30 protein-coding genes (1 of these 30 cut by a window edge) are annotated in these 54,156 nt (G+C 35.8%); 17 read left to right on the top strand and 13 right to left on the bottom strand.

Annotation, left to right across the window (positions count from 1 at the left end; translation table 11 throughout):
- The 3 genes from G3A47_RS18355 to G3A47_RS18345 form a co-directional block, all read left to right on the top strand.
- On the top strand, positions 1 to 1,458 hold a 1,458-nt coding region (locus G3A47_RS18355), incomplete at its 5' end, for a T9SS type B sorting domain-containing protein (protein WP_166924993.1).
- A 62-nt stretch (positions 1,459 to 1,520) separates the two neighbouring features.
- Positions 1,521 to 2,426, top strand: a complete 906-nt coding sequence (locus G3A47_RS18350; RefSeq protein WP_166924983.1) for a PorP/SprF family type IX secretion system membrane protein — start codon at positions 1,521 to 1,523, stop codon at positions 2,424 to 2,426.
- A 10-nt stretch (positions 2,427 to 2,436) separates the two neighbouring features.
- The gene (locus G3A47_RS18345; protein WP_166924981.1) at positions 2,437 to 4,398 is read left to right on the top strand and encodes an OmpA family protein; all 1,962 of its coding nucleotides are present in this window, start codon (positions 2,437 to 2,439) and stop codon (positions 4,396 to 4,398) included.
- Between the two features lie 339 nt (positions 4,399 to 4,737).
- Here G3A47_RS18345 and G3A47_RS18340 read toward each other — a convergent pair whose 3' ends face one another.
- Positions 4,738 to 6,348 (bottom strand): class I SAM-dependent methyltransferase, encoded by a 1,611-nt coding sequence (locus G3A47_RS18340; RefSeq protein ID WP_166924979.1) that lies wholly within the window; start codon positions 6,346 to 6,348, stop codon positions 4,738 to 4,740.
- Positions 6,349 to 6,906: 558 nt separating this feature from the next.
- On the opposite strand from G3A47_RS18340, the gene G3A47_RS18335 reads away from it, so the two are divergent.
- Complete coding sequence (locus G3A47_RS18335; protein ID WP_166924977.1) at positions 6,907 to 7,872, top strand: YheT family hydrolase; 966 nt, start codon at positions 6,907 to 6,909, stop codon at positions 7,870 to 7,872.
- A gap of 335 nt (positions 7,873 to 8,207) precedes the next feature.
- Positions 8,208 to 8,666 (top strand): RNA methyltransferase, encoded by a 459-nt coding sequence (locus G3A47_RS18330; protein ID WP_166924995.1) that lies wholly within the window; start codon positions 8,208 to 8,210, stop codon positions 8,664 to 8,666.
- A 127-nt stretch (positions 8,667 to 8,793) separates the two neighbouring features.
- Here G3A47_RS18330 and G3A47_RS18325 read toward each other — a convergent pair whose 3' ends face one another.
- Together G3A47_RS18325 and G3A47_RS18320 are read right to left on the bottom strand one after the other, a co-directional pair.
- Complete coding sequence (locus G3A47_RS18325; RefSeq protein ID WP_166924975.1) at positions 8,794 to 9,894, bottom strand: Fic family protein; 1,101 nt, start codon at positions 9,892 to 9,894, stop codon at positions 8,794 to 8,796.
- Positions 9,895 to 10,028: 134 nt separating this feature from the next.
- On the bottom strand, positions 10,029 to 10,352 hold the full coding sequence (locus G3A47_RS18320; RefSeq protein ID WP_166924973.1) for a winged helix-turn-helix transcriptional regulator: 324 nt from the start codon (positions 10,350 to 10,352) through the stop codon (positions 10,029 to 10,031).
- A 132-nt stretch (positions 10,353 to 10,484) separates the two neighbouring features.
- On the opposite strand from G3A47_RS18320, the gene G3A47_RS18315 reads away from it, so the two are divergent.
- Positions 10,485 to 11,177: a hypothetical protein gene (locus G3A47_RS18315; protein ID WP_166924971.1), complete on the top strand. Its 693-nt coding sequence runs from the start codon at positions 10,485 to 10,487 to the stop codon at positions 11,175 to 11,177.
- Here the strand turns inward: G3A47_RS18315 and G3A47_RS18310 are convergent.
- Complete coding sequence (locus G3A47_RS18310) at positions 11,163 to 11,333, bottom strand: hypothetical protein (RefSeq protein ID WP_166924969.1); 171 nt, start codon at positions 11,331 to 11,333, stop codon at positions 11,163 to 11,165. The two genes, G3A47_RS18315 and G3A47_RS18310, sit on opposite strands and share 15 nt — an antisense overlap.
- 503 nt (positions 11,334 to 11,836) lie before the next feature.
- Here G3A47_RS18310 and G3A47_RS18305 point away from each other — a divergent pair.
- A complete protein-coding gene (locus G3A47_RS18305) occupies positions 11,837 to 12,247 on the top strand; it encodes a hypothetical protein (RefSeq protein WP_166924967.1) in 411 nt (136 codons plus the stop codon).
- A 196-nt stretch (positions 12,248 to 12,443) separates the two neighbouring features.
- Positions 12,444 to 13,979, top strand: coding sequence for an NHL repeat-containing protein (locus tag G3A47_RS18300; RefSeq protein WP_166924965.1), 1,536 nt, complete (start codon positions 12,444 to 12,446; stop codon positions 13,977 to 13,979).
- 523 nt (positions 13,980 to 14,502) lie between these two features.
- Here the strand turns inward: G3A47_RS18300 and G3A47_RS18295 are convergent.
- From G3A47_RS18295 to G3A47_RS18285, 3 genes are all read right to left on the bottom strand, one after another.
- A complete protein-coding gene (locus G3A47_RS18295) occupies positions 14,503 to 14,727 on the bottom strand; it encodes a type II toxin-antitoxin system RelE/ParE family toxin (protein WP_166924963.1) in 225 nt (74 codons plus the stop codon).
- Positions 14,724 to 14,975, bottom strand: a complete 252-nt coding sequence (locus G3A47_RS18290) for a DUF2683 family protein (protein ID WP_166924961.1) — start codon at positions 14,973 to 14,975, stop codon at positions 14,724 to 14,726. The genes G3A47_RS18295 and G3A47_RS18290 overlap by 4 nt, the downstream gene beginning before the upstream one ends.
- A gap of 331 nt (positions 14,976 to 15,306) precedes the next feature.
- Positions 15,307 to 15,762: a hypothetical protein gene (locus G3A47_RS18285; RefSeq protein ID WP_166924959.1), complete on the bottom strand. Its 456-nt coding sequence runs from the start codon at positions 15,760 to 15,762 to the stop codon at positions 15,307 to 15,309.
- Between the two features lie 522 nt (positions 15,763 to 16,284).
- On the opposite strand from G3A47_RS18285, the gene G3A47_RS18280 reads away from it, so the two are divergent.
- Genes G3A47_RS18280 through G3A47_RS18260 form a run of 5 tightly spaced genes read left to right on the top strand, consistent with a single transcriptional unit; the run spans position 16,285 to position 22,456 of the window.
- On the top strand, positions 16,285 to 17,526 hold the full coding sequence (locus G3A47_RS18280) for an efflux RND transporter periplasmic adaptor subunit (protein ID WP_166924957.1): 1,242 nt from the start codon (positions 16,285 to 16,287) through the stop codon (positions 17,524 to 17,526).
- A 23-nt stretch (positions 17,527 to 17,549) separates the two neighbouring features.
- Positions 17,550 to 18,263, top strand: a complete 714-nt coding sequence (locus G3A47_RS18275; RefSeq protein ID WP_166924955.1) for an ABC transporter ATP-binding protein — start codon at positions 17,550 to 17,552, stop codon at positions 18,261 to 18,263.
- Positions 18,264 to 18,267: 4 nt separating this feature from the next.
- On the top strand, positions 18,268 to 20,691 hold the full coding sequence (locus G3A47_RS18270; protein WP_166924953.1) for an ABC transporter permease: 2,424 nt from the start codon (positions 18,268 to 18,270) through the stop codon (positions 20,689 to 20,691).
- Positions 20,684 to 21,979: a TolC family protein gene (locus tag G3A47_RS18265; protein WP_166924951.1), complete on the top strand. Its 1,296-nt coding sequence runs from the start codon at positions 20,684 to 20,686 to the stop codon at positions 21,977 to 21,979. The genes G3A47_RS18270 and G3A47_RS18265 overlap by 8 nt, the downstream gene beginning before the upstream one ends.
- A 3-nt stretch (positions 21,980 to 21,982) precedes the next feature.
- Positions 21,983 to 22,456, top strand: a complete 474-nt coding sequence (locus tag G3A47_RS18260; protein WP_166924949.1) for a hypothetical protein — start codon at positions 21,983 to 21,985, stop codon at positions 22,454 to 22,456.
- Between the two features lie 186 nt (positions 22,457 to 22,642).
- Here the strand turns inward: G3A47_RS18260 and G3A47_RS18255 are convergent, their stop codons facing one another.
- The 6 genes from G3A47_RS18255 to G3A47_RS18230 form a co-directional block, all read right to left on the bottom strand.
- Positions 22,643 to 23,701 carry a methyltransferase gene (locus G3A47_RS18255; protein ID WP_166924947.1) on the bottom strand — a complete coding sequence of 353 codons (1,059 nt, stop codon included), beginning with the start codon at positions 23,699 to 23,701 and terminating at the stop codon, positions 22,643 to 22,645.
- Positions 23,701 to 27,747, bottom strand: coding sequence for a non-ribosomal peptide synthetase (locus G3A47_RS18250; protein ID WP_166924945.1), 4,047 nt, complete (start codon positions 27,745 to 27,747; stop codon positions 23,701 to 23,703). The genes G3A47_RS18255 and G3A47_RS18250 overlap by 1 nt, the downstream gene beginning before the upstream one ends.
- 70 nt (positions 27,748 to 27,817) lie before the next feature.
- Entirely contained in the window at positions 27,818 to 28,999 is a 1,182-nt protein-coding gene (locus G3A47_RS18245) for a zinc-binding dehydrogenase (RefSeq protein WP_166924943.1), read from the bottom strand.
- A gap of 1 nt (position 29,000) precedes the next feature.
- Complete coding sequence (locus G3A47_RS18240) at positions 29,001 to 34,553, bottom strand: type I polyketide synthase (protein WP_166924941.1); 5,553 nt, start codon at positions 34,551 to 34,553, stop codon at positions 29,001 to 29,003.
- On the bottom strand, positions 34,550 to 39,670 hold the full coding sequence (locus G3A47_RS18235; RefSeq protein WP_166924939.1) for a non-ribosomal peptide synthetase: 5,121 nt from the start codon (positions 39,668 to 39,670) through the stop codon (positions 34,550 to 34,552). The genes G3A47_RS18240 and G3A47_RS18235 overlap by 4 nt, the downstream gene beginning before the upstream one ends.
- A 120-nt stretch (positions 39,671 to 39,790) precedes the next feature.
- Positions 39,791 to 40,078: a hypothetical protein gene (locus G3A47_RS18230; RefSeq protein ID WP_166924937.1), complete on the bottom strand. Its 288-nt coding sequence runs from the start codon at positions 40,076 to 40,078 to the stop codon at positions 39,791 to 39,793.
- Between the two features lie 630 nt (positions 40,079 to 40,708).
- Between G3A47_RS18230 and G3A47_RS18225 the strand changes: the two genes are divergently transcribed.
- The 4 genes in view from G3A47_RS18225 to G3A47_RS18210 are tightly spaced (at most 16 nt apart) and all read left to right on the top strand, a layout consistent with a single transcriptional unit that may run on beyond the window.
- A complete protein-coding gene (locus tag G3A47_RS18225; protein ID WP_166924935.1) occupies positions 40,709 to 43,213 on the top strand; it encodes a non-ribosomal peptide synthetase in 2,505 nt (834 codons plus the stop codon).
- On the top strand, positions 43,201 to 48,666 hold the full coding sequence (locus G3A47_RS18220; protein ID WP_166924933.1) for a MupA/Atu3671 family FMN-dependent luciferase-like monooxygenase: 5,466 nt from the start codon (positions 43,201 to 43,203) through the stop codon (positions 48,664 to 48,666). The genes G3A47_RS18225 and G3A47_RS18220 overlap by 13 nt, the downstream gene beginning before the upstream one ends.
- Before the next feature lie 16 nt (positions 48,667 to 48,682).
- Complete coding sequence (locus tag G3A47_RS18215; protein ID WP_166924931.1) at positions 48,683 to 51,913, top strand: type I polyketide synthase; 3,231 nt, start codon at positions 48,683 to 48,685, stop codon at positions 51,911 to 51,913.
- On the top strand, positions 51,910 to 54,156 hold the 5' portion of the coding sequence (locus G3A47_RS18210) for a non-ribosomal peptide synthetase (RefSeq protein ID WP_166924929.1). The gene runs 1,155 nt beyond the window's last position; 2,247 of the gene's 3,402 nt are visible here — the first part of the coding sequence; the start codon lies at positions 51,910 to 51,912; its stop codon lies off the right edge, out of view. Before G3A47_RS18215 ends, G3A47_RS18210 begins: the two co-directional genes overlap by 4 nt.

Here is a 54,156-nt window from a genome sequence, read left to right as displayed (position 1 = left end):
GGAATTACTTTAGATCCGTTAACCGGAAAAGTAAGTGTTGCAGCAGGAACCACACCGGGTACTTACAATGTAGTTTATGAATTATGCGATAAATTAACTCCGGCAACTTGTGCTACGGTTTCAGATGAAATCAAAGTAACACCGGTTGTAGAGCCAATATTCGAAAACGGAACTATTGCATCAACAGGAGGAATTGTTTTCGCAAACATTGCAAGCAACGATAAAGTGAATGGAGCTCCGGTAGTATTAGGAACAACAGGAAATGCTACAGTTGCTGTATCAGGAACATGGCCAACAGGAATTACTTTAGATCCGTTAACCGGAAAAGTAAGTGTTGCAGCAGGAACCACACCGGGTACTTACAATGTAGTTTACCAGTTATGCGATAAATTAACTCCGGCAACTTGTGCTACGGTTTCAGATGAAATCAAAGTAACAGCAATTGCAGGAACAGTAATAATTGCGAATGATGATAATATTCCAAACGCAAATGGAACAGCGGGAACACCAAACGCAGGAAATGTTTTAGTTGGTAACCCAACAGATCCTGATACTTTAAATGGTATACCGGTTGTTATTAGCCAGGTTGATCTAAAAGTTACAACACCGGCAGTTCCAAAAGCACCTGGAGCATCAGTTCCGGTAATTGATACTGCCACAGGAACAATAAGTGTTCCGGCGAACACACCGGGAGGAACCTATACAGTAACGTATAGTATTTGTGAAAAAGCAAATCTTTCGAATTGTGATGCTGCCACGGTAACCATATTTGTATCAAGACCAGGTATTGCCTTAGTGAAAACAGCTCATTTCAATGATGAAAATGGGGATGGTAATGCAAAAGTAGGGGAAACCATTACGTATAGTTTTGCAGTAACCAATACAGGAAATGTGCCTTTGACCAATGTGTACCTAGTTGATCCGTTAATTGGAATTACCTTGAGCGGAGGTCCAATAAATTTAGCTGTAGGTCAAGAGGATACCACTTCATTTACCGGAACTTATTCGATAGTACAAGCTGATATTACTTCAGGTAGTATATCCAATCAGGCCGAAGTTTTTGGAACAAGCCCTGATAATATTGTGGTAAAAGACAAATCAGATGATAGTAGTGTGTTGGGTGATAAACCAACAGTATTGCCAATTACAGGATGTGTTATAAAAGTATTCAACGCTGTTTCTCCAAACGGAGATAAGAAGAATGAAAGATTCTATATTGAAGGATTAGAATGTTATCCTGACAACAGAGTCGAGATTTTTAATCGTTGGGGAGTTTTAGTATTCGAAGGAGATCATTATGATAATGTTAATGTAGTATTTAAAGGATTCTCTGAAGGCCGTGTAACAGTTAAAGATGCTGACGGATTACCGGAAGGAACCTATTATTATGTACTGAAATACAAAGATGGTCAGTCTAAAGCACATCAGCAAGCTGGGTATTTATACCTCAGTAAGTAATTAGTCAAAACAAATTTAAATGGCTTAGTTTTCATGCTAAGCCATTCTTAAAAGTAAAATAAATGAGAAAATTAGTTTTAGTTTTTATGTTTTTTTCTGTTGCGGGTTTTGCACAGCAAGATGCGCAGTTTACACAATACATGTACAATACCATTAATATTAACCCGGCTTATGCAGGCTCGAGAAGTGCCATGAGTATTTTTGGCCTTTATCGTACCCAATGGGTTGGACTGGATGGAGCTCCGGAAACGAGTAACTTCTCCTTAAACACTCCACTTAATAATAGTAGTTTAGGATTGGGAGTTTCATTGCTTAATGATAAAATCGGACCAACAACTGAAAATAGTTTTTCGGCTGATTTATCTTATACGATACCAACTTCAGAAACGTTTAAACTTTCGTTTGGTGTAAAGGCGACGGCCAATTTGTTTCATCTAGATATCAATAAATTAAATCCGGAGGATCAGGGCGACAGTCAGTTTCAGAATTTAAACAGCAAGTTTTCTCCAAACTTTGGAGCTGGTATTTACTGGCATTCCGATAAAGCTTATGTTGGTTTGTCAGTACCCAATTTCGTCGAAACCAAGCGATACAATGATAATGATATTGCGATTTACAAGGAGAAAATAAACTATTATCTGATCGGAGGATATGTGTTTGATTTAAGTCCGGATATAAAATTCAAACCGGCATTCTTAACCAAATTAGTAAAAGGTTCGCCCTTACAAGTAGATCTTTCGGCCAATTTTATGTTTAATGATAAGTTTGTGGCCGGAGTTGCTTACAGATGGAGTGCGGCAATGAGTGCCATGGTCGGATTTCAGGTATCAGATGGTTTATACCTTGGTTACGGATACGACCGTGAAACCACCAATTTGACAAATTACAGTTCAGGATCACACGAAATATTCGTTCGTTTCGAATTTTTTAATGATTACAGCCGAATAACTTCACCTAGATTCTTCTAATACTTTTATTATGAAAATTAAAAATTTAGTTTATAACGTTTTTTTAGTCCTATTTGTTTGCAAGGGGATCGCACAGACAGGCACTATCGCCAATGCCGATAAAAAATACGATAAATATGCTTATATCGATGCGATTGCTACATATGAAAAGGTTGCAGAAAAAGGATATAAAGAGGAAAAAATGTTCCAACGATTGGGGAATGCCTATTATTTTAATGGCGAGCTGGCGAAAGCTCTAAAATGGTACGAAGCTCTTTTTGAAATGAATGATCAACAGGAATTTGAGTATTATTACCGCTATGCCCAAACACTAAAAGCAACAGGGAATTATACCAAAGCCGACAAAATATTAGAACTTTTCAATCAAAAAGCAAGTACGGACAAAAGAGGATTGTTATTCGAAAAGAATAAAAATTATCTGGAGCAGATAAAAAATAATTCAGGCCGATTTGAAATAGCAGATGCCGGAATTAATTCAAAATACTCGGACTATGGAAGTTCCTTTTTAGATAACAAATTGGTATTTGCGTCTGCCAGAGATACAGGTGGAGTTGCTAAAGTAAAATTCAAATGGACCAATAAATCGTTTACAAATCTTTATTCGGCAGAATTAAAAGCAGATGGCAGTGTTGGAATTCCGAAACGATTGGAAAGAAAGATCAATTCAAAATTTAATGAATCGACTCCGGTTTTTACAAAAGACGGAACAACAATGTATTTTACCAGAAACAATTTTCTGAATGGTACACAAGGGAAAGACAATAAAAAAGTTACGCTATTAAAATTGTATAAATCGACTTATGTAGACGGGAAATGGACAAATATTGTTGAATTGCCTTTTAACAGCGATCAATACAGTGTGGCACATCCGACATTAAGTGTTGATGAAAAAAAGTTATACTTTGCTTCAGACATGCCGGGTACTTTTGGACAATCTGATTTGTATAGTGTAACCATTAATAGCGATGGCAGTTATGGTAAACCGGAAAATCTTGGAGAAGCAATAAATACCGAAGGAAGAGAAACGTTTCCTTTTATATCAGGAGATAATGAACTGTATTTTGCGAGCGACGGACGACCTGGACTAGGAGGACTTGATGTATTTGTTTCGACTATTAAAAACGATTTGAGTTTTAGCGAAGTTCTAAATATAGGAGCTCCTATAAATACAAAACAGGATGATTTTGGTTTTATATTAGACAGCAAAAGCAGAACCGGTTTTTTCTCATCAAATCGAGATGGAGGGCATGGTTACGATGACGTCTACCGTTTTTCTGAAACCAGAAAATTACCTTGTGAAGAGACTGTATCGGGAACTGTGATAGATGCCGAAACTAATTTGGTATTGAGTAACGCTAAAGTTAACTTATTAGACAATCAGCTTCAGATAATAGGCGAGGTGGTAACGGGAGCTGACGGAAAGTATAGTTTTAAAGTAATTTGCAATAAAAAACATTTTGTTCGCGCTTCAAGACAAGATTATGAAATCAATGAAGTACCAACAGCAATTGATAGAATAAGTTTGACATTACCTTTGAAAAAAACGGTTCAAAAAGTGGCTCAGAAAGTAGTTGAAAAAACAATTGAAAAATTGGTTGTTGGTGATGATCTGGCGAAAATTTTGCATATAAAAATGATTTACTTCGATTTGGGTAAATCTATTGTTCGTAAAGAAGCTGCTATTGAATTGGAGAAAATCCGTAAGGTGATGATGCAAAATCCAAACATGAAAATTGATGTTCGTTCACATACAGATAGCAGACAAACTCATGCTTACAATGAAAAACTATCCGACAGAAGAGCCAAAGCAACAGTGGCATGGCTTGTTAAAAAAGGAATAGCTGCCGATCGCATAACCGGTAAAGGATACGGAGAAACACAATTATTGAATAAATGTGCCGATAACGTAAAATGTACTAACGAAGAACATCAGGCAAACAGAAGAAGTGAGTTTATTATTATTTCGATGTAATAGCAATAGATACAATTTTTAATGACTTTTTGTTGCTCAGGCAGTAGTACTTGCTCCTTAAATAAGGATAACAAGTATACAGTAGTTTCAGTTGCTAAAACTACTACTGCCTGAGCAACATTTTTGTTATAAATAAGGCTCTTTGAAGCGTTTTTTTAACCGTAAAGAACTCTATGTTAGCAAGGTGTTTTTCTTACGCAGATTTGGCAGATTTATTAAGATTGTTTTTATTGGAGTTGCAGAAAAATATTAGCTCAATCTGCTACCCGAGCGATAGCGAACTGGCGAAGCAAATCAGCGTGAGAAACTTTGCATTTATGTGTTAAAAGGAAGAAAAAGTTAATCGAATCCTTTTAATAAATTGATACTAACCGTAGCCGTGTCCGCATCCGGAAAGCGGCTGAAAATAGCCGGATCGGGAAACAATCCTGCTTCTGCAGCAATGGCATTAAAAACATCTATCTCAACAATGTATTGATCGGAAAAACCATGAGTTGCATCATATGCTGTTGCGGGAGTTTTTCCTAAATTACTGGCAGTAAGTTTTGGGTCTATAGTATGCAATTCAATCAGAAGCAGACCGAATTTACGAACATAGGGCGACCATTTCTGTAAATGCTCCAATAGATTATCTTCTATATGGTTGTTGCTGATTCTTTTTCCTTTAGAGGCAAAAGCCCCGGTAGATTTGCTGATTCTGTCTTTTTTAATGTGTTTCGGCTCTTCCCAAATTCGATTATGATCTAAAAAAGTCCTCACGTTTAACAACTCTTTCAGGTCAATATTATAATGTTCTCTCAAGTCATCCGAAAGCAGGTCCGGGCGTCCGATATCTCCCCAGATTACCTTGGCCCAAATATCAGCTTTTATCAGATTAGCTCTGGTTACTTTGAGGGCAGCTTGATTGTAATCTGCTCCGACCAAAAACAGCGGGTACTCATCGAGCATTTTTCCTCTTAGAGTTTGCCTGTCGATTACTTCAAAAATATGCTGTAGAAAAGCACCATTACCACAACCCATATCGAGAATTCCTTTTGGTTGTTCTTCAATTGGCAGGTTAAAAAGTTTTACCAGAATCTCATCTACCACTTTAAAATAAGTGTCGTGAGCACCTCCGCTTCCCCATACATTCATTTCGCGATCAACATGAATTTCGTTTTCGCCCTCGGTTACCATTCTTAAAACGGTCGCATCGCCAAAAATCAATTCTTCAATTTTAGCAAATGTGGGCAAATAAGAAACGGTTACGCCATAGGCACTGGCTCTTTTTGCATAAAACAAACCTACTTCGGTAAATTGATAATTGCCTTTTTTCTCAAGAAACCACCCAAGATGCACAAAAAAGTCCAGTATTTTTTTAAACTTTTCAGGAGATTTATGAAACTCTTCCGGTTTGAAGGAAGTCTCCATAAAATATTTGTGAAACATTCCACTCATTGCCAAACGCACTATGGTTGGTCCAATCAGATAACCTTCTATATGTTTTAAGATTTGGTTTTGAATGCTGTTGGTCAGTTCATCTTCAGACTGTTCAATGTCGTAATTTTGTTTATATTTTTCAAAAATGGCATTGAGTTTTTCAAAGGGTGCGTCTTCGAAGATACGCGGATGAAACTGAGTAGAAAACTGAAGTAAATCAACAACATCTTCATAAAGATCAAACAGCGAAAAGGCTATTGCTGTCTTTTCATTTGTTGCAACTGTAATTTCCTGGGTGCTGTTATCCACTTCGTAATCTAAGAAACCCTGCGAAGCCAAAATCCTCAAGCCAACATTCAAATAACCTTCGTTTGCTTTAAAAGTAGTAGTAAGCTGAGTTAATTGTACTTGTTTTTCGCTTAAAATAAATGCTAAAACTCCCTTATTTTTCAATGCTACTGCAACGGGAGCAACAGCTAAGCCGTCTAGATGTCTGAAGATAGAACTGCGGAGTTGTGATTTATCGATCATAATAAGTGAATGAAGGTTTACTCAAAAATAGTGATTTTTTTGAGTAAGTTCATGGATTGTTGCAATTCATCAAGGTAAACTTTTTTGTTTTTGAACTCTGACTTTAGCTGTCACAAATTATGCGTACTGTTGTCTTGGATGTATTTCTCGCCAAGTCGTTAAGTCGCCAAGTTTTTTTTGAAAAGGAAACTTTGCGCTTTTGCGGCTTAGCGAGAAATTTTCTCACGCAGATTTAGCAGATTGCTTTTATCTAATTGCAAAATCAAAATATCAGCCTGATTTGCTAAATCTGCGTGCAAAAAAACTTGGCGGCTTAGCGAGAAATTTTCTCACGCAGATTTAGCAGATTGCTTTTATCTAATTGTAAAAACAAAATATCAGCTTGATCTGCTAAATCTGCGTGCAAACAAACTTGACGGCTTTGCGAGATTTTTTTAGAAAAGCAGAAAGAGGGTAGTAGCAAAACCATTCGAACGCAAGTGAAATAAAAAAGGCAGTAGTAGACAACCTATTGATTGATTGCTTAAATTTGTATGAAGTATCTTAAAACTTTGTAGCATGCCAATAATCGAACAATCAGATTATAATTTTCCTTTTATTATGTACCGTAACAGGCACATTTCGACTATTTATGCTGCTTTGTTTAAAAAGTTTGATGCTCCTGGATACACAAGGGAAAAAAAGGAGTTAAATGATGGTGATTTTATCAATATAGATTTCATTATCAATGATTCTAAAAAAGCAGTTATTTTATGTCATGGTTTAGAAGGAGATTCACGCAGAACCTACAATAATAGCTGTGCGACTTATTTCCAGCAAAAGGGTTTTTCGGTTTTTGCATGGAATAACCGCACTTGCGGAGGAGAAATGAACCGTCTTCCGAGGCTTTATCATCACGGTGCCGTTGATGATCTTGATGAAGTGGTGCAGTTTGTGTTGCAAAAAGGATTTGAAGAGGTGTATCTTATCGGATATTCAATGGGAGGTGTGCAGCTTTTGAATTATTTAGGCTGGACAAAAGTAGATGAGCGCATAAAAGCGGCTGTCTCTATTTCTGTTCCAACGCATATTGCAACAAGTGCTGAAATACTCAAAAAAGGCTTTAACAAGGTGTATTTATTGAATTTCACTATTGATATAAAAAGAAAACTGAAACACAAAGCGGCACAATTTCCGGATTTTATAAATCGTGATCAGATCGATAAAATTTCTTCTTTTGATGAAGTGGATCATTATTTTACAGCGCCACTGCATGGTTTTACAAGTCGGGATGACTACTATCAACGTGTTTCTCCTGAATTTTCTCTTAAAGACATTACGACCCCGGTTTTGATTATTAATTCGCTTGATGATCCTTTTTTGGGTGAAAGATGTTACCCCAGAACAATAGCCGAAGACAGTGCCTATGTTTATCTGGAAACCCCTAAGTATGGAGGTCATTGTGCTTTTCCTTTGCGAGATTCAATGTATTCTTATGCAGAGAAAAGAGCCTATGCGTTTTTTGAATCTTTTAAAGCCTCATAGGTTATGAGTTATGAGATGTAAGATGTAAGATGTAAGATGTGATAAGCTTGGATTGTAGTAGTTAAATTCGTACAAATTTTGTGCTATTCTATTTTTATACATTGGTAAATCAATTAGATACAAGACTCATCACCATTCAGGCTTATAGTTTACATTATACATTATACATTATACATTATACATTTTACATTATACATTTCACATTTTACATTTTACATTTTACATTTCACAACCAGCGACTTAAATTAAACAGATAAAAGCTTTTCAATATAGAGACTTTGTTTCCTCCCAATAAAAAATTGATTTATGTGCTTACAGTTTGTACTTTTGCGCTTATGAATGACAACTTTATAAATGAATACTTTGGGATAGGGATACAAAATGGTAAAACGCCTGAAAATTTGGGTGTTTTGTGGCGATCGGCTCAAAATTTAGGCGCAACTTTTATATTTACCATAGGAAATCGATATGCCAAACAAGCCTGTGATACTCACGATGCTGTAAAAGCAATTCCTTATTTTCATTACGATACTTTTGAAGCTTTTTTTGAAAACTTGCCCAAAGGAGCACGATTGGTTGGGGTTGAGTTAAATGAAAAAGCATCTGATTTAGAGACCTTCGAACATCCAAGACGTTGTGTCTATTTATTGGGAGCAGAAGATCATGGACTATCGAAAAAAGTAATGGAGAAATGTCATAGTTTGGTAAAATTTAAATCTGAAAAGAGTTTAAATGTAGCTGTGGCAGGAACTATTATCATGTACGACAGAAACTTGCCTAAGCCGCGATCTTAGATTGAATCTTAATTTTTTACTTGAACCTCGAGGCTTGCTGACTCCGGAGCGTAGGTAATAATTTAGTATGGAGTTTTGATTAACGATAAGATCTTAGTTTTTATATCGATAGTTGTATTTGATTTTCTTAAAGAATATCTTTTAGAATATAATGCGTACTTCTTCCGCCTGAATTAGCTTTGGTGAGAATGCCTTTATTTACTAAATCAGTTATGTCTCTAAGCGCTGTATCTGGAGAAGTTTTTGTCATTTTCGCCCATTTATTAGTATTTAAATTGCCTTCAAAATTATCCATAAGTTTGTTAAGCATTTTTTGTTGACGTTCATTACATATCACCCCGGCATTTTTAGCCCAAAATTGATGTTTTGTTACTACTTTATCGACAATTGTACTGGAGTAAAGAATACTGTTTTTTAAGCATTCTAAAAACCAGATTATCCAAGCCGTGATATCCAAATCTCCTTTTTGAGTCTGCTCTAAGATAGCATAATAGCCTTTTTTTTGTTTATTTATCTCAGTAGACATGCTGTAAAACCTTTGATTTACACCATCGGATTTTGAGAGTTGCATATCTGTAATTGCTCTGGCAATTCTGCCATTCCCATCGTCAAATGGATGTATCGTTATAAACCAGAGATGAGTTACAGCAGCTTTTAGCAATGATTCTAAATTTTGCTCGTTATTGTACCAGTCAATAAAATGTTTCATTTCTAAGGTTAATTGTTCTGCTTTTGGAGCTTCGAAATGTACTATTTCGCGACCCATTCCTCCTGAAACTACTTGCATCTCACCCGAACGCCAATTGGCGGTTTCAATCTTGTGAATGCCGCTTCTTCCTAATGGAAACAGTGCTGCATGCCAACCAAATAAACGTTCATCCGTCAATGTTTTGTTGTCGTTTTGAGTGGCGTCTAACATTAATTCTACAATTCCGTCAACATTTCTGTCTGAGCGCTCTAAGCCGGAATATTCTAATCCAAGTCTTGTTGCAATGGAAGAACGGACTAGTTCAGGATTTAGTATTTCTCCTTCTATTTCAGAAGTTTGCAAGACATCTTGAATTAGAGTTTCTAAATTAGCTTCGTCCTTTAGTTTAAAACCCAGCAACTCAACTTTTCCCATAAGTTTCCCTTGCAAGTTTCGAACTTCGCTCAATAGCGAAATAAATTCTTGCTCATTCCACTGTAGATTTGGCCAATTTTTAAGCTGATGGATATAGATTGCCATTGTCTTTTTAGTTTATACGGTAAATATAGTAATTATTCTCCGCAAAAAATGCGGTGATTAAGTTGTTTATTCACCGCATTTTTTTGAATTAGAATTTTTAGGAGAGGATAAACTATGTATACAAATTCCAAAATTTAACCTTTCGCCATTTGTTTTTCACCCCAAATCCGCATTTGGTTGATGAATGGAATTAATTCCAGACCGGTTTCCGTAAGCCCGTACTCAACGCGGGGAGGAACTTCCAGATAGACTTTTCTTGTGACTAATCCATCGGCCTCTAATTCTTTTAGTGTTTGTGTGAGCATTTTTGGAGTAATGCCTTCAACGATTCTTTTTAGTTCGCCGTACCTTAAAACACCATCTTTTAAATACCATAGAATTCTTCCTTTGTATTTTCCGCCTATTCTTTGAAAGGCGTAATCAACCGGGCAGTAGGCTTTTCTTGAAACTTTTTCCATTACTTTTAAAATTTTAAAGCACTAATAATCAGTATTAGTATAGTTTTAGAAGGTTAGGTACAATCTGGTAAGTACTTGCTGTAAAGATATTTAATTCATTAATTTGATTAAAAATTTTAAATCAAATAAACCATGAGCTATTCAAAAAAAGAAAATTCGGAGAATATCAAGGTGTTAGAACTCCGTAATTATTTGCTAAAACCCAATTTTACAGATAGTTTTCATCGCTATTTTCATTTAAATTTTGTTGATTCAATGAACAAATTGGGTGGTTATACGGTGGGAGAATTCAAAATTAAAAATGTGAATGACAGGTTTGTCTGGTTGCGCGGTTTTACAGATATGCATTCAAGGGCGCAATTTCTGAATGATTTTTATATTAATAGTCCGGTTTGGAAAGAACATGGAAAAGGAGCAAATGAAATGATGATTAACTCAGATCATGTCTATTTATTAAGACCATTGTACGAAAGTGGCTCGTTAAACTCTGATAAGGAAATCACTGTTGTTAATTTTTACATTTGCAACTGCACTGTAGATAAAGTAATTAAGCTTTTTGAAGAATCCTATATTCCATTCCTAAAGACTTTAGCTGTTGAAGATTTTTCGCTTTGGACAAGTGAAATGACCGAAAATGATTTTCCAAGGCTGCCGGTTTTTCAAGATAAAAATCTGTTGGTTTTGATCACAAATTATAAAGACGAAAACGAGCGTCAAATCAAGGAAGATTTGATCAATAAAATGCCTGAAGGTTTAAAAATGGAGATACTGGAACTTGTGAAGATTCAGACTGATTTGACTCTTATAAATCTAAATTTCAGCTAAACTTCCTTTTCTTAATGGAATGTATGGCCCCACAAAAGGCAAGATAATTCCAACAGCAATTAATCTCCAGATTTTCCATTTCTCTTTTGGTCGCTTTTTCAGTTGATCTTCAAGGTCTCTTTTTTTATCATCTGAATTTATATCTAATTCATTCATAGTCATTATAGTTTTTTAAGTAAAATTTTCTGGATTAAGTTAAAACTGATTGTTAACTCATATTTCTTTTGGAACTATTTTTTATCGAAAGACCGAAATTGTGAAGTGTATTTTTACTCATCGCTAGTTTTTTTCTGGATGTAAAAATAGTGTGAATATTAATCATATTAAAACTTCAAAACACTTGTATTCAGTAGTTTCATTAAGTTGTCTATTTGCTGAAACTACTGAATAGAGCTGGCTTTTTTTTGTTCTTTTTGTATTCTTCCGTTCTACTTTTGCATCTTCAAATAATCAAATAAGAAGATTACTTTATAGGTAATAGAGTTTACTATCCCATTCATTAAAACATTTAATAACAGCTAAATTATGTATAACACTTCATCAAAGAAAATGGAAAAAATACTTAAAATACTCAGCAAGAGTAATTTTAAAATCGTATCAAATCAATCCTTAAAAGGAAAAAGAAATCTCAATTAATCGCATCATCTAAAAAGAAAAATATGGCCATACAAACATTAAACATCATAAAAAGCTGGTTCAAAACGGGTTTAAAACCGACACAAACTCAATTTTGGGATACTTGGGATTCTTTTCGACATAAGAGCGAAAAAGTTCCTGTGGGAGATGTGGAAGGACTTTATCCTTTATTAGACTATAAAGCTGATAAAGCGGTACTTGATGATCATTTATTAAATGCAGATGCTCATCCAAACTTGTTAACCAAAGCTCGAATAATTCCTGAAGGTCAATTTTTGATATTGAAAGCAGTGGGAAATACAAACGAAAATGATGCTGAAGTTAATGATGTTGTTAAAGGTATTGTCCAAAACTGTGTGATTGAAGGTATTTATTTAGGTGGTGAAATGACCAGTTTAAGAAATTTCGAAATTATCACGAAACAAGAATTATAGATCTAAAAAGAGAAGTATATCAGGCTTTTAGATAATCTCGAGAACAATTTACAGCCATTGTAAGTAACGGTTCAATTAGGTTAACTAATCCGGTTAACAAAACTAAGTGAAATTGTCCCTAAGGAAAATAATCAAATACAACAGGAAAGATTAATTACAATTTCAAACAAATTAAAAACAGAAAATCAAATTATACATGAAAAAGTTTATTTACGCATTATTGCTTGGATTAATATTTATAATTCCTTCAACAGCACAAAAAAAATACAACATCCAGAATCAGCTTCAACTTTCAACAGTTCCACTTGGTTTACCTACTGACAGTATCATGGTTGTGAATTCAAATGGTAATGTCAATTACATTCCTAAGAGTTCTATTACGAGTAGAGGATCAACTATATCCGGAACTGTAAATAAAATAGCTAAATTTAATTCCGAAGGTAAAAATGTTAGCGATAGTAATATTACAGACGATAATTCCTTGGTTACTATAGCTAAACCTATTGAAATTAAAAGCGGAAGTGCAGATGTAGCGGGTTTAAAATTCGCGAATGCAACTGCGACTAGTATGTCAAGTACGGTTAATTACGGAACTACAGGAACTTATCCTTGGGATATGATTGTTGATCAATACGGAACAACTTATGTAACAGACAGAAAAGATAACAACGTAAGGAAAACCCCTGTTGGTGGTCCTACTACGATACTTGCTAACACAGGAGCTTATCCGTCAGGAATTGTTATTGATAGTAAAGGAAATATTTTTACGGTAAATAGAGATTCATCTACAATTACAAAAATAGAACCTAATGGTAACGTTATAACGTCTTGGGCTTCATGGACTTATATTGGCTCTTGTTTGGGAATTGAGATAGATGAGTTTGATAACTTATATACGGTAGCAACAACGGCAACAGTTGACACTGTATTATCAATTACTCCGGCCGGATCTGTTACTACAGTCGCTACAAAGAATCTTGGGCTTCACGGAACTTATTCTTTTGTTAGAAATAAATCTAATGGAATTATTTATACTGTAGATGATGGAGGTAGAGTAATAAAATATCTTCCGACCGGAGCTTCCAGCGTATTGAGGACCGGATACTTAGGAGGAGGAATAAGTTCGGCACTAGATCAATCTACAGGAATTATTTATGTGCATAGTCTTAATGGTTTAGGTTCTCTGTTTAAAATTTTGCCTGATGGAACTACTACTATTTTAGCAGCAGTTCAAGGTGGCTGGGATATTAAGGTTGACAGTCAAAGTAATGTATATACAGTCGGTTCTAATGGAGTTACTAAAACGACACCTGACGGAGTAGCGACAGTAATAGGAGCAACTGCTGACGATCCAAGATTATTAGCTGTAGCCGGTAACGGATCTGTTTATGTAGCTTGTAAATCCAGTAGAACTTTTACAAGAATTACACAACCTACAACTAGAAATATACTATCCTTAGACCCATCTGGTAACGTTCTTACGAATGGAGATTTCTACACAGATGCGAATGGTACGGGCTATTTGCCTAGTGCATTACCTAGCTTTATAAGTGGAGATTTATCAGGGAAATCAATCATAACCAGGGAATATTTATCTAAAAAAATCGGATCAGTTGCCCCACTTACTTCAGCCGATACGGGAACTGCAGGTGACATTAGGATTGCTGCTGGATATATTTATTGGTATGTCGTAGGTACTGGATGGTTAAGATCTGCGGGAACAACTTTTTAAAATAGAATTTAAAGTACCTATTTTTTTACCCGTTGATTTATTTCTGTTTTATGCGACAGAATCTGTTTTACAGAGTAATAATAAAAAGCATTGCATCTAAAAATACCATTATGCTTTTTTTAAGCATAATGGTATTTTTTTATATAGAATAATTTAGAGTGGGTTGCTTATCCTTTTTTTTGTCATTTTCTGCATCTGTCTTTAATGGAGGGCAAACTTATCTATGGAAACTATACAATAGCTCTTATAAGTTTAAATTAGCTTTATATAATAAGTTGATATTTCTTTTAAACGAATGTAGAAAATATTTTTACGAATTGTATAATGTAATTTTTTCAAGTTTTTTGCGGGCACAAATTGCAAATTTGCGCCATCAAGTTTTTGTGAGCACAAATTACAAATTTGCGCTATCGAGTAACAAATGCGATAAATGGTGCAGAAGCAGAATTTCTATATTTAAAATTATTTAGGAATTTTTATGAAGTTTTGAGAAGTATTAAAAACAGATAATATCGTAATATCCCTATAACCAATCAAATAGATTGTTGTAACTCCATTTTGGAATGAAACGAATATTTTCATCATTAAAATAAGGTTCTTTAGGATATTTATAAGGCATATTCGAAACACTTTCAGCAATAGAAATTAATTCCGTAATCACACTTTTTGCATTTTGGGGACTATTAGAAAATATATAATCATAAATATCTTGTAGCTCTTGTTGTGCTCTAGAGTCCCAAACAATCATTTTTTAAGAATATGATTTAATACTTGCTCAGAAGATAACGTTTTAGCCGTTCCATTTTTTACATCATTAATTCGATTTTGTATATCTTCTTTGTATTCAGAAACAGAAAAAGCTTGACCATTTGGAGCATATCCAACGATTATTTCATCTTCATTTTTTGTTTCAAACTCCATTTCCATTTCTTTTGCTAAATTTTTCAAAAGAGATAGTTGTGTTTCGTTCTTAGGATGTAATATTATGGCTTCCATTATTTTAAAGTTTTTATAAAGTTAATTATTATTGTAAACTTAACTGGTACTCAAAGAACAGAAAATGAAAGAGACTTTAAAAAAGTGATTTTACTTTCGATAGAGTTATTCAAATCCATAAAAAATCTTTAGAAAAAACTTTTTTACGGATTTTTAAAGTAAAGTAGCTTGTCAAGGATTCTGCCATAAAACTTAAAACAGGATCTCTCGAATATCTCTTCGGTCATGCCGCCAAAGGTAGAAGTGATTGAATGTGGGCACAAATTGCAAATTTGCGCCATCAAGTTTTTGTGAGCACAAATTGCAAATTTGCGCTATTAGGTCAATTATTTTAGTCTTTTACCAAGTTAAGAAGATAATTTATTCGATCTGTAAAAAACGCTGCAGTCTTTATATAAAACAATTTTATGTCCGGTTTTAATTTAGGATCGGCATCCCATACATTTTTACCGGGATGTTTTTCTTTAAATTCTTTCATCAATTTTGCGATGTACCAATAAGAAGATTTTTTCCATTCACCTTCTGCCAGATCCATGGCTTCTTTTTGAACAGAAGTTTTATTTTTTTTGATCTTATTACTGATGTGATAATATACATCCGTCTCGTAGTCCTGCAGTACATGGTAATACTGCTTTCTACAATCATTCTCATGATCGCTTTGCTCTTTGATGCATTGTATCAAATCTTTTTCAAATAGTGCTAAAGTATCTTTATAACGAAAATTTAAATCTTGTGCCAAACAGCTTGTGAGCGGAAAGAGGAACAGCATTATAGTCTTTGTATACATGTTTTTTTCAGTACTAATAAATTAAAAGAGTTGTACGATTGGTAAAATTAGAGTTATTTTTAGTATTTATCAATTTAATTTATAATCCAATTCTATATAAAAATCTGTAAAAAAAGTATCTTTTTTTACAGATTTTAATCGTAAAGTAGTTTGGTAACCATTCTGCCATAAAACTTAAAACATGATCTCTCGAATATCTCTTCGGTCCTCCTATGTTTGCAGTGATTTTTTTTCACGCAGATTTAGCAGATTTATTGAGATTGTTTTTATCGCAGTAACAAAACAAAAATATTGGCTTAATCTGCTAAATCTGCGTGAAATAGACTTTTGCGAATCTCTGCGACTCCTGCGACCAATATAGTGGTGTTGGTTGTGTTCATCGATGTCCATTTTCATACATAGCGTGTTCGATAACGGACACTTTTTAAATTGTGTTAAAAATAATAATCTAAAAATAAGCCTATTACATTATTTTGATTTCTGGCACAATATTCTCCTTTAGGGTAAATAAATTATTTTATAATGGACACTAAAATCATACGTAAAAGCAACAAAAAGAAGTTTCTTTTAATCTCTTTACCAATTATCCTGGCTTTAGGATATTTTGTGTTTGTATCTGCAACCAAAAAAAGAACTCTTGTTGTAAAAAGAGGAGAAATAACAATTAAAACTGTTGAAAATAATTCTTTTGAAGATTTTATGTCTTTTCAGGCAAAAGCAGTTCCTTTAAACTCAATGTTAATTAATATTATCGAAGGCGGTGCAGTTCAGGAAATTTTTGTTGAAAATGGTGATCAGGTAACAAAAGGCCAGCCTTTGGCAAGATTATACAATCCAAATGCGGAATTGGCTTATATGCAACAGGAAACGGCAATCATTGAACAAATTAATAACCTGAACAAAGCAAAGCTTGACTTAAGAAACCAGGAACTGAATTTAGCAAAAGATTTGATTGCAATTGAACATGATTACAAAGATTCTCAAGATTTATACGATGTCAATAAAAAGCTCTTTGAAGAACAAATACTTGCAAAAAGTGAGTGGATAAAGACTAAGGAAAATTTTCGCTTTCAACAAGAACGTATCAATATCATCAAACAAAGTGTGAAAAAAGAAAAACAAGCCAATCAGGTCCAGATTGTCCAGCTCAATCAATCGATAGTTGTTATGAATAAAAGTTTAAGTATTCTGAGAAATAATAAGAAAAATTTTCTAATTACTGCTCCGCTTTCAGGTAGACTTTCTTCTTTTGAGCCTATACTGGGAAAGACCTATACACAAAATACCAGTATTGGAACCATAGACGACATGAAAGGCTATAAACTTTTGGCTGACGTGGACGAATTCTATTTAGACAGAATTGCAATGAGACAAAAAGGAACTGTAACTTTTAATAATAAGAGTGTTGAGGTACAGATCACAAAAGTAATACCTGAGGTAAAAGGTGGAAGGTTTCAGGTAGAATTAGATTTTATATCCTCACAGAAACTGGATTTGAAACAAGGTTTAAGTTTTGGCGTGAAATTAAATTTTTCTGACAAAGTAAAAGCAAAAGTCCTGTCAAAAGGAAGTTTTTATGGAGAAACGAACGGGAAGTGGATCTTTGTCGTAAAAGGAAACACAGCCGAAAGAAGAGAAATTGAGTTAGGAAGAGAAAATCCGCTGTACTATGAAATACTTGGAGGATTAAAAGAAGGAGAAAAAGTGATTACTTCGTCCTACAAAGATTATAAGCAAGTTGAAATAGTAGAAATAGAAGAATAGATAACCATTTTAAAAAATACAATATGATTAAAATTAATAATCTTTCCAGAGTTTTTAGAACTGAGGAAGTTGAAACAAAAGCATTAAGTGACATTTCTATAAATGTTAATCAAGGAGATTTTGTTTCTATTATGGGACCTTCAGGAAGTGGAAAATCAACGTTATTAAATATTTTAGGGCTGTTGGATAGCGCCGATAGTGGAAGCTATAAATTGGTAGATAAAGAAATGGTTGGACTAAAAGAGAAAGAAAGATCCAGAGCAAGGAAAGAAAATATTGGTTTTATATTTCAAAATTTCAACTTAATCGATGAACTTTCAGTCTATGATAACATCGAACTTCCCTTGATTTACAATAAGGTTTCTCCTTCTGTGAGAGAAAAAAAGATAGTAGAAATAGCCAACAAATTGGGGATTTCCCACAGATTAAAACATTATCCACAGCAGCTTTCGGGAGGTCAGCAACAACGTGTTGCAGTAGCCAGAGCATTAATTAACGATCCTTTGATTATTCTTGCTGATGAGCCTACAGGGAATCTGGATAGTAAAAATGGTAATGAGGTAATGGAATTACTAACCGATCTGCATGCTAATGGCGCTACAATTTTAATGGTAACACATTCTGAATACGATGCCTCTTTTTCTCAAAGAACTATTTTTATGAAGGATGGAGAAATAGTAGCAGAAAAAAGGAATAGTAGAAACGTGGATGTTTTGGTAACAGAATCTAATAAGTAAAATCATGATTAAAAATTGGACTAAAATATTTTTATACCATATCAAAAGAGATAAATTATTCACTGCATTAAATGTTGCCGGATTGTCTATTGGAATTGTAGGAGTCATTTTTGCGCTATTGTATTGGAATGACGAACAGAGTTACAACAGCTGGAATCCTGAAAAAGATAATGTTTATCAGGTTTTGGTTAAATTAGGCGATATGCCATTTACCGGAGATAGTTCTTTGCGGTTAAAAGCAGCTCTGGACAAAGATGCAAATGTAGAAAAAGGGGTATATGCTGATAGTTGGTATCAAAAAGGGCAAATAATATATAAAGGAAAAAAGGAATCGGTAGATAAAATTATCAACACCGAAAAAGATTTTTTTGATCTGTTTCCTTTTACAATTATTAAAGGAAATGTGGTGTCAGCTTTGAGAGACAATTCCGGTATTGCAATATCTGATAATCTTGCGAAAAAACTTTTTGGTGATGATGATCCCATAGGTAAACAGGTTTTATGTTTTGACTCTATGTTAATTGTTCGGGCTGTATATCATATACCTGGTAATTCATCTTTAGAACCGGACATCGTAGTTAACAGAATGAAAGAAGTTATAGCTTCAGATCAAAATAAAGGAGCTTTTGTTTTCAAAATACTTTTACTGCTAAAAGATCCTTCAAAAGTTGAGGAAACACGGAAAAGGCTGGAAAGAGCCTATTATGACGAATTTACGGTGAGAATAGCCAAAGAAAATGGTTTTACACTAGATGAGATGACTAAAAAAATGGGGCGTTTTACAGTTGTAATGGAATCTCTTTCACAAGCAAGACTACACTCGGTTGCAGATGGTTTTCCTGAAGGTCGTGGTAATTATCAGTTTCTTTTAATAACGGCCGTTTTATCAGTTCTAATTCTGGTGTTGTCTATTGTTAATTACGTTAATATGGCGACAGCCAGTGCAATTAAGCGGGCAAAAGAAGTTGGAGTACGTAAAGTTTTGGGGGCATCAAAAGGTAGTATCAAAGCGCAGTTTGTTTGTGAAACCATTTTGATTACGTTATTTTCTATCATGTTAGCTTTAGTTATTGTCGAGTTGACATTGCCCTATTACAATGATTTTCTTGGTAAAAATCTAATACTTGAAGGAAGTCAGTTTTATTTTCAATTGATTTTAATCTTTGTGGCAACTGTTTTGCTGGCAGGGCTTTTTCCGGCAGTTTATGTCTCTAATTTTGATACTCTTAAAGTTCTCAAAGGAAATTTTGACAGAAGTAAAAATGGGGTTTGGCTGAGAAATAGTATGTTGATCTTTCAATTTGCTGTTGCTGCGTTTTTTATTATCGGATCCAATATTGTTTATGAGCAGGTACAATTTTTAAGTAATAAAGATTTGGGATTTAAAGGGGATCAGATAATCGCAGTTTCGTTAAATTTTCCTGATTCAGATTATCAGGTTGAAAATGCCGGACAAAATATCTACAATAAATATGCGACATTAAAACAGGAGCTTGCTAAAATTAATGGTGTAGAAAGCATTTCAACAGGTCTGTTTTCTTTTGATGGCAGTGACAATTTCTTATACCCGATTTTGTATAAAGATGTACTTTTTAAAGAAAAGTATATTGGGCTGGATTTTGGTTTGCTGGAAATGATGAAAATTAAAGTAGTAAAAGGAAGAAACCTTGACAAAAAGTTAGCTTCCGATACGATCAATTCGGTTATGCTTAACGAATCAGCAGTTAAATTGATGAATATGCGTGAGCCTATTGGAGAGGAAGTTATAATTAGAAATCAGAAGTTAAAGGTAGTTGGAGTTGTAAAGGATTTTAATTTGTTGAGTCCTGAAGTCGAAGTACCACCAATGGCTTTCTTTCATATTAAAACTTTAAATATGGCAGATGGTATAAACCTGGTATATGTAAAGTTAAAAGCACATGATATGGATACAACCATAGCTGCAATCGAAAAACTATGGGGAGCCAATGTTAATGAAAAACACCCCTTTAAGTATGACTTTGTAGACAAGCAATATGCAAGAACGTATGAATCTTACGTAAAACAAAAGAATCTTTTTTCTGTATTGAATGTCGTAGTTGTTCTTATTGCTCTTTTTGGTTTGTTTGCTCTGGCTTCGTACTCGATTCAAAGACGAATGAAGGAAATTGCTATTAGAAAAACATTAGGAGCAGAAACCGATACTTTATTGAAAGAACTATCAAAACAATATGTTTTGTATTGCATTATTGGGTTTTTAATTGCCTTGTTCCCGGTGTATTACTTTTTGAATAAATGGCTCGAAAATTTTGCCTTCAGAATTGATATTAGTGTATTCCCATTTGTATTCGGTTTTATCGTATTATTAGTTCTTACCCTGATAATAGTGCTTTCAAGAGCGTATCAGGCAACAAAAACTGATGTTTTAAAATATTTAAAATATGAATAAAAATATCGTTTTGACCGTTGTCTTTTTGTCATTTTGTGCTTTTGCAAGTGGTCAGGAAAATTTCTGGTCGCTTACAAAATGCATGGAAGCTGCTTTGCAGAATAATATAGATATAAAAATTAAGCTACTTGAAATTAAAAGAACGGAGAAATTACAAAACTCAGTTTTAAACCGCATGCTGCCGTCTGTAAATTTATATGGAGAGCAAATGTATAATTTTGGTTCAACGATTGATCCTTCAACCAACGGAAGGGTGAGTTCTAATATTCAAAAAGATAATTTTTACCTCAATGCTAAAACCAATTTAATTGATTTTAGCGCCTTTTCAAATGCTAAAAAAGACAAGATTACTATTGAAGTGGCCAAAGTCGAGAAAGAAGTTTTAGAAAACGAATATAAACTGCAGATTTTAGAAAGTTATTATCAGGCGCTTTATGCGCAGGAGTTGTTAAAAATTCAGAAGGAGCAACTTACTCAAGCGCTATTTAATTTAAATCGTGTTACAAAAGAAGTAGCAATAGGCAATAAACCCCAAAGTGATTTGTTTGACATGCAGTTGAGTTATTCGGAAGATGAAAATCGTAGTTTAGAGGCAGAGCAGTTGTATCTAATTAAAAAAACTCAGCTATTTCAATTGATGAATGTTGTGGATCTGGAAGTAGATAAAATCACTCTGGAAGTCTATTGGAATGAGCATCAGACAACATCTTCAAAAAAAGAATACAATCCCAGACTAAAATTGGCTGACTTGAATTATCAAAATAGTGTAAAATCAATTCGTTTAGAGAGAGCAGCTAATTTGCCTCTTTTGTCAGCTTATTACGGTTATTCGACTTTTTATTATAGAAATATTAATCAGGTTAATTCAACTCCTTTTTTTAATCAATTATCAGACAATAAAAGTCAGGAAGTGGGTATGCAACTTGCAATTCCGGTTTTTAACGGATTTAGAAATAATAAAAAAATAGTAGCAGCTAAGATAGAAAGTGAGAAGTTTAAACTTGCTGTAACACGGCAAAAGCAAGAATTAGACAAGCAAATAGCTTTAGAAGAACAAAATAAAACCAACTACTTAAAACGCCAGCAAAAACTAACCGACAGGCAAACGTATGCCAAAGCTTCTTTGGGTACTACTCAGGCAAAATTTACAAACGGAAGAATTGAAGCGGTTTTGTTTTCTACAGTAAAAAATCAATTTCTCGCTGCAGAATATGAGGTTTTAAAAAATAATATTCAATTGCAATATATTGATCTTAAGATAAATCTACTGAAAAATAATTCGCTCTAAAATATGAAGCAAACTGGAATTCAAAACAAAAGAATAAAAAAAGCCATAAGGAATCTTTTGCTACTACTTTTATTAGTGTTTTTAATTAGTTGCAACAGAGGAAGGCCATTTAAGGAAACCTATAGTCACTATAGAGGAATTAACGGAAATGATACCGCCGATTTATCCATTACAACAACAAAACATTTCTTTAAGGGAGACTATAAAATAATTTATGGAAGTAAGGCTATTATGGATTCCGGATATGTAAGAGGAAAAATAGTGGGGGATACGTTAATAGGTAATTATTATTACATTTCTTATGGCGGTCAGGGGGAATCCAGGCCAATTACATTGTTGATGAGAGATAAAAAATTGATTTCGGGTTCCGGTGCATTAACGAAGTGGTTAGGTTTTCGTTATTTTGACAGAGAAGTACCAATTGATTACGAAGCACCACAGTTTGTTTTTGAAGAAGTTCAGGTAAACCCTAAATAAGAGGTTTTATAATAGGATTGGAATCAGAAAATTAAGTAAGCAAATAATAAAACTAAAAATCCTTATTCAACTAAGAATAAGGATTTTTTAGGATTGTTATAGCTTCATGATGCTGCAATTTTGCTGTAAAACTTCAATTATGGCTTTTGAACTTAAATCTTTAGCATCAAAAAGAATTTAATTTACTTAAGCTAATGCATACGATAAAATATGTCTTCCTGTTTCAGTCTCAAAATTGTCAACCAGTTTTAGACCGCTTTTTTCACCGAGTATTTTATAATCATTCAAAGTGCGTTCGGCACCATCTATAAGGATCATAAAATTCAAATCCATCCAGTTTGCTACTTTATGGCTGTCATTTTCCGGTACCAGATTTTCAATAATAAGCAGTCTTTTTTTACTAAGGTCAGTTGTATTTCCTTTGGTAGATTGCATGGCTTCTCTGGTTTTTATCATTAAGGCTACCGTTTTATCTTCCGGCCAGTTATGAATTACATTTTTCATGGTATATACATCTGCCCAATCCGGAATTTCTTCAAAAAAGTCGCCATACATTTGTATCAGACGCCCTTCGTATTTTTCTTCCACACCTTTATCAAAGCCATGGTCAAGGTCGAACATACAACCTTCTAATTTCGGATTTTCATCTAATATAGTTTTGATAAAAGAACCTCTTCCGCAACCTAAATCCATTAATTTAGTATAAGGAGAAAAGTCATAATCCTTAATCAGTTTATAATCCTGTTCCTGCGATTTTTTATACAAGGCCATATGGAAGTTTTCCAGTAATTCGGGCTTGTCCTGTAAATAATCTATAGAACCGTTTTTATAGGTAGGCGAGTATTCTTCGCTCATACCGTTTTGTAAAATCTTTAGTAAATTTCCCCATGGATGGTAACGGTAATCGGCCCCGTTAAAGCGCGCTTCTTCTCTTTTGGTATTGGGATGATTAGAGCTTAGAATTTCTCCTTTTGGGGTTAAATAATATAAACCCGTAGTAGCGTCAAAAGTAAGGTAACCCAGTTCAAATGTGCAACGTAGGGTACGCATCAGATAATTAGGTATTACACCACAGGTTTCGGCCAGTTGTCCCAATGTTAACGGCCCGTTTAATAATTTATCAGCTATTCCTAATTCGGCAAAAACATAAGTTACCTGTGAAATCCAGTTTCCGTAAATGCACTGGGTTATTTCACCAATATCTTTTCTTAAATCTGCCTCTGATCTTTTTTCTGTTGTTTCCATTATGATTTATTTTTTAAGTATAAACTAATTTGTTTCCCAACGTTCTCTACATTGGGTTTTCTGATAAGCGTAATATGATTTCCCGGTACCTCTATTACCGATAGTGTTTCCGGGATATAGTTAATCCATCCGTAATCGGGTGTTTGTATTATGGCATCATCTGCAAAAGTTGAATCTGCTGCCCTCATAAGTAGGACTGGGCCATTGTAAGTTTCGGTCTGGTATTTTATTGTAATTTCGTTGTGATAAAGCATTACATCTAAGAAACCATGAAACTCTTCGGGTTTTAAATCTTCCGGTACCAGATTACTTTCTTTAAACTCCTGGAGAAATAAAGCGGAACGTTCGGTAGCTGATAATCCTTCTAAAGCTGTTTTTGTAAGCTGTGTTTTTCGACCTACCAAATGATTTATTTTTTCTCCAAAAAGCGATAGTTTGTCTACTGTATCCATCACTGTGTCGGCAAATGCAGCAGGAGCCTTTTGATCAAGAATAATTACAGGAGCATATGTTCCGGTACTCTCTTTGTGCAAACGGGCCATTTCATAGGCTACTAAAGCCCCCATTGACCAGCCTCCAAAAATAAAATTCCCGGTAGGTACTTCTGTAACAATTGCTTGTAGATAAAGTGCAGAAACTTCCTGTATACTTTCCGGTTTGCTATCGGTCTTTTTTGCTTGTAGACCATAAATAGAATAATCAGAATCAATATTTCGTGCCAAATCATAATAACTCAGAACATCACCACCTGCAGGATGTATCAGAAACAGATTGCTATCTCCGGTACCTTTTCGAAGTAAAACTAATGGACTTTGTGATGCCGAATAAGTATCTGTTCTTATTTTTGATGCCAGTAAGTGAACTGTAGGACACTCAAACAAGACCACAATACTAAAATCGGTTGTAAAGTGTTTATTCAGTTTGGCAATAATTTCAATAGCCATAAGTGAATTACCTCCGGCATCAAAAAAATCAACATGAATGCTTCTAACAGGCTGCGTTAAAACCTCTTCCCAAATGTGTTTAATGGCTAATTCTGTTTCATCTCTTGGCTGTATTTCAATACTTTGTTTTGTTTGGTTATCAGTGGCGGAAAGACTTTCCAATGCTTTGCTGTTGACTTTTCCGTTTCCGTGACGGGGTATGCTGTCCAGTACGATTATTTCATCAGGAATCATATAGACAGGTAAGTGTGCTTTTAATTCCTGTTTTATTTTAGAAACATCCGATGCAGTAAGGGTTCCTGTAGTATAAGCAACAAGGCTTTGGTCGTTTTTGGCGCTAATTACAACTTCAGTAATAGCGGGATTTTGTAGTAATGCTTTTTCAATCTCGTCGATTTCTACTCTAAAGCCACGAACTTTTATCTGACGGTCTTTGCGACCTAAAAATTCGATCTCACCGGTATAAGTAATTCTACCCATATCGCCGGTTTTGTAACCTCTTATTTCGGGATTACTGTCCAGGGGAATAAAGTTTTGGTCAGTAAGATTTTTGTTATTGATATAACCTCGCCCCACATTGTTACCATACACAATTATTTCTCCCGGAATTCCTTTTGGCAACGGCCTGTTTTGCGAATCAACGATAACCACTGTGTTGTGATCCAGTACTTTGCCTAACGGAATAATACTGTTCTCGTTTACAGTACCAATCTCATGGGTTAGTATACCAATAGTGGTTTCTGTAGGACCATAATGGTTGATGATTCTTAAATCGGGACGGGATGCTCTTATTTTCAGAATCAGCGAGGCAGGAATAGCTTCGCCGCCTAAAATCAATACTTTTTTTGGTAGTATGCCAAAACCTTCTTCCACTGTAAGTAAGCTTCTTAAATACGAAGGAACTATTTTTAAGCAATCGACCTGATGTGTATGCAGGTAAGAGGAGAATAACTTAGGATTTGTCAAAACGGCATCAGGCACAAGTGTAATACAACCTCCATGTAGTAATGTTGGGAATATTTGTGTATTTCCTAAATCGGTTGTAAAGGCAGATATGGAGGCAAAATTACTGTCGGCAGAAAGCTGTATGCGTTTCCAAATAGCGGTAGAATAATTTAGTAACTGCGCATGCTCTATGCAAACACCTTTTGGTTGCCCGGTGCTTCCTGAAGTATAAATAATATAAGCAGGCGTATTGGCCTCTATTTTTATTGACGGATTTGTTTTTTTGAGCTGTTCAGACTTGTCGGTGATATCTTCAAATAAAAGAGATTCTACTTCAAAGCCTTCAAAAACAGTAGCGGTAGTGCCGGTCGTAATTACAGTTTCAATTCCGGAATCAGCTAGTATATAGGTTAGTCGTTCTTTTGGCAGCTGTGTATCTATAGGCAAATAAGCAGCACCAATTTTATGTATGGCAAGTAGCGCAATTAAGAGCTCCGGCGTACGTTCCATAGCTAACCCAATTATAGGCTGATCTTTTTTGGTTTGTAACAGATAATGCGCTGCCTGATTGGCGAGTTCATTTAATTGAGAATAATTGTAAAGCTGCTCATTAAAGCGTAAAGCCGTTTTATTGGGGTGAAGTAGCGCTTGATTTTCAAATCCAGTGAGGTAGCTTGTGTATTCATTTGACTCTGTTTCAGGATAAGGTGTATGCTGCTGCTCAGAAAGCGTTATGTCAGCAATTTTCTCTTCCGGATTATCCAGGATATGTTTTAAAATACATTCATAATAAGTCAAGAACTGTGGCATCATTTCCTTACGAAACAAGCTGGTTTGGCAGGTCATGGAAAGGATGAGCTCATCTGCAACTTCCTCGAGCCAAAGGTTAAGGTCGTACTTAGAAATACTGTAATCGCTCTTTACGGGTGCAACCGACAGGTCTTCCCATTCGTACATTGCCGGGATATTTTGAAAAACAAACAAAACCTGAAACAACGGCGAAATGGCCATATCTCTGACAGGGTTTAAAGCCTCGGTAATTTTATCAAAAGGCACATCCTGATGTGTCATCATATCCTGACTGACCTGTCTGACCTGATGAAGATAATCTCTGAACTGTAAGTTGTCATTGATAAGGGTTCTGTGAGGAAGTGTATTTAAAAACATTCCGATCGTTTCCTGAAATTCTTTCAATTTTCGATTAGACATGGGAATGCCAACTACTATCTCTTTATTTTTTGAATACTTGTACAAGGCAATATTAAAACAGGAAAGCAGTGTGTGAAATAACGTTACACCTTCTTTTTTGCTGAATAATCGCAAGGCCTCTACAAGGTCTTTTCTAAATGTAGTTTTGTACAGACTTCCTTCGTAATTAATTGTTTTTGGGCGTTTAAAATCCAAAGGGAGATTTAGTGGTTCCGGGGCTTCCGGCAGCATTTCTCTCCATTTGGTCATTGCGTTTTTGTATTCGTTTGAAACAAGCCATTTTTGTTCCCAGTTTACATAATCGATAAACTGGTACTTAAGTTTGCCTGATGAAGGAACAGCACCTTTAATCGTTTGCTCAAAAATTTCCTGCATCGAACGAAAGATATACGAACTGGACCAGGCATCGGATATAATATGGTGTGAAGTATATATAAATACAAACTCATTTGGACTAAGTGTGAGTTGTTTAAAGCGAAATAAAGGCAGGGCTTCAATGCTAATTATTTGCTGTCCGTCCTGTTCTAAAATGGCAAACATTTTTGTTTCTTTTTCCTCGGGAGAGAGCAACGAAAGATCAATTTTCTCAATTTCAAAAGAAAGGTGATCGTGAATTTTTTGGAAGATTTGGCCGTCGACGTTTACAAAAGAGGTTCGCATAATCTCATGACGATCAACCACTGTTTTAAAACCTTTTACAAAAAGATCGATATCAATTGTTTGTTTTGATTTAACACGAATGCCAATGGGATTGGTATACAAATAGGAGTCAGGATCCAGTTTGGATAGAAACCACATTCGCTTTTGAGCGCTGGTAACCGGGTAAAGCTGAGATTCGTTTCTCTGCATTACCGGCATTTCCTTTTTCTCTTTCCCCATTTTTTTCATCAGTTCTTTTAACTGACTCGGAGAAAGGTCGCTTAGCTTACTCTTAAGTTCTGTATCCATTTATTTTATTTGTTCTAAGTTTTAAGCGGGCTGTATATTTTAGGACCGCTCTGGGGATAATTGTACTTTTTTACTCTTGATCGTATTCAAGAACGATCTTCCCGATATGCTGAGATCTTGACATATAGGAAAGGGCTTTTCCGAGATCCTTGATTGCATAGGTTTCAAATTGAATGGGCTCAAAATCACCTCTTTCAAAATGGGCCGAAATTAAATCGAGGTATTTCTTTGTCATATCCGGATAGAGGTAAAACAATCCTAAATCAAATGCTGAATACGAAATCCCTTTTTTAAATTCTGCCAGAGGTAAGTGATAATTGGCTGCTATATCTTTTTTATCTACTTGCAGAAAATGCCCAAAGTTTTTGAGGATTTTTAAACTTTCACTTGCGGCTTCACCACCTAAAGTGTTTAGAATTACATCAACTCCTTCCTGATTAGTGCGTTCCAGAATCTGATCGATAAAATCCATCGTTCTGGAATTCATCGGATCTTTAAAACCAATGCTTTCGAGGTATTCTCTTTTCAAATCGGTTCCGGCGGTTACAAATGCTTCTGCACCAATCCATTTGGCAATTTGTATGGCCGATTGCCCGACACCACCAGTAGCAGTATGGATCAAAACGCGATGTCTTTTTTCCAGTCGTGCATTATGCATCAAAACAAAATAACTCGTTAAAAATGCAGTAGGAATACAGGCGGCTTGTTGCCAGCTTATATTACCGGGCTTTTTGGTAACCTGATCGGATTTGATATTGGTGTAGCGCACAAAATGACTGTCTTCGTCTAATTCACCGTTTTGCGTGAGGGAACCTGCCGATAAACAAAATACTTCGTCTCCTATTTTAAATTCGGTAATTTTACTGCCAACGGCAGTTACAACACCTGAAAAATCTGATCCCATTACAGAAGCAACCCCCGGAGTGGAATGATACAATTTCATTGCAATCATTAAATCGCGAAAATTCAAACTCGTTGCTTTTACACAAATTTGTACTTGATCCGGAGCGGGGGGAAGAATCTCTTTTTTCTTGAAAATAAAAGAACTCAAATTTCCGGGCTTTTGCATGTGCATGATAAAATTATCCCCCGGTTTTGGTGCATACGGTTTTGTTTTAAGTTCAACCGGTTTTTTAATCTCGATTCCACTTATAGCCGTTGTACTATCTGTTTTGCCGGTTCGTAACTTTTGCATAAACTCAGCCACCTGTTCGGGGCTGAGGTTTGCAATGAATTCGTTTACATCTATCATTTTAGTTTTCCAGATTCATGGATTCAATTATACTTTCTAAATTTTCAATATCATCCATTCCCATAATAGAGGCGACCACAGCTTCGGCCATTCCTTTAATGGTTGGGTTATCATAAAATACCTGAGCGGAAAGATCTACTTCCAGTACATCGACCATATTGGCAATTGTCTGAATGGCAACTAAGGAGTTACCACCTAAATCAGTGAAAGTATCATAACGGCCTATTTTATCAATACCTAAAATGTCCTGCCATATTTTAGCAATGGTTTTTTCCATTTCATTAGCTGGTTCTACATAAGTAGTACTTAATGCCGGACGGGAATAATAGGATTTGTTTTCTTTTGCTTTTTGATCTTTCTCAGCACGTTTTTGTAAATCCGGAAGGTTGTCTTCGAGCATAAAGTCAAAATCACATGGGTATACAATCAGTTGCTCAGAGAATTCACATTGTAAAATGTGTTTGATTACTTCTTCGCCCTGATCAGGATGTATATAATCAAAAGTATCGCTCAGAATATCAGCAGTAGCTTTGTCACGATCCTGTTTTCTGGAAGGCGCCGCTGGCATGTTGTTAACCTGTTTCATGGTGTATTCTTTGATGTCAATCAGTACTTTTCCATTGGCATCAATTAATTTGATATCTAAAGAAATAGCATCACCATTACCTGATGAACCGTTAGACAATGTAGAATAAGCATAAACTTCGGCCGGAATTTTTTCAAATGGTTTTACGCTTTTGTAACTAAACGGCAGATAGGTAGCCTCTGAAGTATAGCGTAAGGCAAATGATGTTGCTTTATCCATAATGGCAGGGTGGAAATCAAAATTGTCTGTATCTCCATGAAATTCAGGACGGAGTGTTAGTTTGGCCAACCACTCGTTGTCGCCTACGTGAATTTCGTTATCAATATCCCAACGTTCCCCTAAATCAATAAGAGGCATATTTTGCGAATTGTAAACAATTCTGAAAGATTTGCCGGTATCTACCTGTTTGTTCAGTCGTTCTTTTGTAGCCGCAATGTCGATAAGTTCATTACTGTTTTCAGAAAGAATCATTTCACCTACAAAGTGATCGTGCCACAAATCAGTATCAGCATCTTTTTCAAGCGGCTGTGTTTTAAAGCTGAATTTATGTTTATTAGATTGTTCATCTACTATAAAACGTACTTTTTTATCCTTTGCATTTTCAAACATCAAAGGCGAAATGAAATATAAATTTTTCAATTCTACATTGAGTTCAGGGTAAATCATTTTGCTGAACTGGTGTGCCAATTCTATAAACGAGGTTCCTACTACTGTAGGCTGATTGATAATAAAGTGGCTGTTTATAATCCAGTCGTTTTCCGGTTTAAAGCTTACTTCATAAACAGACTGACTGCCTTCGGTTTTAACCAACGTTAATAAATCTTTAGAATTACGCAGTATTGTTTTTGCCGTATTGTCGATCTTTTCGGGAGCAGTAGACTCCTCCTTGATTTTCATTTTGTCTGCTTTTTCTTTTTCCCAACGAACGGCCATTCCGGTTCCTTTCCACCCGGCCCAGTTGATAGAGCAGGTGTAGTCGTTACGAATTTGTTTTCTATAAGTTGAAAAACTGTCTAAAAAGGCATTGGCTGAACAATAATCCAAACGCGTACCCTCTCCCAAAATAGAAGTAACAGAGGAATACAATAGAAAGAAGTCCAGATTTTGGTTTTCAAATAACTTATTCAGAACAATAGTTCCTTTAAATTTAGAATCAAAAACAGCTCGTACTGATTCCGGTTTTTTTAACGGAATTACACCACCACCTACAGCTCCGGCAGAGTGAATGATACCGGTTATGGAGCCAACAGTGCTTTCAATTTCATTACGAAGATGGGTCATTTCATTTAAATTGGCCACATTCGCTTGTTTTAGTATAATGGTAGCCCCAATCTCTTCAAGTTTGCGTACCCCTTCAATTTTCTCTCTGGTAAAACTAATGCCCGGATTTTCTTCCAGCCATTTGTCCCATTCGTTTCTTTCAGGAATTGGACTGTTATAGGTTAATATAAAGGTTGCCTTTACTTCTTTTGCAATGGTAGAAGCTGTTAACAATCCGATACCGCCTATACCACCGGTAATCAGGTAAATACCACCGTCTTTGTAATGAGGAGTATTTTCTTTCTCAAAAGAAATACGGTCATAACCCTCTATCCATCTGTAATTATTTCTGTAGGCCACTAATGTTTGATAGGCTGTATTTTGTGACTCACGGATAATGTTCTCAGCGAGTTTTATGCTGCCTTTTTCTGTTCTTTGAAAATCAACATCTATAAAACGTGATCTGCTTAATGGGAACTCCTGAATAAGAACACGGCATGGGCCTATCGCAAGGGCTTTTTCCGGAGCATATACTTTATCTCCAATGACATCAAAAACACCATTTGCAACTAAAGTGTACTGAATTTCTTTTAACTTGCCTGATTCATACAATGCCTGTTGTAAAAATAATGGACTAAAAAAGGAAACATTTTCTATGTCATCCAGTTTTTCCATATCTATGATGTCTGATTGTTCTGTGTAATTAAACAGGTGTACGATATGACTTAGTTCGATGTCATCATCTAACAGATCCTTCATCAGGTAATTGTAGTGGTCTTTGTTGGCAACATCAATGGTGTATTTGGTTCCGTTGTGTTTGTTGTAAAAACCTCCCGAAACTACCTCACAGAAAGATTTACCTTCTTTTACCAGTGCATCAATAATTTTATCGCCTAAACCATTTTCATCATTAAAAATAAGCCAGGTTTGATTTTCGGAAGCATTATTTATAAGATACTTACTATCTGCAGAGCGTTTCCAAACCGGTACACTGTACCAATCTTTGCTGTCTGAATAACGAACATTTGTTTTTTCAGTCTGTTGTTTATTGACTTTAGAAAAATCAATAGAATAGGCCATGCGTTCATAAGGATATACAGGCAGTGCAACACGTTTTCTTTCTTGATCTTTATAATACTCTTCCCATGAAATAGTACCATCCATAAGCCATAATTGACCCAATGCAGCTTCAAGAAAATCATTATGATTTGTGGTTTCTGTTGCAGTTGTCATGGTTCGTGTGGCTCCGTGTTCAGAATCTCTGGTCAAATGTTTTTTAACAGATGATTCAAGTGATTGCCCCGGTCCAATTTCTAAAAATAGGGTAGGGTTCATTTCTAAACATTTGTTTACAGCATCTGTAAAACGAACGGCATTTCTAACATGTCTTACCCAATATTCCGGATTTCTGGCTTCATCATCAGTAAGGAAGTTTCCGGTAACTGTAGAAATAATCGGGATAGTCGGAGCAGACAACGGAATGTCAGCAAACATTTCGGCAAATTCCGGTAAACAAGGATCCATCATAGCCGAATGAAAGGCATGTGAGGTGGATAAACGTTTACTGAAAAAACCACTGTTTTTAAGTATGGCTTCAAGTTTGTCAATATTTTCATCCGTTCCGGCAATTACACAAAGGTCAGGATTGTTTACAGCGGCTACTTCAACCCCTTCAAACAAATGCGGAACAATCTTGTCTTCGTTTTGTAAAACGGCAAGCATAGATCCGCCCGGTAGTTTCTGGATAAGTGCACCACGTTTCGCTACAGCACGAAGGCAGTTTTCTAAAGACATAATTCCCGAAAGAGAGGCGGCAACATATTCACCTACACTATGACCTATAAAGGCTTCCGGTTTTACTCCTTTATCCATTACTACTAATGCCATCGCATAGCTCGTTACAAAAATGGCCGGTTGTGTAATATAAGTTTGTTCCAAGGCCTGTTTTGCCTTATCGGCATCTTTTGCAAATAAGAAATCCCTCAGATCAAAACCAAATTCCTCTTTCAGGTAAGTGCAGCAATAGTCTACGGTATCTCTATATAATTTATTTTCCTCATACAAGTGCAGCCCCATATTGTGGTATTGGTTGCCCTGACCCGGGAACATAAAAATAACAGGTCTGTTTTCTACCGTACTGGTAGCGGTTTGTAAACTGCCCTCAGTACTTAATTTTGCCAGTAAGTCTTCACGGTCTTTATAAACCAAAAAGCCTCTGTGACTAAATGATTTTCGTCCTACCTGATAAGTGTATGCTAAATCATCCACATTTAAGGAAGGATTTTTAACAATATAATCATGCAATTGAGACTGGGTAGTAGCTAATGCTGTTTCTGTTTTTGCGGAAAGCACTAGTATTTTTCTTTTCTCTATTTCCGGCTGACTTGTAATTACAGGAGGTTCTTCCAAAATTACACAGGCATTTGTTCCACCAACGCCAAATGAATTTACGATGGCTCGTAACGGATAACCGGTTTGTTCCCAGTTTTTTAATTCGGTATTTACATAAAACGGACTGGATTCAAAATCTATTTTCGGATTTGGCTCATTGAAATTTAAATGAGCGGGAATTTTTTTATTTGAAAGTGCCAATGCCGTCTTGATTAAGCCCGCAACACCCGATGCCGAATCGGTATGACCGATATTGGTCTTTACAGATCCGATGCCGCAAAATTGCTTGCGATCAGTATACGACCGGAATACTTTTGACAGAGCTGTTACCTCAATAGGGTCACCCAGAGCTGTTGCAGTACCATGTGCCTCAACATAACTAATAGAATCAGCACTAATATCTGCCAACTCCATTGCTTCAAGAGCCACATCTACCTGTCCTTCGATACTTGGAGCCGTAAAGCCAACTTTTTCATTACCGTCATTGTTTAGTGCGCTGCCTAATATAACCGCATAAATATGATCGCCATCTTTTACGGCCTCGTCATAACGTTTTAACAGCACAACTCCGGCACCACGGCTAAAAACAGTTCCATCAGCGTCTTTGTCAAAGGTTCTGCAACGACCGTCTGAAGATTCCAGACCACCTTCCTGATACAAATAACCCCTGCGTTCCGGCAACTCTATTGTAGCACCACCGGCAAGTACCATATCACTCTGATAATTCAGTAAACTGTTAACTCCCATAATTACTGCTGCCATAGAGGTAGAACAGGCACATTGAACGGTAAGACTCGGGCCTTTTAAATTCAGTTTATACGATACACGTGTCGCTACGTAATCTTTATCATTTCCGGTTACAATTGAGGTACCACTTGCATATTTAACTACTTCAGGATTATTAGTAGTACTGTTTAAATGCCAGTTAACTCCGGTTCCTCCAAAAACACCGATACGGGCTTTTGATTTTTCCGGATTGTAAGCAGCATCTTCGAGTGCGTGCCAGGCGCATTCCAGAAAAATACGGTGCTGAGGGTCCATAATTTCAGCATCTCTTGGGGTAATTCCGAAAAATGTAGCATCAAAATATTCGGCACCATTAATTATTCCTCTCCTGCGGATGTAATTAGGAGAGTTGATTAGTGATTCGTCTACACCGGAATCACGCAATTCCTGATCGGTAAATTCACTAAAAGATTCTTTACCATTAATCAGGTTACTCCAAAACTGATCAATATTATCCGCTCCCGGTAAGCGGCAGGACATGCCTATTATGGCAATTTTATGGCTGTTATCTGACATGTTGTTTTCGCTCATGATTTCTTATCTTTTAATTTTAGAATTAATTTTCGTTGTAGTTGTGCACGGTTTGATATGCTCGATTTTTGATTTAATGTTTTTTCGGTAGCTATAATCTCTGCCAATGATCTGATGGTTGAATATTGAAACAGATCTACGATTCTGACATCTGTTTTAAATTCAGTATCAATTATACTTTTCATTTTTATGAGCAGGAAGGAATAGCCGCCTACATCATAAAAATTATCATCCAGTAAAAAGGCATCATGCTGTAAAAGCGTTGCCCATATTTTAGCCAGGCCACGTTCGTATTGATTGTTGTACTCTCTGGTACCAATCACCTGAGATTTGCCTGCAAAAGGTTCCGGTAACGATTTTATGTCCAGTTTACCATTAGAAAGAAGCGGAATTTGTTCTACTATTACAAAGGCAGAAGGAATCATGTACTCGGGTAAAAAGGCACGCAAATGCGATTTAAAATCTGTACTAACCGACTCCTCTCTAAGAATACAATAAGCTATAATTCGTGTATCGTTGTAGCCAATCTCTTTTGTAACGGCTACCGCGGTTTCTACATTCGGATGTTTGTTGAGGCAATTTTCAATTTCGCCCAATTCAATTCTAAACCCTCTGATTTTAACCTGATGATCTATCCTGCCTAAAAACTCAATGTTACCATCGGGCAGCCATCGGGCCAGATCACCTGTTTTATACATTCTGGTCTGATTGAATTCAGCATGGATAAATTTTTCAGCAGTAAGTTTGGGGTTGTTTAAATAACCTCTTGCTAACCCTGATCCCGCAATGTATAACTCTCCCGGAATGCGTTCCGGTAAAGGTTGATTATTACCGTCCAGTATATACAGTTTTGTATTATCTATTGGTTTGCCGATAGGAACTTTGCTATAGTTGGCTGTCTGGCTACAGTCAAAATAAGAGACATCTATAGTGGCTTCTGTTGGTCCGTAAAGATTGATTAGTTGCGTCGTAGTGTCATTGCCCGCGTTATTATAAAACTTCTCGACATGATGTTTTTCCAGGGCTTCGCCACTTGTAAAAATCTTTTTGAGACTTTTAAAAGTAGAAAGATTAATCTTCTGCTCCTCTGTGTATTCTAAAAAGATATGGAATAGGGAGGGTACAAAATGAAGTGTGCTTATATTTTTCTCCTTTATGGTTTTGATAATAGCTTCCGGATTTTTTTCGCCTCCAACTTCTAATAAATGTACTTTAGCTCCGGCAAACGACCACCAGAAAAGTTCCCATACCGATACATCAAAAGTATAGGGTGTTTTCTGCATAATAACATCCTGCTCACTAAGCGGATATGATTTTTGCATCCAGGCAATACGGTTGATAAGCGAATGATGTTCTATCATGACACCCTTAGGGTTTCCTGTGGAGCCTGAGGTGTAAATTACATAAGCTAAATGGTAAGGTCTTACACTTGTAACAGGATTTTCAACGGGTTGTGTATTGTAACTGCTGTCTTCGTCAATTAATACGAATTCGGTATTTAAATCGAATTGGGTTGCATATTGTTTTTTGGTAAGGATTAAGGACAGCGAACTGTCTGCAACCATATATTTTATTCGCTCTAAAGGAGCTGCGGGATCTATAGGCAGGTAAGCTCCGCCAGCTTTTAGAATGGCAAAAACAGCGATCATCATTTCTATAGAGCGCTCTGTTATGATACCAATTACATCATCAGGTTGTACCCCTTTTTCGAGTAGATAATAGGCAAGTTGGTTTGCTTTTTCATTTAGTTGCGCATAGGTGAGTTGGCTATGATCTGTCTGTATAGCAATGGCTGAAGGTGTATTGGCAGCGTAAAATTCTAAATAACGGTGTGTGCAGGCAGAATCATAGTTACAGGTAGTAGCATTCCAACTAGTGAGTTTATCTTGCAGTATTTCCGGCTTTTCTAACGAATAATCGGTAATGGAGCTTTCGGGTACTGTAATGGCTTCCTCGAGTAAATAGAGAAACTGTGCCATAATACTGTCAACCGTAAAGGCTTCAAATAAAGAAGCATTGTAATTGAAATTAATGACAATTGATTCTTTAGTTTCCTGTGCTTCAATATCAAGATCAAACTTGCTGGACTGGTTTTGAATTTCATTTACCTGAAGGATAGTTCCATCGTTGGCAGTAAAATCTTTTAGCCTTTCGTGATAAGCAAACATGACCTGAAACAACGGATTGTAACTGATACTTCTTTCCGGATTAAGTTTTTCAACTACCTTTTCAAATGGATAGCTTTGATGCTCTATTGCCTCGAAGGTATAATTCTTTATAGCCTGTATTAGGTCAATAAACGTCATTTCTGAAGTAAACTGGGTACGGAATACTACAGTGTTTACAAATAATCCGATGATCGCGTCCGTCCCTTTATTTGTCCTATTGGCAAATGGAACCCCTACAAGAATATCATCTTCATTTGTGTATCGGTGTAATATTGTTTTTAAAACAGCTAACAGTGTGATAAAAGAAGTGAGTTTATGTTTTTTATTAAACGCTTCTAATTTGTGTAATAGCGCACCTTCAATAAGCAGTTCTTTATTTTTACCCTCATAACTCTGTATTTTTGGACGTACCGTATCAATGGGGAAATTCAGGAAATAATTGCCGTTTTCGAGTTTCTTTTTCCAAAATTCCTCTGATTGTGAAAAGCTGCCATTAAAGTAATTTTTCTTAAGCCATTGCTCATAATCACTGTAGGAATACTCTAATTGAAATGCAGTACTGTCTTCAGGATTTTGTTGCGCAACGATAGTATTATAAGCATTGTAAAAATCTGTCGCAAAAAGATTGATTGAAACGCCGTCGAAAACAATATGATGTACCTGAACAAAAAGCGTATGTTTTTTGTCACTGTATTTAACGAGCCTGAAACTAATTAAATGATCTTCAGAAAGGTTGATATTCCTGCTTAATAAATCATCATTTAGAGTAGCTTCCTTATCTGCTTGCGCTTCTTTTGACAGGCCTGAAAAATCAGCTGCTGAGAAATCTATGGTATAAGTATCAAGAATTTCTCTTATAGGGCTGTTGTTTTCAATTTTAAAGCGCGAATGCAATACATCGTGTTTTTTGATCGTGAGCTCCAATGCTTTTTTAATATTTGGTTGTGTTACATTGCCCTCCAGGCTTATGGTAAACAACATATTATAAGCTGTTTGATCCGGTCTTGATTGCAAAATAAACCACATGCCGGTTTGGTTAAAAGTCAATGGAACAGTCTTTTTTGTTCCCTGATTTTTAATCATGGTCTCCGGTTCTGTCAGGATAGTCGGTATTTTATTTTCTATGGCGGTTAATAAGCTTAGCGGGGTGGTATTGTGCCATACCTCGCTAAAGGCTATCTTGTTTGTAAATAAGGAATTTACCGTATTGACAAGCTTGATTATTTTTAATGAATTCCCGCCAAGGTCAAAAAAATCATCTTTCATGCCAAGTCCTTTTATGTCTAAAACATCTTCCCATATACGGAGCATGGTTGCTTCTTTTTGGTTTAAGGCTTCAACCTTATCATAAGACATATTTGGGCGCTGCTGCGTGTCATTGAGTTCTAATAACTTCCTGTTAATTTTTCCGTTTGCCAGTTTTGGCATCTGCTCCAAAAAGACAAAGCTTTCAGGAATCATATAATCCGGAAGGTATTCAGATAGTTGAGATCTTAGGGTGTTTACTGTCAGTTCTTGATTGGTAGCAACAATAAATGCGGTAATTTGGTTTTTTCCGGCAGTAGTAAGGGTTTCTTTGCAAACTACCTGACGTATGCCGTCAAGGTCAGCCAGACACTTTTCTACTTCTGAAAGTTCAATACGGTAGCCTCTTATTTTTACCTGTTGGTCTTTTCTTCCCAGAAAAACCAATTCATTATTAGCGTCAAATTTACCAAGGTCTCCGGTATTATAAATGGCAAAACCCTCATAACCGTTAACCTGATGTTTTTTTATAAAACTTTTTTGGGTTAGTTCTTCCTTGTTTTTGTAGGAGCGGGCCAATGCAAGGCTTGCCACATAAATAAAGCCTTCTTCACCCTTTGGTACAGGATTAAGCTCTTCATCAAGGATAATGATTTTGGCCCCACGAATGGGTTTTCCTAAGAATATTTCTTTTCCGTTTTGTACTTCGTAATAGCTTACATTTGCTGTTGCTTCTGTTGGACCATATAGATTCCAAATACTAATTTCAGGCCATTTTTTAAAGGTCCTGTCAGCTAATGATTTCGAAAGCGCTTCACCCGACAAATAAAGGCATTTAGGAGCCTCTACAGGAGGAGTATCCAGGCTTTCGACATAATTCATTACTTCTTCCCAAAGAGTGGGTACACAGTATAGGCCAAAATTAGGGTTTTGAGCATACCAATCCAGTAATTCAGATGGACTTTTAACAGTCGACCTGTTTATAATATGTAGTGTTTTACCAAGGAGCAGCGCCGAGAAAAGCTGTGTTACTCCTGCAGCAAAACTAATAGACGAGGTAAGGGGCAGGTTTATATTAGTCTGACTTTGCAGATCGTCAAGATACCAGTCCAGATAATGCATAAGGCTTTTGTGTTCTACCACAACGCCTTTAGGATCTCCGGTTGAACCGGAGGTGTAAATAATATAAGCTGCGTGATTTGGGGTAATTTCTATTTCAGGTAAACTAATGTCCGGATTTTTTATCGTAGAAAGACTTTCATCTAAAACGATTACGGCCAGACCGTCAAAATGATCAAGCTGATTGTCGGATACATTTGTAAAAACCAGACTTATTTCTGCATTTTCAATGATAGATTGGAGTCTGCTTTTAGGTAAATCAACCGCCAGGGGTACATAGGTGCAACCTGCTTTTAAAATGCCTAATGTTACGATAGGCAATAATACAGATTCGGTTAAATGAATACCAATGCAGTCTTCTTTTTTTAAGCCAAGGCCAATTAATGTATTGGCTATGCTATTTGATTGTTGCTCTAATTCAGAATAGAGTAATTGTTTGTTTCCATGTTGTACCGCAAGGCCATGGGGATTTAATTTTGTTTGTTCACTAATTCTAACATGTATTGGAGTGTTTATTTCGTCTAATGTTGACAATACAAAATACATTTTAAATGCCTCAATGATATAATCAGCAGCTTTAATCATAAGTGGTCAAGATAGATAGGTTCAGGGAAATTTTAAGAAAATAGGTATACCATTTCAGTAATGAAGATGGTATACCTTTTGTAACAAAAATTGCAAGCTAACTTACATCGTTAGATGTTTTTAGCTTTTAATTCTGTCTTTGGCAAGAGCAATCGCTTTGTGGATTTCTGCCTTAATTTTAGGATCACTAAAAGTCTGATCGATTACATCAGCCAATGGAATACCATCTCTTAGGCCTTCTGAAATTCTAGCTTTATACTCATAAAGCTCTGATTCCTTTTCAGGTGAAATGTTGAAGTGTTCAACAATTTCTCTAAACGACTTTCCTGCTTTCACTTTTGCAGCAATGTCCTGTACTACCGGATGATCTGTTGCAGATGCAATCCTCTCATGTGCTTGTGTACTCATTTGTATTTAATTAAAATTAATATTTAAGTGGAGTCAATTGCTAATGTCTTAGCAATATCGCAGGTTTTTTTAGCAATTTTTGTAATACTTTAACAAGCTGCTAAAGAGGTTTTTTGTATTTGAAATCCAAAAATATTAAATGTAAAATAAATGATAGCAGGTAATTATACGTGTTTTTGAAAAAGTTTAATCAAATTTTACTGTTGAAAAAATGTAAGTACTAAAGCGCAAACGTTTTCTGAAAAAGAAAAGAAGATACAATGTGCACAGCAGTTACTGTATAAAAGGTCTGTATGAAAAAACGTATGTTTTACGCGCTTAAGGTGATTTTTAACTCAAGTTTATTATTGATTACTAAGTTTTATAGGCTGATAAGTCTTGGTTTTCCGGCATATAGTTGCAAAGTCCGTAATTTTTATGTTAAAAGCCCGTAATTTTTAGATGGATGTTACTTCTATTTTCGTACGAAATGTTAATGCAAATCATGATAAAAATGAGCATTAAATTTTTCAACAAGCGGCTGTCATTGTTTACGGAATACTTATAAATGAGTAATCTAAAGTAGCCAGACAGCCACTAATAAGATAATTAAAGTAAAATGTGATTGTATTCTAAATAATATGTGAAACTATGTATAAAAGTATTGAGTCAGATAATTTTAGTTTAGCTTCAAAATACTGGAGAAAGAAAGTTTTAAATAGGGAAAGTGCTCCGGAATTAATGAATGGACAGAATAGTCTAATTTGTGTAACTATTGAGGCTCAGGAATTAAACTATTTTTTTAAACTTACAAATAATAATATAATAGCTCAATATACGGTCATAAGTGCTATTTATTCGTTTCTGTTAAAAAAAATCATCAATGATTTTGATGGTGGTGTGGTATCAAACTACAAAGATCAATTTAATCCTTTATTGCTGTCATTTCCTGTAGATTTAGAAATATCGTTTAAGGACTATCTTCAAAAAGTAAAAGAGGAGATTTTAGAGACGTTGCAATATTCTGATTACGATCCTGATAAAACAGGTATTGCTGATTTAAATAGATTATCTAATTATGCTTTACATATAAATTCTGACGCTAAGGCAGATTGCAATGGTGTTTTGTTTACTGTAAATATAAATGAAAGTAAGGATATCGAAATTCAGGTTTCTTATTTAGAAGGTTTTATAAGCAAAACAATCGCAGAATGTTTAGTCCGGCGTTTTAAAGAGTTTATAATCAATTTAGAGAAGAGCTTAGGATCGAACTTATCGGAATACTCCTTACTCTCTGAAAAAGAGAAACATCAACTACTAGTAAGTTTTAATAATACAGACGCCTTTTTTCCCACAGAAAAAACAATAATAAACTTATTTGAAGAGCAAGTAGAGAAAACTCCAAATTCTACCGCTATTATATTTAAAGATTCAAAATTAACGTATAAAGAGCTAAATGAAAAAACGAATCAATTAGCTAATTATATTTCTTCCAGACACATTATCAATAACGGTGATATAATAGGCGTTTTTCTGCCTAAATCAGATATCGGAATCATTTCGTTATTGGCAATTTTAAAGTTAGGCGCAGTATACCTCCCTATAGATACTAATTATCCTCAGGAAAGAATTGATTATTTGATACAAGACAGTTGTTTAAAATTATTAATTAGCGACAACAACACATTAGCTATTGATAATTGCGATACTATAGTTATAAAATCCCTGGACTTTGGTGTTAATAGCAATGACAACATCAACGCAGTCTTTTCATCCAAAGATTTAGCTTATGTAATTTATACTTCCGGTTCTACAGGTAATCCGAAAGGGGTAATGGTAGAGCATAGCAGTAATGTAAATATGACTTTAGATCAGATAAAAACCTTCGAAATTACTGAAAAGGATAATGTGGTCTGGTTTGCTTCTGTAGCGTTTGATGCGTCTATATCTGAGATTATGATGTGTTTGTATAGTGGGGCTACATTATGTATTCCTACTGAAGAAGTAGTAAAAGATAAGAATCTGTTTGAAAGCTTCTTAAAAGAAACAAAAGCCACTGTAGTTACTTTTCCTCCAAGTTATTTAGGATTATTGTCTGAGGATGATATCTCCGGATTGAGATGTGTTATTACAGCCGGAGAATCTGCAAATCCAGGCAAAGCAATAGCAGTTACCAATGCGGGAATCGATTATTATAATGCCTATGGGCCTACAGAATGTGCCGTTTGTGTATCAATTTACAAGGTGGTTAAAAATGATTCTGACAAGACCGTTATTCCAATTGGCAAACCAATCTCAAATACCAAAATTTACATTTTAGATGATGCTTTGCAACCTGTACCCATAGGAGTTGCGGGAAAAATATATGTATCGGGAACAGGCTTAGCCAGAGGATACTTAGGGAAGCCGCAACTTACGTTAGAGAAATTCGTAGCAAATCCATTGGAAGAAGGAGAAAAGATGTACGATACCGGAGATTTAGGTTGCTGGCTGGACGATGGAAACATTGAATTTTTGGGCAGGAAAGATCATCAGGTAAAGATTCGCGGATACAGAATTGAGCTTGGAGAAATAGAAAACGCGATTCTGAACTATTCAGAAGATTTAAAACAAGTAGTGGTAGAAGTAAAGGAAAACGATCAGGAGAAAGTGCTGGTTGCTTATTTGGTTTCGACTGCTGAAACAGATAAAACACAATTGCGCAGTTTTCTGCAAAAGAGACTGCCCGATTATATGATTCCGGGTTTTTATGTTGTGCTAAACGAATTACCGTTAACCCCCAATGGAAAAATAGACAGAAAAGCACTACCCGATATATCAAGTGATGATATTATAAGAAAAGAATATGTAGCCCCAAGAAACAAGATCGAAGAAAGCTTAGTGATAATCTGGCAAGAAGTATTGGGAATTGACAAGATTGGGATAACCGATAATTTCTTTGAATTGGGAGGACACTCACTCAAGATTACAAAGATGTTGTACAAAATAAATCAAGCATTTGAAATAGAATTACAAATTAAAAATGTTTTAGCGCAACAAAGTATAGAAGAATTAAGCAAGTTGATTGAAAACGAAGTAGCATTCGCAGAGGCTATAACTACAAACAGAACTAAAGAATTAATAAACAACGAGAATTTAGAAGTATGGGAAATTTAGATTTGAAACAGAGATTAGCAAAATTAATTCAACAAGGGATAAATTTTGAAATTTCCCAGGATAAACTTTTGGTAAAGGGTGATTTAAGCATCTTAAATGATGACGAAAAGCAGTTTTTAAGAGAGAATAAAGAAGGGATTATTTCTTTAATCCAAAATCAAGGCCGTAAAGCAACTACAATACAGAAAGTTGACAAAAGTGTATCGCTTCCGCTTTCTTTTTCGCAACAAGGTTTATGGCTTCTGGACAAGATCAATAATGGTAGTTCGCATTATAATCTTACCTCGACTTTTAAATTGACGGGTAAGATCAATTACGAGGCATTAAATCAAACTTTTGCTACCATTTTTCAAAGACATGAAAGTTTACGCAGTCATTTTTTTGTTGATGAATCCGGTGAACCTGTTCAGAAGGTTCAAATCGTAGAGAATTATAAGGTTACAGTAGAAGAACTGAATACTACTCCTGAAAACAGAAATCAACGTATTGAAGAAATAGTAGAACAGGAAACATTTAAAATTTTTGATCTGTCCAAGGATTTGCTGTTAAGTATTCGATTACTCAAAATAGATAGTGAAGAGCATATTCTGATCGTTACGATGCATCATATTGCATCAGATGGTTGGTCTATGGGAATTCTTGTTAAGGAATTTAATGTTCTTTATAATAGCTATTTAAAAGAAGAGCGCAACCCATTAGCGGAACTAGATATTCAGTATTCTGATTATGCTTATTGGCAACGACAATGGTTTAAAGGAGAAATTTTGGAGAATCAGACCACGTATTGGAAAAACCAATTGTCTGATCTGCCGGTGCTTCATAGTTTACCATTAGATAAAGTAAGACCATTGGCACAAAGCTTTAATGGAAATATTCATAATTCAGTTATTGATAAAAATACGCTTAAAGGATTATATGATTTATGCCAATCAGAAATGGCTACCCTGTTTATGGGAGTTCATGCTGTTTTTAGCAGTCTATTGGCCCGATACAGCAACGAAACAGATATCGTTGTTGGTAGTCCGATAGCCAATCGTGAGAAGGCAGAAACGGCTGATTTAGTTGGGTTTTTTATGAATCTTCTTGTATTGAGAAGTGATTTGTCAAAAAAACCGAGTTTGAGAGAATTGATAAGACAGAGCAAAAAGATGTTGGAAGAAGCCTACGAGTACCAACAAATGCCTTTTGAAAAATTGGTTCAGGAATTAGGAGTAAAAAGAAATCTGAGTCATAACCCTTTGTTTCAGGTTTTATTGGCACTTCATAATAATGAACAAGAAGATCTTTCTTTAACAGACTTAGGTATGGAGCCTGTTACTTTTAAAAGTACCATTAGTGCTAAATATGACCTGAGTTTAAATGTTACCGAAACTGCCGAGGGATTGACTCTTTCCTGGGAATACAATACAGATCTTTTTGAAGATCATACTATTGCGGGTATGGCAGATCAATTTAATACTTTGCTGGTTTCATTGATTAGTAATCCGGATGAGAATATTTTTAAAGCAAATATGATTGGTCAAAAAGAGACCATTGAAATATATAAACACCTAAAAGGAGAAGAATTAGATTTTAAAAATGCTGAAAACGCAATTAATTCATTTGAATATCAGGTAAAAAATACACCGGACAAGACAGCAGTTATCTGTAATGATGTTGTATATACTTACCAAGAACTGGGAGAGAAAGTAGCGGCGATTGCTCATTTATTAACTGATCAGGGAGTACAAAAAGGAGATAAGGTCGGAATTTGTTTAGTGCGAAATGTAGAAATGGTAGCTGCAATTTTTGCCTGTTTTAAATTAGGTGCTTGTTATATACCTCTTGATCCTGCTTATTCTTCAGAAAGAATAAATCAGATAATAGAAGATGTACAACTTAAAAGTATTGTGACTCTAAAGGCTTTGAAAGAATTATACCTGAATAAGCTAACAAAAGAGCATTTTGCTTATGTTGACAATCTGGATTACCAATCTTCCGAGCAATTGTCAACAGTAGCTTATTCTGATGACGATAGTGCCTATATTATCTTTACTTCCGGAACTACCGGAAAACCTAAAGGTATTGAAGTAAGTCAGGGAAACTTAAACAATTTACTATATAGTTTAGATCGTTCTTTTGGTAGCGAAGACCCTCAAAAATGGCTGGCTCAAACGAGTATAAATTTCGATATTTCTGTTTTAGAACTTATCTGGACCATTTCGAGAGGTCATTCTATTGTTTTACAACAATCCAATCCTTTTAAGTTATTATCACATGAAAGGTTAGTTCCTGCCAAGAACATTGATTTTAGTATTATGTTTTTTGGGGCTGATAATAAGGAAGATCAGAAATATGATTTATTATTAGAAACGGCAAAATTTATTGACAAAAATGACTTCACAGCCATATGGACACCTGAGCGTCATTTTGGTGAATTTGGAGGGTCATTTCCTAATCCGTCTGTAATAAGTGCTGCGTTAGCGGTACTCACAAAGAATATTAGTATTAGATCAGGAAGTGTGGTGCTACCGTTACAAGATCCAATTCGTGTTGCCGAAGAATGGTCAATAGTAGACAACCTAAGTAATGGTCGTGTTGGACTTAGTATCGCTTCAGGATGGCATCCTAATGATTTTGTTTTTCCAAATTCCGATTACACTAATCGCCATAAAGAAATGCGGGAAAGAATTACGGAACTTAAAAAACTTTGGAAGGGAGAGCCAATTGTACGCGAAAATGGAGTTGGCAAAGATTTTACAATAAAAGTAAGACCTAAACCTATACAAGAAGAATTACCTGTTTGGGTTACTGCAGCGGGAAGTCCGGAAACTTTTAAATATGCCGGAGAAATTGGAGCCAATGTTCTTACGCACGTACTAGGGCAATCTGTAGAACAACTGGAAGAAAATATTAAAACCTACCATCAGGCGCTAACAGAAAACGGATTTAATATAGCCGATAAAAAAGTTACGTTGATGATTCATACTTATATCGACTCATCTGAACAGACTGCTTTAAGCATTAGCGAAAAACCGTTTAAATCCTATTTGGAATCTTCTCTTAAATTAATGGAGCCCTTGGCCAAAGAACTGGGGCTGGATTTAAACACGCAGACAAGCGAAGTAATCGACCTTGCTTATAAAAAATTCAGCAAAAATAATACTTTACTGGGTTCTCCGGAATCTTGCCAAAAAATGCTTTATGATATTCAAAATATTGGTGTCACAGAAGTAGCCTGTTTAGTTGATTTTGGTGTTGAAAATGAAAAAGTACTAGCGGGATTAGAAAGAATTCTGGAGACTAAAAATTTGTATCATTCCCAAGTAGAACTTGCAAAATTATTTGATACTGATAATCCGAAAACAGAATTAGACCTGATTGACAAGTACAAGGTAACTCACGTTCAGATGACACCTTCGCAATCTAAACTTACTATTGATTTATACAACCAAATTAAAACCAGAGAATTATCCTCAGTTCAGCATTGGTTTATAGGTGGAGAGCCCTTAAATCAGGATTTAATTAATGGTCTGAGTGTTCTTCCTACTTGTAAGTTGTATAATATGTATGGCCCTACAGAAACTACGGTCTGGTCAGCCTGGAGAGCCATTAATCAAAATGATTTTAAAATTGGTTACCCGATACACAATACAAATTTATTACTGTTAAACGAGTTCGAACAACAAGTTCCCGTAGGTGTAGTGGGTGAACTGTACATAGGAGGAGCAGGAGTAGCAAAGGGCTATTACAATAATAGTGAGCTTACCGATAAGAGTTTCAAAGAAGTAGCTAATCCTTTATTTGGAAACAGTCGATTCTATAAAACTGGTGATTTAATGAAATTGACAGCCAATGGCACATTTGAGTACATTGGCAGAAAAGACAATCAGGTTAAAGTTAATGGTTATCGTGTTGAAACAGGAGATATAGAAAGTGTAGTTTCTAAATTACCGGGAGTTAAAGACTGTAAGGTAATAGCAATAACAGAAAATAATGCCACTCATTTATCAGCATATGTTGTTAAAGAAGACATTATATACGGAGATTACAAAGAACTTCCTGTAGAGAAACAAGCTAAATCCTTTCACTTTCCTGATGGTAGTTTAGTGTATCACCAGTCCGACCGTCAGTTGGCTATGTTGTACACTGAAATATTCGAGGATGGGATCTATTTTAAACACGGTATAGCAATACCCGAAAACGGTTTGGTTTTCGACGTAGGTTCCAATATCGGGGGATTTTGTATTGATGTAAATCAAAGACAGCCGACCGCATCAATTATTGCATTTGAACCAATTCCGCAGATTTTTTCGGCTTTAAAACAAAACTTTGAACACCGTCAGATCAGAGGACGCATTCTGAATTATGGTGTTTCTAATAAAAAAGAAAGTGTAGTATTTAACTATTATCCTGAGATGTCCGGTTTGTCCGGCAGATTTGCAGACAAAGACACCATTGTTGATGCTGTAGGAAAATATATTGAGCATAATAAAGAATCCTCTTCAGACGATGCAAAATTATCAGGCGAAGAAAACAAAATTGTACAATCTTTTTACAACAACATCGAAGAATCAAACGGATTGTCTGATGAGTACAAACAATATATAGCTTCCTTATACCAAACGGAAGAAGTAGAATGTCAGCTAACCACAATTTCAGATGTAATTGATGATCTTACTATACAATCAATTGATTTATTAAAAGTGGATGCCGAAAAGAGTGAATGCCTCGTATTAGAAGGTATTAGAGCTGAACATTGGCCAATGATACATCAGCTTGCAGTAGAAGTGGATGGAGACAGTAATTTGAACAGCATTGTAAGTTTACTTCAGGAAAAAGGATATGATCTTACTGTTGATGAGTTGGTAATGAGTGATGCCACTACACAAAATGAAGATAATACGTATATGCTGTATGCTGTTAACCCTAATTTTTCAGCAAAGCAAAATGTAAAAGAATCACCAAATTTCGGGACACAGGTAAATGAAAAATCTATTAGAGATTTCCTTGCTAAAATGCTTCCGGATTATATGAGTCCTAAAGATATTACCCTGGTGCCTTCTATTCCTCTAATGGAAAATGGAAAGGTAAACATGGTCAAATTAAAAGAGATTCAACCTCAGAAAGCGGCAACAAACGAGGTGTTTACACTTAATAACCAATTAGAATTAGATATTTATCGCATTTGGTGTGAAGTGCTGAAAAAAGAGAATATCCCGTACCATGTCAGCATTTTTGAAGCGGGAGGTAACTCCATCGAAATTGTTTTGTTGCATGAAAAAATGCAAAAAGAATTCAATACAGTCTTTTCATTGATTGAACTTTTCCGCAATCCTACCATTCCGCAGCAAGCAAAATTAATTCAGAATGCGATGAGTGAAAGCACGAATAGTGATAGCGAGAATGCGATTAAAAAAGCGGTGAATAAAGGAGCGGCCAGAAGAAATGCACGGGCAAATAAAATTAATTGAGATTAAGTTGGAAAACATGACACAAATTAACGAAAATGACATAGCGATTATAGGAATGGCGGGACGCTTTCCTGATGCTAAAAATATAGAAGAATATTGGCAAAACCTGATTGCGGGCGTAAATAGTATCCATAAAGCTACTGAAGAAGAAATTAAGGCTTCGGGCGCTTCAGGAGATATAATAAATCACAAACGTTTTGTTAATGCAAGTTCAAAGTTAAGTGATGCGAAATATTTCGATGCTGACTTTTTTGGCTTATCCAATAGCGAAGCGACTATTATGGATCCGCAAATACGATTACTGTTGCAAGCAAGCTGGCATGCGATTGAAGATGCCGGTTATGATGTAAATCGTCTGGAAGCTTCTGTTGGGAATTTTTGCGGAATGTCTACCAATTCCTATTTGATGAGCGTTTTAAAAACGATACCGCTTAATGAACAAAATGATTTGTTGTTGTATCGAATCTTAAACGAAAAAGATTTTCTGGCGACCTGGATTTCGTATAAATTAAACCTGACAGGTCCTGCAATGAGTGTACAGACTGCCTGTTCGACTTCCTTATTGGCGGTTCATCTGGCCTGTCAGAGTTTGCTGAATTTTGAGTGTGATATGGCTTTGGCCGGAGGTGTTTGTTTTGATTCAGATGAAAAGATAGGGTATATCCATACACCGGAATCCATTTACTCAAAAGACGGAGTATGCCGTCCTTTTGACAGTAAAGCGAGCGGAACCATTGGCGGAGATGGTGTAGGTTCTATTGTTTTAAAAAGAGCCACAGAGGCCGTGAGAGACAAAGATCATATTTATGCCTTGATTAAAGGAACTGCAACCAATAATGACGGAGCAAACAAACAGGGGTATACAACGCCAAGTACAGATTTTCAGCGGGACGTAATTTTGGAAGCTCTGTCAATTGCAGATATCAACCCGGAAACCATCGGGATGATTGAGGCTCATGGTACAGGTACCTTTATCGGGGATCCGATTGAAGTGGCTGCTCTTACAGAAGCTTTTCGGGAGTTTACCCAAGACAAGCAATATTGTGCCATTGGTTCGGTAAAGAGCAATATTGGTCATTTGGATGCTGCTGCGGGAATTGCTTCTATTATTAAAGCCGCTTTATGTGTTAACAAAGGGGTTTTAGTACCAAGTATTAATTTCTCAGATCCAAATCCGGCTTTGCAGCTTAATACTTCTCCTTTTTATGTAAGTGTGCAGAATGCGATATGGCCGGAACATTTTGAGTTTCGAAGAGCCGGTATCACTTCTTTGGGAGTGGGCGGTACCAATGTTCATGTGATTGTAGAACAACCTCCCGTACCCGTGCAGGTAGATGTCGATAAGCAACCTTATGTAGTAGCCGTATCTGCTTTGACTCAGGAAAATTTGGAGTTGCAAAAACAAAAGATTGCTGGGTATATTAGTACCCATTCGAATATAGCGTTGGCTGATTTGGAATTTACAAGTGTATACGGAAGAAAGGTGATGCCCTACCGATTTAGTGCTGTTTACACAAACAAAGAAGAATTGACCGCACAATTAAACGGAGCGCAACAGGAAGGCTGTTATGAAGGTTACGACCAGACAGGGCAAAGCATTTTTATGTTTCCGGGACAAGGGAGCCAGTATGCCGGTATGGCATCGGCATTGTACCAGAGTATAGCCGCCTTTAGAAAAGACATGGACTATTGTTTTGACTATCTAAAAACACTGTCTCCTGTTGACTTTAAAGAGATTATTTTTTCTGAAGATTCTACTGTGTTAGATCAGACAGAGAACACTCAGATAAGTTTATTTATCGTTGAATATTGCCTGACCAGGGAATTAATGCGCAGCGGGATCAAACCCAATGCGATTATCGGGCATAGCGTAGGCGAGTATGTGGCGGCTTGCATAGCAGGCTGTATCACAGTAGAAGATGCCTTAAAATTGGTGTACCACCGTGGAAGATTGATGGGAGCCATGCCGGAAGGCGCCATGCTTTTGGTGCAGACTACAGAGGAGCAATTAAAAGCAGTATTGTTGGATGCTATTACCATTTGTGTATTTAATGCAGAGGAAAATCTTGTTATCGGTGGTTCAAAAGAAGCCATTGCGCAACAAGCTCTTTTGTTGGAGCAAAACAATTTGGCGTACAGAAAATTAAAAGTTTCTCATGCCTATCATACCCAAATGATGCAGGCGGTTCTGGCGGAATATGAGGCCATTTTATCTGAGGTGAAATTTAAAAATTTTGACGCTGTAATTTTCTCCACTTATAGCGGTAAACAAGTAGAACAGAAATTCTTTTGTTCTAAAGAATACTGGCTGCAACAGCTTATTCAGCCGGTTAAGTTTTTACAGGCGGCAAAAAATGCCGCAGCTTATTTTTCAAATCCGGTGTTTATCGAAATAGGACCGGGGAATGGTTTGTCGTCTTTTATCAAATCTATTTTTAACGGTAAAATCAATACGGTGAGTTTCCTGCCCAGACCATCGGCCAAAAGTGATTCGCTAACAGCATTTTATGCCGGAAAAGCGATGCTTTGTTCAAAAGGGGTAGTGTTTGATTTACCTGAAGTTCATCCCGGAAAACGAATTGCAATGCCCGGTTACGTTTTTGCAAAAAACAAGTTTTGGAAACCTAAAATCAATATCAGGCATGATGATTTTGAGGAACTAAAAGAATCGTATCATTATACAAACGCTAAATATCAAAAAGACAGACTTAGAACGTCAATCGAGATTCAACTGACCGCAGACAATGCTATTTCAGACGAGATATTGAGTGATTTGAACCGTTTACATGCCCAGTATATAAACGATATTAAAAAGCTGTTTCCTTCACAAAACAGTATAAACGGCAGGGTTGAGGCATTATACGATGAGGTTTTATCAGATGATGCACAAGCTTCCGCTGATTTTGTAAAATTTAATGAAAAGAGAAATGTCAGTTCGGTATTCGTAGCCCCTGAAACAGCAATTGAAAAAGAGATTGCAGCTTATTGGGGAACCGTTTTAGGGTATCATCCGGTAGGGATATTGGATAATTATTTTGAAGTGGGAGGAAATTCGCTGTTGGCTACTAAGCTACTGACTCAGTTGTCTGATGAATTTGAAATTGGATTGCAGTTTAAAGAGCTGTCAGAATGTGTTTCCATAAAAGAACTGGCGGTTTTAATAGAGTCAAAAATGAAGATTAGAGCCTTAGTGGAATCTATTGAAATAGAAGATAATACAGTTGATAATAATTTTATTGAACTATGAGCATAGAGTTACTATTAGAAGAATTGCTTGAAAATAACGTAAAACTTTCTGTTAGAGAAGACAAGCTTTTATGTCAGCTTCCTACTGAGGGGATTGATGATACACTTTTAGGATTACTGAAAGAACATAAAGAAGAATTAAAAAGAACGATACTTCAAAAAACAAGTTTCAAAAAATATCAGGCTATACCCAAGGCGACTTTAATGGAGAGTTACCCTTTAACGTCTTCGCAAAACAGATTGTGGGTGCTAAGTCAGTTTGAAGGCGGATCTCAAGCCTATAATATGTCTTTTGTTACCAAATTAACAGGAGAGTTGAATGCTGTTTATTTTGAGAAATCTTTTAAGGAACTTATTGAACGACATGAAATTCTTCGCACTGTTTTCAGAACGGACACTGAAACACAAGAAGTAAGACAAGTAATTCTGCCGGTAAAGGAACTAGATTTTACTATAGAAGAACTAGATTTTTCAGCTCAAGCCAATACGAATCAGGGAGTTGAACAGTATCTTGATTTTAAAAACAGTGAAGCTTTTGATTTAGAAAACGGGCCTCTTATTCGGGTATCATTGCTTAAAATAGCTCAAAAGCAGTTTGTTTTTCTGCTGAGCATGCACCATATTATAAGTGACGGATGGTCTATGGAATTAATAGTTTCTGAGATTGTCGAGCGCTACAATAGTTTATTGGCAGGAAAAGAGCATGTTGTTCCGGCACTTGCCTTTCAGTATAAAGATTATGCATTATGGCTGGAAGCAGAGAAGCAAAGTCAAAAATATAAAGAATCGGAAAAATATTGGGTAGATAAATTTGCGGGTGATTTAACCGCTCTTACTTTACCAAGTTCCAGACAAAGACCGCCAATTCAGACTTTTGATGGTGATGAGCTGTCTTATACCTTTTCGGAAGTACTTACGGATAAATTGAAGTTGTTTTCTGAGGAAAACGGAGTGACTTTTTTCACCACTTTAATGACTCTGATCAAAGCGTTATTATACCGTTATTCCGGTCAGGACGATATTATAGTGGGGACTCCAATTGCAGGAAGAGAACATCCCGATTTAGAAAATCAGATTGGTCTTTATGTAAATACCTTAGCAATAAGAACCCAGTTTGAGGAGAAAAACACCTTTGCTGATCTTCTGCAAACAGAGAAAAACAATTTGATGGCAGCAAATGAGCATCAAATGTATTCGTTTGATGAATTGGTGGGAAAACTGAACCTGAAAAGAGATATAAAACGTTCTGTTTTATTTGATGTGATGGTGGTGTATCAAAATCAATCGGCACTTAATTTGGGAAGTAAAAAAGAGGAAGCCGACAATCTTACTTTTGAAAAATTGGATCTCCGCAAAAAGACTTCTCAATTTGATATCAGTTTTAATTTTTCGGAATCAAATAAGCAACTGGAGTTAAATATCGAGTACAATACAGCTATTTATGACGCGGCGTTAATTGAACGAATATTTTATCATTTTGATGTTTTTTCTACTCAATCTTTAGCACAGCCAGAAGTATTTATTGAGGAAATAGATTATTTGACCGCTGCAGAAAAACAACAATTATTGTTTGATTTTAACGATACAAATGTGGGATATCCAAAAGAGAAGACCATTGTTGCTTTATTTGAAGAGCAGGCAGCGAAAACACCGGATAATTTGGCGGTTGTTTTTGAAGAGGTTCAATTAACATATGCGGAACTTAATGAACAAGCCAATCAATTGGCGCATTATTTAAAAGAAAATTACGCGATACAACCGGATGATTTAGTTGGAATCAAACTGGAACGCAGCGAGAAAATGATCATTTCGATTTTAGGAATTTTAAAATCGGGAGGTGCTTATGTGCCTATTGATCCTGCTAATCCACAAGATAGAATTGAATACATTGAAAAGGACAGCGATAGTAAACTGGTTATTGATGCTACCGAATTGGAATTGTTTTATGAAAACAGGAATCAGTATTCCGGTTTAAATCCTGTACCGGTAAATTCTCCCGATGATTTAATCTATGTTATTTATACTTCAGGAACAACAGGAAATCCTAAAGGGACATTACTGGAACATAAAAATGTGGTTCGTTTATTTTTTACCGATCAATCGTTGTTTGATTTTAGTGAAAATGATGTCTGGACAATGTTTCATTCCTATGCCTTTGATTTTTCTGTTTGGGAAATATATGGCGCATTGCTGTTTGGAGGAAAGTTAGTTGTAGTACCTAAATTGATTGCCAAAGACACACCG

Source organism: Flavobacterium poyangense (assembly GCF_011751075.1).
Taxonomy (GTDB): Bacteria; Bacteroidota; Bacteroidia; order Flavobacteriales; family Flavobacteriaceae; genus Flavobacterium; species Flavobacterium poyangense.
Note: the sequence above shows the minus strand (reverse complement) of the source record. Positions and strands in the feature narration are given on the sequence as shown.

Coding starts and splice junctions, on each gene's coding strand:
- G3A47_RS18350 (WP_166924983.1), top strand. CDS start 1,521: ATGAGAAAATTAGTTTTAGTTTTTATGTTTTTTTCTGTTGCGGGTTTT.
- G3A47_RS18345 (WP_166924981.1), top strand. CDS start 2,437: ATGAAAATTAAAAATTTAGTTTATAACGTTTTTTTAGTCCTATTTGTT.
- G3A47_RS18340 (WP_166924979.1), bottom strand. CDS start 6,348: ATGATCGATAAATCACAACTCCGCAGTTCTATCTTCAGACATCTAGAC.
- G3A47_RS18335 (WP_166924977.1), top strand. CDS start 6,907: ATGCCAATAATCGAACAATCAGATTATAATTTTCCTTTTATTATGTAC.
- G3A47_RS18330 (WP_166924995.1), top strand. CDS start 8,208: ATGAATGACAACTTTATAAATGAATACTTTGGGATAGGGATACAAAAT.
- G3A47_RS18325 (WP_166924975.1), bottom strand. CDS start 9,894: ATGGCAATCTATATCCATCAGCTTAAAAATTGGCCAAATCTACAGTGG.
- G3A47_RS18320 (WP_166924973.1), bottom strand. CDS start 10,352: ATGGAAAAAGTTTCAAGAAAAGCCTACTGCCCGGTTGATTACGCCTTT.
- G3A47_RS18315 (WP_166924971.1), top strand. CDS start 10,485: ATGAGCTATTCAAAAAAAGAAAATTCGGAGAATATCAAGGTGTTAGAA.
- G3A47_RS18310 (WP_166924969.1), bottom strand. CDS start 11,333: ATGAATGAATTAGATATAAATTCAGATGATAAAAAAAGAGACCTTGAA.
- G3A47_RS18305 (WP_166924967.1), top strand. CDS start 11,837: ATGGCCATACAAACATTAAACATCATAAAAAGCTGGTTCAAAACGGGT.
- G3A47_RS18300 (WP_166924965.1), top strand. CDS start 12,444: ATGAAAAAGTTTATTTACGCATTATTGCTTGGATTAATATTTATAATT.
- G3A47_RS18295 (WP_166924963.1), bottom strand. CDS start 14,727: ATGATTGTTTGGGACTCTAGAGCACAACAAGAGCTACAAGATATTTAT.
- G3A47_RS18290 (WP_166924961.1), bottom strand. CDS start 14,975: ATGGAAGCCATAATATTACATCCTAAGAACGAAACACAACTATCTCTT.
- G3A47_RS18285 (WP_166924959.1), bottom strand. CDS start 15,762: ATGTATACAAAGACTATAATGCTGTTCCTCTTTCCGCTCACAAGCTGT.
- G3A47_RS18280 (WP_166924957.1), top strand. CDS start 16,285: ATGGACACTAAAATCATACGTAAAAGCAACAAAAAGAAGTTTCTTTTA.
- G3A47_RS18275 (WP_166924955.1), top strand. CDS start 17,550: ATGATTAAAATTAATAATCTTTCCAGAGTTTTTAGAACTGAGGAAGTT.
- G3A47_RS18270 (WP_166924953.1), top strand. CDS start 18,268: ATGATTAAAAATTGGACTAAAATATTTTTATACCATATCAAAAGAGAT.
- G3A47_RS18265 (WP_166924951.1), top strand. CDS start 20,684: ATGAATAAAAATATCGTTTTGACCGTTGTCTTTTTGTCATTTTGTGCT.
- G3A47_RS18260 (WP_166924949.1), top strand. CDS start 21,983: ATGAAGCAAACTGGAATTCAAAACAAAAGAATAAAAAAAGCCATAAGG.
- G3A47_RS18255 (WP_166924947.1), bottom strand. CDS start 23,701: ATGGAAACAACAGAAAAAAGATCAGAGGCAGATTTAAGAAAAGATATT.
- G3A47_RS18250 (WP_166924945.1), bottom strand. CDS start 27,747: ATGGATACAGAACTTAAGAGTAAGCTAAGCGACCTTTCTCCGAGTCAG.
- G3A47_RS18245 (WP_166924943.1), bottom strand. CDS start 28,999: ATGATAGATGTAAACGAATTCATTGCAAACCTCAGCCCCGAACAGGTG.
- G3A47_RS18240 (WP_166924941.1), bottom strand. CDS start 34,553: ATGAGCGAAAACAACATGTCAGATAACAGCCATAAAATTGCCATAATA.
- G3A47_RS18235 (WP_166924939.1), bottom strand. CDS start 39,670: ATGATTAAAGCTGCTGATTATATCATTGAGGCATTTAAAATGTATTTT.
- G3A47_RS18230 (WP_166924937.1), bottom strand. CDS start 40,078: ATGAGTACACAAGCACATGAGAGGATTGCATCTGCAACAGATCATCCG.
- G3A47_RS18225 (WP_166924935.1), top strand. CDS start 40,709: ATGTATAAAAGTATTGAGTCAGATAATTTTAGTTTAGCTTCAAAATAC.
- G3A47_RS18220 (WP_166924933.1), top strand. CDS start 43,201: ATGGGAAATTTAGATTTGAAACAGAGATTAGCAAAATTAATTCAACAA.
- G3A47_RS18215 (WP_166924931.1), top strand. CDS start 48,683: ATGACACAAATTAACGAAAATGACATAGCGATTATAGGAATGGCGGGA.